This window comes from Ruegeria sp. YKSF57 (assembly GCF_059612585.1).
Genome location: NZ_JBXWQW010000020.1, coordinates 1 through 56,423 on the forward strand (window position 1 = coordinate 1; position 56,423 = coordinate 56,423).

Genomic DNA, 56,423 nt, shown 5'->3' on the forward strand with positions numbered 1-56,423 from the left:
GTTTTCGACAATGGCCGCCACGCCCCTGGCATTGGGATGGATGCCGTCGGGCTGCATCATCTGTTGGACTGCCGCCGGATCGTCCGATCCCAGCCCCGCAAAGAAATTCCCGGCCAGCAAGGTGTCATGTTGCCGGGCCAGATCGGGATAGATTGCATCGAACGCGGCCTTGTACTCGGGCCCGTAATTGCCCGGTGCTTCCATCCCGATCAGCAACACCTCAACCTCGGCGCTGTTCGCAACCGTCAGGACATGATCCAGATTGGCCCGCGCCTCGGCCGGATCAATCCCGCGCAACAGGTCATTACCCCCCAACACCACGATCATAGCGTCCACATCGGGCGTCAGTGTCCATTCGACCCGCGCCGCCCCACCCGCCGTGGTGTCGCCGGACACGCCGGCGTTGATCAGACGCACATCCGCCCCGTTCCCGGCCAGCCATTCGCGCATCTGCGGCACGAAACCCTCCTGCTCGATCAGGCCGAAACCCTGCGTCAGGGAATCCCCCAGCGCCGCAATAACCACCTGTTCGGCACAGGCGGGCGCGCAGATTGCAACCAGCAGGCCAGCGGTTAAACTCTTGCGCATGAACGATTTGGCTCCATATCCAGTCAGGTACCCAACTCACAGGACCCGCCGATGACCGACCCCGTGCTTATTCTCAAAGATGCCTCTTTGTCGCTGGAAAGCAATGCCGGGCGTGTCGATATCCTGCACGACGTTTCGCTGAGTGTTGAGCGCGGCGAAACGCTTGGCCTTGTCGGTCCTTCGGGTTCGGGCAAGTCATCGCTGCTGATGCTGATGGGCGGGCTGGAACAGGCCACGCACGGGTCCATCACCGCCCTGGGGCAAGACCTGACCCGGCTGGACGAGGACGCGCTTGCCCGTTTCCGCCGCGACAACATGGGGGTGGTGTTCCAGAACTTCCACCTCATCCCCACCATGACCGCGCTGGAAAACGTCGCCACGCCGCTGGAACTGGCAGGCCACCGCGACGCCTTTTCCCGCGCCGAGGCCGAGCTGGACACCGTTGGCCTTTCGCACCGGCTCGACCACTACCCCGCGCAACTGTCGGGCGGCGAGCAACAGCGCGTCGCGCTGGCCCGCGCTTCGGCCCCGCGCCCGCAGATCCTTCTGGCGGACGAACCCACCGGTAATCTGGACGAGGCCAACGGCCACGCCATCATCGACCTGCTGTTCGGCCTGCGCGACCGGCATGGGGCGACACTGGTGCTGGTGACCCACAGCCACGAACTTGCGCGCCGCTGCGACCGGGTGGTCCGGCTGCGCGATGGCCGCGTCGATACCGAAACCCGCCGCGAGGCCGCCGAATGAGCCTGCGCCAAGCCGCCCGCATCGCCCGGCGCGAACTGCGCGGCGGATTGCAGGGGTTCCGCGTCTTCCTCGCCTGCCTCGCCCTTGGTGTTGCCGCCATCGCCGCCGTCGGTTCCGTGCGCTCTGCCATCGAGGCCGGGCTGGCCCGCGAAGGCGCCGCACTGCTTGGCGGCGATGCCGAGCTTGAATTCACCTATCGGTTCGCCAGTGAAGACGAGCGCGCCTGGATGACCGGCAAGGCCGATACCCTGTCCGAGGTCGTCGATTTTCGCTCGATGGCGGTGGTCGACCGGGCAGAGGAAACCGACCGGGCGCTGACACAGGTCAAGGCCGTCGACGGGGTGTATCCGCTGGTCGGCACTGCCCGCCTGTCCCCCGACATACCCCTGCCGCAGGCGCTGGCGGGCCGCGACGGGCTGCCCGGCGCGGTCATGCAGCGTGTGCTGATCGACCGTCTGGGCCTGCAGCCGGGCGACACTTTCCGGCTTGGCACGCAGGACTTTGTCCTGATGGCCGCCCTTGTCCACGAACCCGACGGCGCGGCAGACGGGTTCGCTCTTGGCCCGCGCACCCTGGTGCTGACCGACAGTCTTGCCAATTCGGGCCTGTTGCAGCCGGGTACGCTGTTCTCCACCAAATACCGGCTTGACCTGCCCCCCGGCGCTGACCTTGCCGCGACCGCTCGCGAAGCGAAACGCACATTCCGGAACGCCGGCCTGCGCTGGACCGATGCCCGCAACGGCGCCCCCGGCATTGCCGAGTTCGTGTCGCGCCTCGGCGCATTCCTGATCCTCGTGGGCCTGTCCGGCCTTGCGGTCGGCGGTGTTGGTGTTTCTGCCGCCGTCCGCGCCTATCTGACCGGAAAGACCGGCACCATCGCCACCCTGCGCACTCTGGGGGCGGACCGCACCACCATCTTCCAAACCTATTTCCTGCAGATCGGCGCGCTGTCGATCCTCGGCATCCTGATCGGCCTTCTTCTGGGCGGTCTTGCCCCCGTCCTGCTGGCCCCGCTGCTGCAAGCGCAATTGCCGGTACCGGCGGTGTTTTCGCTCTATCCCGAACCGCTGTTCGAAGCCGCGCTTTATGGCCTCATCACCGCCTTCATCTTCACCCTCTGGCCATTGGCCCGCACCGAAGACATCCGGGCCGCCGCCCTGTTCCGCGACGCCCTGTCGGCATCGCGCGCCCTTCCGCGCGTCCGCTACGTGCTGGCGACCGCCCTTGCCCTGGCGCTGCTGGTCGGGCTGGCCGCATCCTTCAACGGCTCGCCCCGCCTCACGCTCTGGACAGCCGCGGGTCTCACCGGTGCCCTGATCCTGCTGGCGGCCTCGGCCTATGGCATCCGCGCCCTCGCCCGCCTCACCCTGCCGGGCGCACGGGGGCGTCCTGCTCTTCGCTGGGCGCTCGCCGCCATTTCCGGCCCACGCGAAGGGGCTGCATCGGTCGTCCTGTCGCTGGGCCTTGGCCTGTCGGTCCTTGCGGCAGTCGGCCAGATCGACGGCAACCTGCGCAGCGCGATCTCGGGCAATCTGCCCGATGTCGCACCCTCCTATTTCTTCGTCGACATCCAGAAAGACCAGATGCCCGGCTTTACCGAACGCCTGTCCAAGGATCCGGCGGTCAGCGGCATGGAAAGCGCGCCGATGCTGCGCGGCGTCATCACCCGGATCAACGGAAAACCTGCCCGCGACGTGGCGGGCGATCATTGGGTGCTGAGTGGCGACCGGGGTGTGACCTATTCCGCCGCCCCACCGCCCAAGGCCCGCCTGACCGCCGGGGAATGGTGGCCTGACGACTATTCCGGCCCACCGCAGATCAGCTTCGCCACCGAAGAAGCACAGGAAATGGGCCTTTCCCTCGGCGATACGCTCACCATCAACATCCTGGGCCGCGACATCACCGCCGAAATCACCTCGTTCCGCGAGGTTGATTTCTCGACCGCCGGCATGGGGTTCGTGTTGTCGATGAACCCCGCTGCGCTGGCCGCCGCACCGCACAGCTTCATCGCCACGGTCTATGCCGAGGAGCAGGCCGAGGCCGCCATCCTGCGCGACCTCGCCACGCAGTTCCCCAACATCACCGCCATCCGTGTCCGCGACGCCATCGACCGCGTGTCCGAGGTGCTGGGCGGGCTGGCAACCGCCACATCCTATGGCGCAGGTGTGTCGTTGCTGACCGGGTTTCTGGTGCTGATCGGCGCCGCCGCCGCTGGCGAACCCGCCCGCCGGCACGAGGCGGCGATCCTGAAAACGCTCGGTGCCGCGCGCCGCCGTATCCTGCTCAGCTTCGCCCTGCGCGCCGCACTGCTTGGCGCGGCGGCGGGCCTTGTGGCGCTGGCGGCCGGTTTGCTGGGCGGCTGGGCCGTCGCAACCTACGTTTTCGAGCTGAACTTCACGGTAATCTGGCCCTCTGCCGTCACCATCATCGGCACAGGGATAGGCGTCACCCTCGCAGCAGGGCTGATCTTTGCCTGGCAGCCGCTTTCGGCCCGCCCCGCGCAGGTCCTGCGGGCCAATGATTGACCCAAGGCATGCGGTTCAGCCCGCGCTCAGGCGCTTTGCCGCAGACAGGCCACCGGCTGCAGGATCTTCAGAAGGTCCGTGTTGTCACATACCAGCGCATCCAGCGTGATCTCATCCAGCGAGGCATAAAAGGCTTGCGCCGCATCCCGCAGCGCCAGCCGCAACCGGCAGGCATCTGTCAGTGGACAGGTATTGTCGGCATCGGCAAAACACTCGGCAATCGGCAGGTTGCCTTCGACATCGCGGAATACCTCACCGATCCGGATCTGTTCGGCGGGCCGCCCCAATGACATCCCCCCGTTCCGACCGCGCTGGGTGCTCAGATAACTGAGCTGGCTCAGCTGGTTGATCACCTGGGCCAGATGGTTTTCGGAGATATTGCATACCTCGGCGATCTCGGCTTTCGTGACCAGCCGGTCCTGATGCGCGGCACAATACATCAACAGACGGATGGCGATATTCGTCCTCTTGGTAATGCGCATGTGTTCCTCCTCGAATTTCACGGTGGAACCTTATTGCACGCGTTCCAAAAAAACTGTTTGACATACATCAATTGCTCACATGACAACAAACCCGATGAAAGACCCGTATTTCTTTGGCTATGGCAGCCTCGTCAATCTCGCGACACATGATTTCCCCGATCCGCACCCGGCCACGCTGCGCGGCTGGCGGCGTGCCTGGCGGCACACCGATCTGCGACCCGTGGCCTTTCTCACCGCCATCCCTGCCCCGGACAGCGAAATCGAAGGCATGATCGCCCATGTACCCAAAAACGACTGGGCGGCACTGGACGAACGCGAATGGGCCTATGACCGGGTGCCCGCGACCCGGGCCATCTCGCACCCGCTGAAGGGAGACGTCGAAATCGCCGTCTACGCCGTGCCGGAACACCGCCACACAGCCCCCTCCGACCGCTACCCGATCCTGCTCAGCTATATCGACGTCGTGGTCCAGGGCTATTTGCGCGCCTATGGGCCGGACGGGGCCGACCGGTTCTTCGCCACCACCGACGGGTGGGGCGCACCGATCTTGAATGACCGGGCCCAGCCGCGTTATCCCCGCCATCAGCAACTCCGCCCGGAAGAGACCGAATTCGTCGACGACCGCCTTGGGGCGATCTCGGCAAAAATCGTCCAGACCGCCTGACGAAAAAGGGCGGGTGCCCACGCGCCCCGCCCCTCTTCATCTTTTCAAAAATACTCTCGCCGAAGGCACGCGCCCGTACGGGCGCGTTCACTCAACCGCGGGCGCGGATCACCTGCATCAACGGCAACAGCGCGGCCATCTCCGGCCCCCGCTCCATGCCGGTGACCGCCTTGCGGAGCGGCATGAACAATCCCTTGCCCTTGCGGCCCGTGGCCTCCTTGACGGCCTGGGTCCACGTACCCCAGGTCTCTCCGTCATACGGGCCTTCGGGCAACAGCGCCATCGCCTCGGCGATGAACGCGCGGTCCTCGTCTTCGATCAGCGGCTCGGCGCCGTCGCGGCACAGCTCCCACCAGCCCTGAAGATCGTTCAGCGTTGTGATGTTCTCGCGCGCCATCAACCAGAACGGCTCGGCCAGATCATCCGGAACGCCTGCTGCCGCCACCGCATCGGCCACGTCCGACAGGGGCAGCATCTGAAGGTACTTGGCGGTCAGCGGGAACAGGTCCTGCACGTCGAACTTGGTCGGCGCGGCGCCGAACCGGGTTACGTCGAACCCGTCGATCAGCTCCGCCATGTCGTTTCGCATTTCAACCGGGTCCGAGGACCCCAGCCGCGCCATCAGGCTCAGCAGTGCCATCGGTTGGACGCCTTGCTCGCGCAGGTCGCGCAGCGCCAGCGTCCCCAGACGTTTCGACAGCGCCTCGCCCTGCGGTCCGGTCAGCAACGAATGATGCGCAAAGCTGGGAGGTGTTCCGCCCAGCGCCTCGATGATCTGGATCTGGGTGGCGGTATTGGTCACGTGGTCGGACCCGCGCACCACGTTCGTCACACCCATTTCGGTGTCATCCACCACCGAGGCCAGCGTGTACAGCACCTGGCCGTCCGCCTTGATCAGCACCGGGTCCGAGACCGAGGCGGCGTCGATCGAGATGTCGCCCAGAATGCCGTCGGTCCATTCGATCCGCTGCTGATCCAGCTTGAACCGCCACACCCCGTCACCACGCTCGGCGCGCAGCGCGTCCTTTTCAGCCTCCGACAGCGCCAGCGCGGCGCGGTCATAGACCGGCGGCTTGCCCATGTTGAGCTGTTTCTTGCGCTTGAGGTCCAGCTCGGTCGGGGTCTCGAACGCCTCGTAGAACCGCCCCATCCCGCGCAGCTTGTCGGCGGCCTCGGCATAGCGGTCCAGCCGCGCGGACTGCCGTTCGACGCGGTCCCACTGCAGGCCCAGCCATTCCATATCCTGCTTGATGGCGTCGACATATTCTTCTTTCGACCGTTCGGGATCGGTGTCGTCGAGGCGCAGGATGAAGGTGCCGCCTGCCTTGCGGGCAATCAGGAAATTCATCAATGCGGTGCGCAGGTTGCCGACGTGGATGTAACCGGTGGGCGACGGGGCGAAACGGGTGGTGGTCATGGGTGTCTCCTGTTGCGCGGCTCTTGTCACATGGGCGGCATTTTGTCCAGCGCGGCTGAACGCGCCTTTTCGGGGCGCGTGCCTCCGGCGGGCGTATTTTTCAAAAGATGAAGCGGCTCAGGTCGGATCGACCGGCCAATGGGCCGCCAGATCGGTCAACCCCGCCCGGATCAGTTCCGCCAGCACGTCCAGGTCTATATCCGCCAGCTTGTTGACATACAGGCAGGACTTGCCGGTCTTGTGTTTGCCCAGCCGGGCAAGGATCTCGCCGAAATCCGCATATCCCGGCATGATATAGATCGAAAGGGCGGATTTGCGCGGCGAAAACCCGGTGGCCAGATAGTCGCCCTCGCGGCCGCTCTTGTAGACATAGTGATACCGGCCATACCCCACGATCGACGGCCCCCACATCACCGGCGCAAAACCGGTGACCCGGCGAAACAACCGGTCCAGTTGTCGCGCATCCCTGGCACGGTCGACGGGATCCACCGACGCCAGAAACGCCTCGACCGCCTGTCCGGTAGGAACGGTTTTGTTATTTGCCTTCGCCATGTCCCGTTTCTACAGCTTTCTCTGACGCCGCACATCCCCTCTGCGCGCGCGCACACTGCCTTATCCGGCAGCCGCACTAATGTCATTTGTCAAAACACCTGTTGGGAGGCTGATCCATGACCGTGAAACTGACCCGCCGTTCCGCCTTGGGCGCCGCTGCCGCTCTGCCTCTGGCCGCAGCCGCAAGGCCCGCATTGGCCGCTGAAACTGGCGCTTCCGAACCGCCCATCGCCCGGTCCTTCAAGCTGGGCGGGTTTTCGGTCAGCACCCTTCTCGATGGCAGCTTTCCCCGCGACGGCGCCAAGGACGTCTTTGGCGCCAATGTCAGCGACGAGGAATTCGCCCGCGTCTCGGCGGAAAACTTCATTCCCGCAGATGCGGCGCAGTTCTTTTTCACCCCCACCCTGATCGACACCGGGTCAGAGCGGGTTCTGTTCGATACCGGCCTGGGCCAGGGCGGCATTCAAAAGGCGCTTGCCGCCGCCGGGACAAGCCCCGACGCCATCGACGTGGTCGTCATCACCCACATGCATCCCGATCACATCGGCGGCCTGATGACAGATGGCGCACCGACCTTTGCCAATGCCCGCTATGTCACCGCCGCAAAGGAATACGACTTCTGGAGCGGGTTGGAAGAAGGCAACCCGGTCCGCGATCTGGTTGCCGGAAATGTCACCCCGCTGGCTGAAAAGATGACCTTTGTCGAAGATGGCGGCGAGGTTGTTTCAGGCGTCACCGCAGTGGCCGCATTCGGCCATACCCCCGGACACACCGTTTACCACATCGAAAGCGGCGACCAGCGTCTGGTGCTGACGGCCGATCTGGCCAATCACTATGTGTGGTCCTTTGCACATCCCGAATGGGAACTCAGCTTTGACGTCGACAAGGCAGCCGCCACGGCCTCGCGCCGAAAGGTTCTGGGCATGCTGGCGGCGGACCGTGTCCCGATGATCGGCTATCACATGCCCTTCCCGGCGGCCGGTTTCGTCGAACCGCGCGGCGACGGGTTCCGGTTTGTCCCGGTCAGCTATCAGATGATGGGCTGAGACAGGTCAATACCCCGGGTCGGGACGCACCCTTGAGCCGTCGGTAAACCGCGACAGGCGGAACGCAGAGGGGTCGACGCAAGGCGTATCGGCGGTCACAAGATCGGCCGTCAGTCGCCCCGCGCCCGGCCCGATGCCGAACCCATGCCCGGAAAAGCCGGTGGCGATGAACATCCCCGGCAGACTGTCAACCTGCGAGATCACCGGAATGGCGTCGGGCGTGACATCCATGTATCCCGCCCAGCTTTGCACGATTTCGGCCGAACAAAGCGCCGGAAACGCCCGGCACGCCCTGGCCCAGGCCTTGCGCACGACCCGCCATGTTGGTTCGGGGTCCAGGATGCGACAATGTTCGAACGGGGTCACATCGGTGGGCAGCCAGGACCGGTTCTGCTGCGCCTCTTCGGCCCAATACCGCGACAACCTGAACTGCAGCGAACTCCAGTCCTGCACAAGCGCGGGCAAATAGCGGTACCCAAGCCGGAAACTGTCCGGCACTATATCGACGATGTTGTCGTGGCCGGATGCGATCGAATACCCGCCATCAGCCCGTTTGCGCATGGCAAAATCGTTGGACCAGAGCGCTGCCTCCGGCAATCCTTCGACCGGAGAGGTTCGCATGGCGGTGTTCAGCACCTTGAGTTGCGGCAGGAAAATATCCGCATTCCCGGCAAACAGCCGTGACCATGCCCCGCCCGCCAGTACGACCTGGCTGCAGGCCACGCGCCCGCGTTCGGTGATGACCCCGGCAACGCGTCCCGCCTCGACATCGACCGAACGAACGGCGCAATTCGCCATTACTGCCGCGCCCCGATCCCGCGCGCCTTCGGCAATCGCCGGCGCGGCCAGTTGCGGTTCGGCACGGCCGTCCTGCGGCATGTGCAGGCCCGCGTTGACCTCTCCGTCATGCCCCGGCAACAACGCGGCCAGCTCGGCCCCGCTCACCAGCCGCGCGCCGGTTTGCAACCCTTCGACATGCGAAAGCCAGCACGCCTGACGTTCGTGACCGCGCCGCCCCGAGTCGGCAAAGAGGATCCCGGCCTGCCTGTACCCGGTGGGGCGGCCAAGTCGTTCGTCCAGTCCCTGCCAGATCCTGCGCGCCTCCTGCATCAGGGGAATCTCGCGCGGGTCGCGCATCCCCAACCGCACCCAGCCCCAATTGCGAGAGCTTTGCTCGGCCCCGATCTGCCCCTTTTCGCACAGAAGAACCGATATGCCTCGTTCCGCGAGCTCCAGCGCGGTCGACGTACCGATTATGCCGCCACCTATGACGACAACATCAACCTTTTTTGGAAGGGCCAGGTCGGACTCGAATGAAGTAGGCTTGGGACCGGGCATCAATGGCTCAAATACAGTTGCATCTGTCCCATTGATGTCGCGCTTTGGCGATCGAAGAAAGCGAAATTGACCCGAACGGATTGCTCACTCTGAAAATGTGGCAACCCGGTCATTCAATTGGTCGCAAGGCGTTTCTTGGGTGCGATCTGCGCCCGGCACAGACGTCACCGAACGCAGATAACCTCGACTTCTCGCGCAAAGTTTTTTGAGCTTGGTCCCGATCCGTTGGCAGTTGGATCAGATCGACGCAATCAGCTCAGACCGCCGTCAACAGGGCGTGAATTGCCCCGATAAACGCAGCCACAGCCAGTGAACTGGCCAAAAGGATGCAAAAAATTTCCAAAGCGTTGAGTTTCATGGCAGCCCCAAGGCAACTGGTTTCTGCGCATGCACATAACGGTTTCGTGACTGAAAAAAAGGGGGTCTCTCAGCCCCGCGGATTTTGCGGCGCAAACCTGCCAGTGACGTTGGCATTCCTTTGCCTAATGGCGCCCAAAGACTCTTTTCGGTCACAGGCGCGCATAGCAATCCCGTTGACCTGTGTCTTTGGGGCACCACTCACATGTCACCCCAAAGACGTGCCGATTCCCCCTCGGCTTTAAAGCCCACTACTTGCACTCACGGGGTCGTGGCATCACTCCTCGACCCGCCATTCTTCACCCAACCACAGCGGGCGCCCCCTCTTGCGCGGCTTGTTGTGCGGGTCCCCCAAAACATTGGCAATCGCTTTGTCGATGCCAATTTCGTCGAACTTGCACCCAAAAGAACGCATCAATTTCCATTCCGGCAAGGAATGGAGAGGCTTGTCATAACCATTTAACATCACACCACCAAACACTGGTCCCAAAACACTCGATACCTTCCGGATTTGATCCCGGAATCCAAAAACTTTTCATGCTCTCAGGAATTGAGAAAGGTGGCTAACCCACTCACAATATGTCAATTCCGCCCCAGTTGAGGCCAAATTGAACCTTAATTGTGTCACAAATGTGGCAATTCTAGTACATTTTGGAAACAGTTTGTCCCCAAAGAAAAAACAACCGCGCGGTGGCGATTGTCTTTTCAGTCTACCCGGCACCGCAAAGGCAGCGCCTTTTCACTTCAAATGTCACGGATCGCGGCGAGTTCCCTTGAGCCGCTCAAAGGGGTCGCTGCGCATTTTCTCGGGCAGGTCGTCGGCGGGTTCGAAATCCGGCAGGTACAGCCCCTCGGTCCAGCGCGCGGGCAGAACATCAACGATCCGGCCCGCGAATTTCGACGCCTGAATCAATCGTTGCCTGATTCGGCCCGCCAGGTCAGGGCGCTTGAGTTCCAGCCAATCCATCCCGCGCCCTGCCAACTCGACCACCCGTTCATGTCCCAAAGTCCAGTAAGACACCAGAACCACGACCAGAAACAGGGCAACAAGCAACGGCAACAGCAATGGTTGCCACAGCATGATCAGCGCGACCGTCGCGATGAACACATGCAGCCAGGTTGGCTCATACCGGTTTTCCCGCACGGGAATCGGTCCGATGAAACCGCCCTTCTTCCTGGCCGGTTTCTCGGTTGCAGGCTCCTTGCGGGGCCGCACGGGTTCGGGCGCCGTGATCCAGCCGCTCCGCTCTTCGACCGGTTCAAGCGACTTGCCGCTCAGGATGGCGTTGATCGCTGCATCCGTTCTTTTTTCGTCCAAACTCCGCTTCGCGCCCCGCATCGAGGCCAGCCTCGGCGCGGTATGAATCGGTTTGTCAAATTCTTCCAACATTGACCCCTCGCATTCCCCCAAATGCTCGGCCAAATCACCGCTACTTCACTGAAGGTGGAAACAATACTCCTGAAATCCGTGAATTGAATCACCCCTCTTGCGGCAATCCTGCCTGCAACCCGACATTTTCGCCGCATAGATGGCAAAATTAAGGCAAAAGAGGGGCCGAATATCGGCTTCAGCTCGGATCGCGCCAGCGATTGACGATGGGATAGCGCCGGTCCAGCCAGAACGACCGCTGGGTCAGACGCGCGCCGGGGGCGGACTGAAAGCGTTTGTATTCACTGATATACAGCAGATGCTCGACCCGCTTGGCCACGTCGCGCTCAAACCCGGCAGCGACGCAATCGGCAATCGAGCCGTCCTGATCCACAAGAATGTCCAGAATCCCATCCAGCACCGGATAATCCGGCAGGCTGTCGCTGTCTTTCTGGTCTTCGCGCAGTTCCGCACTCGGCGGCTTGTCGATGACCGAAGGCCGGATCACCTCGCCCCCAGGCCCCATCATCCAGTCGCGGTGATTGGCATTGCGCCAACGGCAGGTCTCGAACACCCGCGTCTTGTAAAGGTCCTTGATCGGATTGTAGCCCCCGTTCATGTCGCCATAGATCGTGGCATAGCCCACCGCGATCTCGGATTTGTTGCCGGTGGTCAACAGCATCTCGCCAAACTTGTTCGATATCGCCATCAACAACAGCCCGCGCAGGCGCGACTGGATGTTTTCCTCGGTGATGTCCGGCTGCAGCCCCTCGAACACCGGCGCCAGCGTGCGTGTTACCGCCGCCCGGCTTTCCGAAATCGGAACATGATCGTACCGGACGCCCAGCGCCTTCGCCACCGCCTCGGCATCCTCCAGAGACCCGGGGCTGGTATATTCCGACGGCAGCATGACACAACGCACGTTCCCGGCCCCCAGCGCATCCACCGCGATGGCCGCGACCAGCGCCGAATCCACACCGCCCGACAGGCCCAGAACCGCCTTCTTGAACCCGGTCTTGGCCATGTAGTCGCGCAACGACTGCACCATGGTGCGGTAATCCTGCTCCCATTCGTCGGGCTGCGGCGCGATCTCGCCGGGGACGATACGCCAGCCATCGTCGCCACGCTGCAGATCAAGATGGGTCACCGCCTCGTCAAACACCGGCATCCGCAACGCCAGTTCACCGCCGGGGTTCAGCGCAAAGGTGCCCCCGTCGAACACCTGGTCATCCTGCCCGCCAACCATGTTGAGATAGATCAGCGGCAAACCGGTTTCGACAACCCGCGCCACCATCTGATTGATGCGAAGTTCGGTCTTGTTGCGGAAATAGGGCGACCCGTTCGGGATCAGCAGGAACTCCGCCCCGGTTTCCGCCAGTGTTTCCGCCACATCCTCGTGCCAGGCATCTTCGCAGATCGGGCTGCCGACACGCGTGTTGCCCACCGAATACGGCCCCCCCAAAGGTCCGGCGTCATAAATGCGCACCTCGTCGAAAACGGTCTCGTTTGGCAGGTGATGCTTCAGCGCCCGGCTGGCAATCTTGCCGCCCTTCAGAATCAGATAGGCGTTATACAGCTTGCCTTCCTCAACCCAAGGCCCGCCGATGGCAAGTGCCGGGCCGTCGGCGCATTCCTCGGCCAGGGTCTCGATCATCGCGATCGCGGTGTCATGGAACGCAGGCTTCATCACCAGATCCTGCGTGTTGTATCCGGAAATGAACATCTCGGGCAGGGCTACCAGATCGGCCCCCGCCGCGCGCCCAAGCTCCCAGGCCTGCAAGGCCTTGTCGGCATTGCCTGACAGGTCGCCCACCACCGGGTTGAGCTGCGCCAGAGTGATACGGAAACGGTCGGCCATGACGCCCCCCTGCTCTCATCCATTCAAAGCCATTTACCAGATCGCGCCCCGAGGAAAAGGCCAATGGAGCAAAAGACATTGCCCCGCCCTCCCCGGTATCCTAAGTTTCGGCCTACCGAGCAGCGTATTTTTGATGCAATCAAGGCAAACAGGGGCAGCGATGGTCTCGATCCGCAAAACTATGGCAACGGCGGCATTCGCCGCGCTGGCCGGAACCGCCTGGGCCCAAGATGATCAGATCCTGACCACCGAAGACGAAGTCGGCGGCGTCTATGAGGGCACCTTCAAAGGTGGATTGCAGCACGGCATTGGCACCTATCGCCTGCCCAACGGCTACGAATATACCGGCCAGTGGATCGAGGGCGAGATCGAAGGCAAGGGCACCGCGCGCTTTCCCGACGGCTCTGTCTATGAGGGCGAGTTTGCCAAGGGCAAACCGCACGGGCAGGGCAAGATCGTCTATGCCGACGGCGGCACCTATGAAGGTGAATGGAAGGACGGCGTTTTTGACGGCGCTGGCCTTGCGGTCTTCACCAGCGGCAGCCAGTACAAAGGCGAATTCAGGAATGGCCTGCACCATGGCAAGGGAACGCTGCGTGTCGCCGACAACTACGTCTACGAAGGCGACTGGGTCGATGGCCAGCAGGACGGCAAGGGCAAGTTCACCTATGCCGACGGCTCTGTCTACGAGGGCGACGTGCGCGGCGGCGTCCGGAATGGTACAGGCACGGTCCAGTTTTCCGACGGCGTGTCCTATACCGGCGACTGGTCCAATGGCCAGATGAGCGGGGCCGGAACGCTGTCCTATCCCAACGGCGACGTCTACGAAGGCGCGTTCCGCGACGGCCGCCGCGAAGGCAAGGGCAAGACCATCGGCGCGGATGGCGACGTCTACGAGGGCGACTTTCTGGACGATCAGCGCCACGGGCAGGGCACCTTCGTCGGGACCGACGGCTTCCGCTATACCGGCGACTGGACCAATGGCCAGATCGAAGGCAACGGCCGCATGACCTATCCCGACGGCTCGATCTATGTCGGTGCCTTTCAGGCCGATCTGGCCGAAGGCAAGGGCAAGATCACCTATCCCGACGGGTCCAGCTATGACGGCGACTGGATCGCCGGCGTGATCGAGGGCGACGGCACCACGGTCTATGCCAACGGCATCGTCTACAAGGGCCAGTTCCGCAACGCCCGAAATCACGGCAAGGGCGTGATGACATACCCGGACGGCTATCGCTATGACGGCGACTGGGCCAACGGGCTGCGCCACGGCGAAGGCAAGGCCACCTATCCCGACGGATCGGTTTATACCGGCCAATACGCCAACGGCCAGCGCCACGGTCAGGGCGAGATCGTGATGACGGACGGGTTCCGGTATTCCGGCCAGTGGACCGAAGGCAAGATCACCGGCATCGGCACCGCCACCTATGCCAATGGCGACGTCTACGAGGGCAGCTTCCTGAACGGCAAACGCCAGGGCGAAGGCCGGATGCGTTATTCCGACGGTCAGGAAGAAACCGGCACATGGGAAAACGGCGCGCTGGTCCAGAACGACGAAACCGCACAACCGGCACCCGCCGACGGCGCGACGCAAAGCGACTGACCCGCTTCGCCGCTTCTTTCTGGTCGCAAATACCACAGGGAGTTTGAGGGACGGCGTTCCTCAACGAAAATCCAATAGAGCGCGCCGCAGGCGCTCGATTTTCGCACCGTCTCTGCAATCGGTACATTTCGGACAACCCGTGGTCTGAACCATGTACATTTCGGTCATTTTGCCGCTTCCCATTCCCGCACGGGGCTGTATAAACTCCGCCTCATGATCAACCGCGCAGATATCTCCTCCACCGACGTCACCACCCGTGGCGCGATTCTGCGTGGCCTACTGATCCTAATCCGCCTCTGAGCGTGCCACCCGGCGCGCCCGCTCAGAGGAGGACGCCCGCGCGCCAAATGGCTTTAGGACAGACAAGAAAGACACCGACATGACCAACGTGACCGACCAAGACCGCGTCTTGATCTTCGACACCACGCTCCGCGACGGCGAACAAAGCCCCGGCGCCACCATGACCCATGACGAAAAGCTCGAAATCGCCGAATTGCTCGACGAAATGGGCGTGGACATCATCGAAGCCGGGTTTCCCATCGCCTCCGAAGGCGACTTCAAGGCGGTCTCCGAAATCGCCCAGCGCTCGAAAAACAGCCGCATTTGCGGTCTGGCCCGCGCCAATTTCGCCGACATCGACCGCTGCTGGGAGGCGGTGAAACACGCGGAAAAGAACCGCATCCACACCTTTATCGGCACCTCACCGCTGCACCGCGCCATCCCGAACCTGACCCAGGACGAGATGGCCGAAAAGATCCACGAGACCGTCAGCCACGCCCGCAATCTGTGTGAAAACGTGCAATGGTCGCCGATGGACGCAACCCGGACCGAGTGGGACTACCTCTGCCGCGTGATCGAGATTGCGATCAAGGCAGGAGCCACAACAATCAACATTCCCGATACGGTCGGCTATACCGCGCCGATGGAAAGCGCCGATCTGATCAAGCGCCTGATCGAAACCGTCCCCGGTGCAGATGAGGTGGTCTTCGCCACCCATTGCCACAACGATCTGGGCATGGCGACCGCGAATGCCCTGGCTGCCGTTGCAGGCGGCGCGCGCCAGATCGAATGCACTATCAATGGCTTGGGCGAACGCGCCGGAAACACAGCACTCGAAGAGGTGGTGATGGCGCTGAAGACCCGCAACGACATCATGCCCTGGCACACCGGGATCGACACCACCAAGATCATGCATATCTCGCGCCGCGTCGCGACGGTGTCGGGCTTCCCAGTGCAATTCAACAAGGCGATTGTCGGCAAGAATGCCTTTGCCCATGAAAGCGGTATCCACCAGGACGGCATGCTCAAGAACCGCGAAAACTTCGAGATCATGCGCCCCGAGGATATCGGCCTCTCCGGAACGTCCTTGCCGCTCGGCAAACACTCGGGCCGCGCCGCTCTGAAGGACAAGCTGAACAATCTTGGCTACGAGGTTGGGGATAATCAGCTCAAGGACATCTTCGTTCGGTTCAAGGAATTGGCAGACCGCAAGAAAGAGGTATTTGACGATGACCTCATCGCGCTCATGCATTCGGGCGGCGATGCCAGGGATCACCTGCAACTGGTGTCGATGAAGGTCGTCTGCGGCACCGGCGGTCCTGCGGAATCCACCATCGAAATGGAAATCGACGGCAGGGATGTCAGCGCCACCGAACATGGCGACGGGCCTGTTGACGCATCGTTCAAGGCGATCCGCGCGCTTTACCCCAACAAGGCGCACCTGCAACTTTATCAGGTGCACGCGGTGACCGAAGGAACGGATGCGCAGGCCACCGTTTCCGTGCGCCTGGAAGAGGATGGCATGATCGCTACCGGCCAGTCAGCCAACACCGATACGGTGGTTGCTTCGGCCAAGGCCTATGTCAACGCGCTGAACCGCCTGATCGTGCGCCGGGAAAAGGCCGGGCCGGGCGCAGATACGCGCGAGATCAGCTACAAGGACCTGACTTGATCAATTATGATCAAGAGCGGGCCTTGATCGGGTCCGCTCGCCATTTTCTCGGGGCGACTCAGGATAGTCCGGCGTTTTCCAGACCCTGTTGGAAATGTTTTATGTCTTCGTCGCGCGTATAATGCAGCGTCGCCAACAATTCGCTGATCTTGAAATCGGGGTTGGCCGCCCGAACGGCGTCGGCATGCCGTTTCGCCTCGGTCTCATTCCCCAACCATGCATGGCATGCAGCGACAAACGCGTTTTGCGTTATGTCCAGATCGGTCAGGTGCTGGAAATCGTCAATCGCTTGTTCATAGTGACGACCGCAGAAATGCGCCTTGCCAAGGTGGCTCCAGAACCGGGGTGGGTGATGCGGGTTCAAGCGCATTGCCTTTTCGATCCATTCGGCCCCTTCGTCGGGCTTGCCCATCCATGTCAGCAATTCGCCCATCTGCACGACGACCAGATCGTAATTCGGATTGAGTGACAGCGCGCGTTCCTGATGATAGCGGGCCTTGCCGAGGTTATTGCGCACAATCTCCAAGGCCGCCATCAGACGGTGAACATCCGGGTCGTTGTCGTCGAGCGAAGCGGCTTTTTTGATCGAGCCTTCGGCATCGGCCAGGGCCGCAACCGTGTCCGGATCCCAGCCATAGCCCCAGGCCTGCCCCCGGATACAGCCTCGCCACGCGTGGGCATGAGCATAATCGGGGTCCAGCTCAATGGCCCGATCCACCAGCTTGACCGCCTCGGCATTGTCTGTGGGCGTGCTGCGGTGGTGCAGTACCTTGGCCGCCAGAACACACTCATATGCGGCAAGGCTCGACGGTTTTTTTCGCGCCAGTTCATCCGTTTTCGACGCCTCGATCCGTCCGGGGAGGGTTGCGACAACGGCCGCGGTAATCTCGTCCTGCAGGGTAAAGATATCATCCAGCTCACGGTCGTATTTTTCGGCCCAGATATGCGCATCGTTCACGCTGTCGATCAACTGGACGGTGATTCTGACCCGGTTTCCGGCCTTTCGCACGCTGCCTTCGACAATGTACTGGGCCCCAAGTTTCCCGGCCACCTCGCGAATATTGACCGACTGCCCCTTGTAGACGAAAACCGAGTTTCGCGAGATGACAAACAGCTCGCGTCGGCGGCTGAGCTCGGTCAACAGATCCTCGGTCAGGCCATCGACAAAGAACTCCTGCTCGGTATCGCCGCTCATATTGGCAAAAGGCAGGACCGCGATTGTGGGTTTCACAACGCGGGTGTCTTCGTCTTTCGAAGTGTCTTTGGAAGCCGAGCTTGCCTTGGGCTTGTCCAGTTCTACGCGATAGGCGTGCACCGCGTGCGAAATATTCTTGAGCGCGAGCTCTCCCAAATCTTCGAAACCCAGCTCCATTTGCTGACGAACCTGATCGTGTACGGCGCCCGAAATCACGACGTCGCCCACCCCTGCCGCCTGTTCCAGCCGCGCGGCGACGTTGACGCCACTGCCAAAGATGTCGTTTTCTTCGAATATGATATCACCCAGATTGATGCCGATCCGAAACTGGATGCGCTGACTTTCGGGAACATCGATATTGCGGCGAAGCATCCGGCTCTGGACTTCGACGGCACAAGCAACGGCATCAAGCGCACTGGCGAATTCCACCAGCATTCCGTCCCCCGTCGTCTTGATGATCTTACCGCGATTCTTGGTGATTGCCGGATCGATCAGTTCGATGCGATGTGTCCTGAGCCGGGCGAGCGTTCCCGCCTCATCGGCTTCCATCAATCGACTGTACCCAACCATGTCTGCGGCCAATACGGCAGCCAGTCTTCGATCCATCGCGCCCCTCCGTCAGGGCATTCTAGGCTCGGTGCGGGTAGATATCCAAGGGTTTTGATGGAGCGCAACCTATGCAGGATCATTCCGGACGCCACATCCGTGATGGCGGTTGCCTCAGAGGCGTCCAAAGATCCGGTCAAGCCGTGCAATTTCATCCTCAAGACCAAAGGGAGCATTCACAAAAAACATGCCCGAGCCGATCATCCTGTGCCCCTCGCGCACAGGCGGAAACCGCACTTCGTGGCGCAGCGTTTTGGGCAGGCTCTGCCCTTCCAGTGCCTGCAACATGGCCTTGTGGCGAGCATCAATCAGGATCGGATACCACAGCGCGATGACGCCGACGTTCCAGGCCCGGTGCATTTTCGCGACAAGGCCGGGCAGGCGGTCATACTCGGACTTTACCTCATAGCTTGGATCGATCAGCATCATCCCGCGCCGGGGCGAGGGCGGCAGCAACGATTGCGCCAGTTCGAACCCGTCCTGCCTGTAAACCCTGGCGGCGAAGGGTTTCATCGTTGCAACCAAAGCGGCGTGTTCCTGCGGGTGCAGTTCTGCAAAATGCAAACTATCTTGCGACCGCAACAGGCTTGCCGCGATCAGCGGAGATCCTGGATAGGTCGTCTCGCCATATCGCGACTGCACCATTTCAAGCGCCCGTGTCAGGGGGTGGTCCGCATCAAACCATGCCTCGCGCCGGGCGCGTTCGATCCCCGCCGCTGCCTCGCCCGTGCGTTTGGCCTCAGCCGCGTCCAGCTGGTACCGGCCGCGCCCCGCATGGGTTTCGACATAGCTCAGCGGTTTGTCCTTGCGGGTCAGATATTCCAGCGCCGAGGCCAGCAACGCATGCTTTTGCACATCCGCCAGATTTCCTGCGTGGTAAATGTGTTGATACGACAGCATGGTTGCTTCTAAAGTCCTTCCGAAAGAGGCGAAAAGGCGCTGATTTGAGTGGAATCAGCCCTTTTACCGGGCGGCTTCGCGCCCTATAAGTCATCCGTCCCCGACCCGTCGAGTCGTGGGAACAAGAATAATTTTGGCAAGCAGGACCACATACATGGGGATCTTTGGTAATCTGGGCGGCCTGTTCTCGTCGGACATGGCTATCGACCTTGGGACCGCGAACACGCTGGTTTACGTCAAGGGCCGCGGCATTATCCTGAGCGAACCTTCCGTGGTCGCCTATCACGTCAAGGATGGCGTCAAAAAGGTGCTTGCCGTGGGCGAAGATGCCAAGCTGATGCTTGGTCGCACGCCCGGCTCCATCGAGGCGATCCGCCCGATGCGCGAAGGGGTGATCGCGGATTTCGACACGGCCGAAGAGATGATCAAGCATTTCATCCGCAAGGTGCACAAGCGTTCAACCTTTTCGAAGCCCAAGGTCATCGTCTGCGTTCCGCACGGTGCCACCCCTGTCGAAAAACGCGCAATCCGCCAATCCGTTCTGAGCGCCGGCGCGCGCCGCGCGGGCCTGATTGCCGAACCCATTGCAGCGGCCATCGGGGCGGGTATGCCGATTACGGATCCGACCGGCAACATGGTCGTGGATATCGGTGGCGGCACGACCGAAGTGGCCGTGCTCAGCCTAGGCGATATCGTCTATGCCCGATCGATCCGCGTTGGTGGCGACAGGATGGACGAGGCGATCATCAACTATCTGCGCCGCCAACAGAACCTTTTGGTGGGCGAATCCACCGCCGAGCGGATCAAGACCACAATCGGTACCGCGCGCATGCCCGATGACGGGCGTGGCCAATCAATGCAGATCAGGGGTCGTGACCTGCTGAACGGCGTTCCGAAAGAGATCGAGATCAGCCAGGCGCAGGTGGCAGAAGCGCTGTCGGAGCCGGTGCAGCAGATCTGCGAGGCTGTGATGACCGCGTTGGAAACCACCCCGCCGGATCTGGCCGCCGACATCGTTGACCGTGGCGTGATGCTGACCGGTGGTGGTGCCCTGTTGGGCGATTTGGATCTGGCGCTGCGCGAACAGACCGGGTTGGCCGTTTCCATCGCGGATGAAAGCCTGAACTGCGTTGCGCTCGGCACCGGAAAAGCCCTGGAATATGAAAAACAACTGCGCCACGCGATTGACTACGACAGCTGAGGCGCGCACCCTCTGACCCAAGTGTCAACGCAACGGCGCGACATGCACCCGAGGGAGTCCCGTGGCAAAGGACCGATCACAGCGTGACGACTTTACCGCCCCCCTGCGCCGCCTGCTTTTGGGGGTCTTGTTGCTGTGCCTTTTCGGCATCTTTCTGGTCTGGCGGATAGACAGCCCCCGGGTCGAAAGGTTCCGCGCGCACGTCGTAGACGAGGTTGTCCCCTCCATGGAGTGGGCGATGGTGCCGGTAACCGGTGCCATCAACCTTTTCCGGGATTTCCAGAGTTATCAGCGGCTGAGTGAACAGAACCGCGAATTGCGCAGCGAATTGCGGCAGATGCGGGCGTGGAAAGAAGCCGCGTTGCAGCTGGAACAGGAAAATGCGCGCCTGCTCGATCTCAACAACGTACGCCTCGATCCACGCCTGACTTATATCACAGGCGTCGTGATGGCAGACAGCGGTTCTCCTTTCCGGCAATCGGTTCTGCTGAATGTGGGCGCGAGGGATGGCATCGTCGACGGCTGGGCTGCGATGGACGGGATCGGGCTTGTCGGAAGGATATCCGGCGTCGGCGCCGATACCGCGCGGGTGATCCTGTTGACGGATGCCGCCAGCTCGATACCTGCCACAATCCAGCCATCGGGCCAGACGGCTTTGGTGGCCGGGGACAACACCGCCGCCCCCGCAATCGATTTTCTGGAAAACCGAGAACTGGTGCGCCCCGGAGACCGCGTAGTTTCGTCGGGGGATGGTGGCGTCTTTCCCGCTGGTTTGCTGATCGGACAGGTCGCCCAAGACCCCGGAGGTCGCCTGCGGGTCAGGCTGTCTGCGGATTTCGAGCGTCTCGAGTTTCTGCGCGTGCTGCGTTATCATCCGGCCCAGCCGATCTCCGATCCCGGTGGCATCGTGACGCCGGACCGCCCTGCGGCTACGCTGCAACCAGAGGAGGCCGCGGATGGATAGGCTGTCACCCTCTTATCCGTGGATGATGCGTGCGCTCTATGCCGGGGTGGCCTTGGTCATCTTGTTCTTTCATCTGCTGCCGTTGAACACTTTGCCCTCCAGATGGGCCCCGCCCGATCTGCTGCTCGCCATGACCTTTGCCTGGACATTGCGGCGTCCTGACTATGTTCCGATACTACTCGTCGCCTTTGTAATGCTTATGGCAGATCTTTTATTGCAGCGCCCGCCAGGCCTGCTGTCTGCTCTGACCGTCGGAGCCTGTGCTTATCTGAGGACGATTTCCGCCACGACCCGGGATGCAGGTATTGTCGGCGAATGGATAACCGTGGCCACTGTTCTCACCGCGATAACACTTGGTAATCGCCTCATCCTCGGCCTGACCTCGGTCGAACTGGTTTCGATCTGGCTGGTTGCCTTGCAACTTGTCCTGACCATTGCCGCATATCCGCTTGTTGTCTGGGTCAGTCAATCGGTCCTTGGCATAAGGCGGCTGACTGCCGCCGAGACGGAAGCATTGGGAGGTCGCGCATGAAACGCAATCCCAAAGAGCTTGGCCGTATCCACCGCCGATTTTCACGGCGCGCACTGGTCCTTGGCGGGATGCAAGCGGCATTCATCGGCGGGCTGACCATGCGGATGAGACACTTGCAGGTCGAGCAGGCCGACCAGTTCCGTCTTCTGGCCGAGGAAAACCGGATCAACATTCGCCTGATCCCACCGAACCGAGGAGAGATTTTCGACCGCAACGGCAAGATTATCGGTCAGAACTCTCCTTCATATCGAATCGTCATCGTGCGCGAAGACGCCGGAGACGTCGAACAGGTCATTGCCAACCTCTCCAAGCTTATCCCGCTCAGCGAGGAAGAACTGGAACGTGCCCGCGCCGAGATGCGCCGCTCGGCGCCGTTCCTGCCAGTGACACTTGCCGATCACGTGACGTGGGAAGATATCTCGAAGGTCGCCATCAACGCGCCCGCCCTGCCCGGCATAACGCCCGAGGTCGGTCTGGCCCGCGCCTATCCCCGCTATGAGGATTTCGCGCATGTTGTAGGCTATGTCGGCCCGGTCAGCGACTATGATCTCAGCCAGATGTCCGATCCGGAACCGGTGCTGCGCATCCCGCGTTTCCAGATCGGCAAGGTGGGCCTGGAGGCCAAGAAAGAAGACATCCTGCGCGGCAAGGCCGGGGCGAAGCGGGTCGAGGTTAACGCAACGGGCCGTATCATGCGCGAACTTGACCGGCGCGAAGGTCAGGCCGGGGCCGACCTGCAACTTTCGATCGACGCGGACCTGCAACAATACGCACAGGCACGGTTGGCAGGCGAAAGCGCGGCTGCCGTTGTCATTGACTGCGAAACCGGCGATTTACGAGCCATCGCTTCGGCTCCGAGCTTTGATCCGAACCTGTTCGTCAGCGGAATATCTGTTGCGGACTACCGGGCGCTGACAGAGAACAAATACCGCCCGCTGGCGAACAAGAGCGTTCAGGGCACTTATCCGCCCGGTTCCACCTTCAAGATGATCACGGCGATGGCCGCGCTTGAAGCGAGGATTATCGGTTCCGAGGACACGGTCTATTGTCCCGGTTTCCACAAGGTCGGCAGTCGGCGCTTCCACTGCTGGAAGCGCGGCGGGCATGGGCACATGAACCTGCTCAACTCGCTAAAGCAAAGCTGCGACGTTTATTACTATGACGTCGCACTGAAGGTCGGTATCGACCGAATATCGGAGATGGCCAACAAATTCGGCTTGGGCATCAGGCACGACATTCCAATGTCCGCCGTTGCCGAAGGGCTTGCCCCGAACCAGGAATGGAAATCCCGCGTTCACGGTCAGGAATGGCTGATTGGCGATACGGCGAACTCATCGATCGGCCAAGGCTTCATGCTGGCCTCGCCGCTGCAGTTGGCGGTGATGTCCGCGCGCATCGCCACTGGTCGCGCGGTCACGCCCCGACTCGTCAAGTCCATTGACGGGATGGAACAGCCCTCGGGGGCGGGTGAGGCGCTGGACATCAACCAGAACAACCTTCTTCAGTTGCGCCGGGCTATGTTTGCCGTCTCGAACGACCGGCGCGGTACGGCCTATCGCAGCCGCATCATCGAAGACGCCTATCGCATGGCTGGCAAGACCGGCACCAGTCAGGTACGTAACATCACCGCTGCCGAACGGGCCGCCGGGGTGATCCGGAACGAGGACCTTCCTTGGGAACGCCGAGACCACGCGCTTTTTGTCTGCTTTGCCCCATTCGACAATCCAAAGTACGCGGTTTCGGTCGTGGTCGAACATGGCGGTGGCGGATCTAAGGCCGCTGCCCCGGTTGCGCGGGACATCATGCTACAAGCGCTGTACGAGGGAACTCCGCCGCTCGAAGCTTATCCGGTCGCTGATCGCGAACAAATAAAGGAACAGCAGGCAAGGATCGAAAGCGATCAGCGACCTAAGGCACGTCCAGACGAGAAAGATCGTGCATGAGCTATCTTGAGCATTCCGTCAAATCCACGCCCACCGGGTTTCGCAAGTTTCTGTATTTGAACTGGCCGCTTACCCTGTTGTTGGCCAGCGTGGCCAGTGTCGGGTTTCTGATGCTTTACTCGGTGGCGGGCGGTTCATTCACCCCCTGGGCCAAACCCCAAATCGAGCGCTTTGGGCTTGGGTTGGTGGTCATGTTCGTGGTGGCCATGGTCCCGATCTGGTTCTGGCGCAACATGTCAGTTCTGGCTTATCTGGTCTCAATCACACTTTTGGTTCTGGTCGAGATCATGGGCACGGTCGGCATGGGCGCACAGCGCTGGATCGATCTTGGGTTCATGCGGCTGCAACCGTCGGAATTGATGAAGATTACCTTGGTTATGGTTCTTGCGGCCTATTACGATTGGCTGCCCGAGCACAAGACATCACGCCCGCTTTGGGTACTTCTGCCGGTACTTCTGATCCTCTTGCCGACTGCTCTGGTTCTCAAACAACCCGATCTTGGCACGTCGATCCTGCTGCTTGCGGCGGGGGGCGGCCTGATGTTTCTGGCCGGGGTCCACTGGGCCTATTTTGTTGCAGTCATCGCGGCAGGCGTCGGATTGATTTCCACAGTATTCAAAAGTCGGGATACCGAGTGGCAACTGCTCAAGGACTATCAGTTCCGCCGCATCGACACCTTTCTGGACCCCTCGACCGATCCCTTGGGTGCCGGATATCACATCACCCAGTCCAAGATCGCATTGGGGTCAGGCGGCTGGAACGGGCGCGGTTTCATGCAGGGTACCCAGTCGCGGCTGAATTTTCTGCCCGAAAAGCACACCGACTTCATCTTCACCACTCTGGCCGAAGAATTCGGGTTCGTGGGCGGCTTTTCGCTTCTGTCCCTTTATACGCTGATACTGGTGTTCTGCCTGGCCACGGCGCTGAAAACAAAAGACCGTTTCTCGTCACTGGTCACGCTCGGAATCTCTCTCAACTTCTTTCTGTTCTTCGCGGTCAACATGTCCATGGTGATGGGCCTGGCCCCCGTCGTTGGCGTCCCGCTGCCGATGGTCAGCTATGGCGGGTCGGCGATGTTGGTTCTGATGGCAGCCTTTGGCATCGTGCAAAGCGCTCACATCCACAATCCCCGATAACCGCCGAAAGCTGTGACTTTGACAATCAATGTGCTTTTCTCCGCCCGCCCTGCCCTTTGGCCAATCTACGAGCCACTGCTGCTTCGGAATCTAAGCGATGCCGGGCTGGATTTCACTCTAAACACACAATTCGACCCTGCCGAAGTCGACTATGTTGTGTATGCCCCCAATGGAGGTTTGCAGGATTTCACCCCGATGACACGCCTCAAGGCGGTTCTGAGCTTATGGGCAGGTGTCGAGACTATCGTGGGAAACAAAACCCTGACGGTGCCGTTGGTGCGGATGGTCGATCATGGCTTGACGCAGGGGATGACAGAATGGGTTGTCGGCCACGTCTTACGGTATCACCTTGGCATGGATGCCCACATTCATGGCCTGAACGGGGACTGGCTGCAGAAGGTTCCGCCACTGGCACAGGATCGTACCGTCTGTATTCTTGGCCTTGGCGCCTTGGGCGAGGCCGCGGCACGAGCGCTGGTGGCCTTGAATTTCGACGTCACCGGTTGGTCTCGTACACTCAAGGAGTTCCCTGGAATCCGTTGTTTCAGCGGAACGGAAGGATTGCATCAGGCGCTTTCGACCGCCGAGATAGCCGTTCTGCTTATGCCGGACACGCCCGCGACGGAAAACACCCTGAATGCGGAAACACTGGCGCTGATGCCCAAGGGCGCCCGGATCATCAATCCCGGCCGCGGCCCGTTGATTGACGACAATGCATTGCTGGCAGCGCTGGACACGGACCAAATCGGTCATGCCACACTTGATGTTTTCCGAACCGAGCCACTGCCCAAGGACCATCCCTATTGGTCACATTCCAAAGTCACAGTAACGCCGCATATCGCCTCGGAAACCCGCCCGGCGACAGCCGCTCAGGTGATCGTCGACAACATCCGTCGCAGCGAATCCGGCGAACCGTTGCTGCATCTGGTGGATCGCGAGGCGGGATACTGACCTCCCGCCCTTTTCTTTTCGTGCAAAACACGGTCGCCAGAGGCGAAATCTGCGCGTTCAGGCAGCGATCAATCCACGCCCCTTGAGCAGGGCATCGACACCCGGCATGCGGCCACGGAACGCCAGATACAACTCTTCTGCCTCTTTCGACCCACCAGTCGACAGAATGTTGTCTTCCAGTGCCTTTGCCTGCTCCGGGTCAAATGCGCCGCCCGTTTCTTCGAAAGCTGAGAATGCGTCCGCATCCATTACCTCGGACCACATGTAGCTGTAATACCCCGAGCTGTATCCGTCCCCTGCAAAGACATGGGCAAAATGCGGCGTGGCGTGGCGCATGCCGATTGCATGAGGCATCCCGAGTTCCGCCAGAACCTCGGCTTGTTTCGCCATCGGGTCGGCTGGGGCCACGCCGTCGTGAAAGGCCAGATCGACAAGCGCAGATGCCACATATTCGACCGTCTGAAAGCCCTGATCAAAATTCGCGGCTTCCAGGACCTTTTTCAGCATCTCTGGCGGCATCGGTTCACCGGTTTCGGCATGGGTCGCGAATTCAGACAGAACTTCGGGCACTTCCAGCCAGTGCTCATAAAGCTGGCTGGGCAATTCCACGAAATCCCGCGCGACCGACGTTCCCGAAATGCTCTCATAGGTCACATTCGACAAGATCTGGTGCAAGGCATGGCCGAATTCGTGAAACAGCGTGCGTGCATCGTCATAGGACAAGAGGGCCGGATCGCCTTTGGCGAAGTTGCAGACATTGATGACCACAGGCGCTTGCGTTTTGGGGAATATCGCCTGTTGCCGCATCGCGCTACACCACGCGCCCGACCGTTTCGAGCCCCGCGCGAAATAATCCCCGATGAACACCGCGATGTGTTGCCCGCCCCGCGTCACTTCCCATGCGCGGCAATCGGGATGATAGAGCGGGACGTCCAGCGGGCGAAATTCCAGACCGAACAGGCGGTTCGCGCAGGCAAACGCGGCCTCGATCATCCGATCGAGTTGCAGATATGGCTTGAGCGCGGCCTCATCCAGATCATGTTCGGCCTTGCGCCGCTTTTCCGCGTAATAGCGCCAGTCCCACGGCTCTAGCTCTCCATTGATTCCGTCGGCCTGCATCATGTCGGTCAACACCTTGGCATCCGCCTCGGCCCGCGCCTTGGCCGGCTCCCAAACCTGCATCAGCAAGTCACGCACACGCTCGGGTGTGCGGGCCATCTCGGTTTCCAGCTTGTAGGCCGCGAAGTTGTCATATCCGAGCAACCGGGCGCGTTCTTCGCGCAGCTTTAGGATCTCGGTCGCAAGAGCCCGGTTGTCGGTTTCCCCGCCATTGGCCCCGCGAGCGACCCAAGCGCGATAAGCCCTCTCGCGCAGATCGCGGCGCGGTGTGAACTGCAGGAAGGGCGCGATCAGAGACCGCGACAAAGTGACGACCGGTCCTTCCACGTTTTTTTCCTTGCCCGCCTCACGTGCAGCACTGACGACAAATTTCGGCAATCCTTCGAGATCGTTTTCGGAAAGCGGCATAAACCAGTCGCGCTCATCCGCCAGAAGGTTTTGGGTAAAGGCCGTACCAAGTTCGGCAAGCCGGGACTTGATTGCCTTCATCCGAACGTCATCCGCACCTTCCAACGCGGCCCCTGCCCGGATAAAGCCGCGATGGGTCAGCATCAGAACCCGCTGTTGTTCGTCGGTCAGGTTCAACTCGTCCCGCTGATCCCATACGGCGGCCACACGACGAAACAACGTCTTGTTTGACGAAATCTCGGAAAAATGCGCAGCCAGCCTGGGTGAAAAGGCCCGCTGCAACTCTTCGCGTTTCGGGTTGCTGTCCGCCCCGGCAACGGTGAAAAACACGCCGAGCACCTTGTCGACAAGATCCCCAGCCGCCTCTAGCGCCTCGACCGTGTTGGTAAAACTCGGCGCTTCTGGGTCGGAGGCAATTGCTCCGATCTCGGCCTTGTGGGCGGCCAGAGCCTGCTCAAGCGCGGGTTCGAAATCGTCATCTTTGATGTCGTCAAAGGGGGCGATTTCGAATGGGGTCTGCCAGTCGGCAAGGATCGGGTTGGTCATGAATGTCTCCTTTGCTGGTCAAGCTAGGTTCGCGCGTCGGATTGGTCCAGTGGTGCGACACTCAAAACAGCACGCATTGTCATATGTCCGGTTGCGATACAGCTGCAACAAAAGCAGGTTGATCCAAACGGGAGATACGACATGACCAGAACCGACCGACACCGCGGCCCCATGACTACTGCCATTCACGCTGGCGAAAGGCCGGACGCGGCCACAGGCGCTTCGGCCCCGGCACTGCACATGAGCTCGACCTTCGTGACCGATCAGGTGGCGGGGTTCTCGGCTCATGATCTGGAAGAAGGAACCGGGGGATATCTGTATTCCCGCTGGAACAACCCCACTGTCGCAATGCTGGAAGCCAAGATTGCCGCCATGCAAGGAACCGAGTCCTGCCTGTGTCTGGCATCGGGCATGGCCGCCGCATCGGCCATTTTCTTCACGTTCCTCTCGGCAGGGGACCATATTGTCATCTCGGATGTCTCTTATGCCGGAGTAGCGGAACTGGCACGCGACACACTGCCCCGGATGGGAATCGAGGTGACGGCAGTGAACATGTCCGATCTGGAAGCCGTCGCAGCAGCTATCCGTCCAGACACGAAACTGATCCACACTGAAACCCCGGTCAATCCGATCGGGCGGCTGACCGATCTGGCGGCCGTTTCGCAACTCGCCAAGGGAGCAAATGCATTGCTGAGCTGCGACGCTACATTTGCTTCGCCCTTGGGCATGGATGCGGCGGGACTGGGCGTCGATCTGGTGATGCACTCGATCACGAAATATATAGGCGGACATGGCGACGCAGTCGGTGGCGCGGTGGCCGGGTCTGCCGATCTGATCGGACGCATGCGCGCCGAGGCAGCCATTCACCATGGCAGTGTATTGTCGCCCTTCAACGCATGGCTGATCGCACGAGGGGCGGCAACCCTTCCACTGCGAATGAAGGCGCACCAAATGGGCGCACAGGCTGTTGCGGAATGGCTGGATACCGATCCGCGCGTGACCAAAGTGATCTACCCCGGCCTTCCGTCGCACCCGCAGGCGGAACTGGCCGCACGACAGATGCGCAACATGTCAGGCATGATCTCGTTCCAGGTTGGGGATGCCGCCACTGGGCGGCGCATGGCACAACAGATGATCGACCGGTTGGAAGTGATCCATTATGCGGTATCTCTGGGCCATCACCGGTCGCTGATTTTCTGGATGGAAACAGCAGGTCTGATGGAGACATCATTCCGTCTTGAGGGCGCGCAATTGGAGGCCTATAGCGCCTATGCTGGCGACGGAGTCTTTCGCCTGTCGGTGGGATTGGAAGATACCGAGGATCTGATTGCGGACCTTGATCGCGCACTGGGGTAGGATAAGGGTTCGCCCGTCAGTCGCTTGACCCGCAAACCGGACAATCGGCGCGCTTGCCAAGCGTGATCTTGCGGGATTCGCCGTAAAGCGCGTCATAGATCACCATCTCGCCGATCAAGGGGGCACCTGCCCCGGTGATCAGTTTGACTGCTTCCACCGCCATCATTGACCCGACAACCCCCGGTAACGGCCCGATTACACCGGCTTCGGAACACGACGGAGCAAGGCCGGCAGCCGGAGCTGCGGGGAAGATGCACTGATAGCAAGGACCGTTTTTCGCGGGGTGGAATACGCTGAGTTGCCCCTCCCACTGTGCCAGCGCCCCCGAGATCAGAGGCTTGCCCAGCGCCGATGCGGTGCGATTGGCCAGATATCGGGTGTCAAAATTGTCGGTGCCATCGAGGATAAGATCATAGTCGCCAAACAGCTCCTGCGCGATCTCTTCGGTCAGGCGGCGATGATAGGGGCGCACAACGACATTGGGATTTTGCGCCTCCATCGCCGATTGTGCGGAAAACACCTTGGGCGTTCCGATATCGGCGTCCCTGTGGATCACCTGGCGTTGCAGGTTGGCATTCTCGACCACATCGTCATCGATCACGCCTATGGTTCCCACCCCGGCAGCCGCAAGGTATTGCAACGCGGGTGCGCCCAGCCCCCCGGCACCAATCACAAGAACTTTGGCGTGTTTCAGTTTTTTCTGCCCGGGTCCGCCAAGTTCGCGCAAAACAATGTGGCGGGCATAGCGCTCCAGCTCACTGTCGGAAAACTTGCCCTGTGGCACCGGTGTCTCCTCTGAGGGGTTCGCAGCAGCCCTCCTGTGCAATACCGAAAGAAGGCGGGCATAGACAAGCGCCAGAACAACCATCCCACCCAGAATGAGCCAAAGCGCCGGCGACTTTCCTGTCGCTTCGCGCAAACCATGGCCGTCCGGCAAAAGGAATTGTATCAGCAAAACGCCGGTGAACAGGATGCCAACCGGGATCAGCCGCGCCGTGCGTGACACCCCCATAGCAAAACCAAGCCCCCACAACGCGGCGGCAACAACCAGAACCAAAAGCATCAGCCGCGCCCCGTCGACCCAAAGCCGCCTGCACCGCGCGTGGTATCCGACAACACCTCGGCCAATTCAAAACGCGCCTGCAGCACCGGGGCCACCACCAGTTGCGCGATCCTGTCGCCATGGGCGATCTCGAACCGTTCCTGCCCGGCGTTCAGAACGATTACGCCAAGTGGCCCGCGATAATCGCTGTCGATAGTACCCGGCGTATTGGGCAGGGTGATCCCATGCTTGAGTGCCAGCCCCGATCGTGGCCGCACCTGCGCCTCGAAACCTTCGGGTATCTCGATCCTCAAACCCGTCGGCACCAACGCACGCTGCCCCGGCTCCAGCGTGATGACGCCCCGGTCGGGCAGATTGGCGCGGACATCGGCACCCGCGGCGCCCACTGTTTCGTATGACGGCAACGCCACATCGGGATCAGCGCCTTCGTCCCGGATCACACGGATTGCCACCATTTCCACGCCCCTCGCTATTTCGCTTCAAATTGGTCACTCAAGGCAAACTCACTCGGTCAGTGCCGCCGCTATCCGTTGAGCCAATTGTACCGCAACCGCGTCCTTGCCCATCCGTGGCCATTCCTCGGCCCCTGCGTCCGTGATCAGAACAACAGCGTTTTCGGTTCCCCCCATGATCCCGGTTGCGGGGCTGACATCGTTTGCCACGATCCAGTCGCACCCCTTGCGAGCCCGTTTGGCGGTTGCGTGCTCGATCACATTATCGGTTTCCGCAGCAAATCCCACAACCAGTCCGGGTCTGCCCGTCTGCATCTGCGATACGCGTTTGAGGATGTCGGGATTCTCGGCAAAGTCCAGAACCGGCAAACCGTCCCGGCTTTTCTTCAACTTGCGGTCCGAGGCGCTTGCCATCCTCCAATCCGCCACTGCCGCAGCAAAAACTCCGGCATCAACTGGCAAGGCTGCGTCCACCGCCTCCGACATCTCCTGCGCCGTCTGAACCCGTATCACCTGAACCCCAGCGGGCGGCGGAACCTCGGCAGGACCAGTCACGAAAACCACCTCGGCCCCCAAAGCCGCCAGCGCCCGTGCGACGGCTGTTCCCTGCGCCCCAGAAGATCGGTTGGCGATGTATCGAACGGGGTCGATCGGTTCGTGCGTCGGCCCGGACGTCACCAGTATCCGCTTGCCCATTAGAGGGCCATTGCCCAGCGCCTGATCGATTGCGGACACGATCTCCATCGGCTCCGCCATGCGACCCGGCCCGTATTCGCCGCAGGCCATGTCGCCTTCGTTCGGACCGACGAAACTGATCCCGTCCGCAGCGAGGAGCGATCGGTTGCGTTGTGTCGCGGGATGGCCCCACATACGCACGTTCATCGCGGGAGCCAACAAGACCGGCGTGTCTGTCGCCATCAGAAGGGTCGAGGCCAGATCGTTCGCCAGACCCGCCGCCATCTTGGCCATCAAATCTGCAGTCACTGGAGCAACAACCACCAAATCGGCTGAACGGGACAGCTGAATATGGCCCATCTCGGCCTCATCCGTCAGATCGAACAAATCGCTATAGACTTTCTCGCCAGCCAAAGCCGAAACCGACAACGGGGTTACGAATTCTTCACCGGCCTTTGTAAGCACCGGTGTCACTGACGCACCTCGCTCACGAAGACGCCGGATCAGGTCGAGCGACTTATAGGCAGCAATCCCGCCCCCGATGATCAGCAAGATACGTTTCGACGCCAGCATTCCCAGCCTCTCTCACAATCCGGACGGCCCTGACATTAGGCAAGAGCCTTGGCATGTGCCAGCGGATAATCAGTGCAAGCCTAGTCCGCTTTCCGGAAAACCTCGCAAGGGTCGTCACGCTTTGCCGCCGGGCTGTCGATCACTGCATCAAACGTGCCGCCTATCACCCCGTCTTCGGATTGTCCCAACGCAAACACGCGCAGTCCCGGCTCCATCCTGGTCAGAAATGTGGGAATTCCCTGATCTTTGCGGGCGTGCCCGTTGCCGGTGATGACGGCAACCGGACCTCCGGTTTCCTCGATTGCCCTCAAGATCGCCCGCGTCAGAACTGCATCTCGCAGGCGCTGAATTGCAACAAGGTTTGGCAGCATCTCTGGCGGCATCGCATCGCAATGGACCGCCTGCTGATCGGCTTCACGGGCCGCTTGTTCAACGGCTGGCAAAGGTATCGTCAAACCATATCGTGCGGCGTCCGCGCCCATGGCCGCCACCACGCCACTTTCCATCGCAGCCTGAGCGGCCTGTCGCGGAACCAGCCCGCCATAGACCGGCGCCCCCGCCGAAGCCTTGAACACGGGGAGGTACATAGACAGCGGCGGCCAGCCGAGTTCAGCCCATTTCAGCGTTGTCGCCAACCGCTCAGGGTCAGACACCGCCTGTGCCGTGACCCGCCCCGCGCCTTCTTCGGTCAGCATTTCCCAGACCACCGCCTTGGGTTTGATCGCCGCGACGGCTTCGGCTTGACGCAGATGATGGTGCCGGTTGTCGTGGGTTTCGCCAAGTAGAACAACGTCGGCCTGCTGCATCTGTTCCAGCACGTCCGCCGGAATTGAATCAGACGCCAAAGCCGCCCCAAACGGAGCGGTCAGAAATGCCACACAGGCACCAATCAGAATCGAAATATGTCTCATGCGAGGAAGTGTTGCACCTCGCGCGATTGCGCTTCAAGGCACTTGCGCATCTTGGCAAAGGCTGCGGCTTCCAATTGTCGCACGCGCTCTTTGGACAAGTTCAATTCCTGCCCAAGACTTTCAAGCGTGCGCGCCGGTTCGCGCAACTTGCGTTCGCGCACTATGAACCGCTCGCGCTCGTTCAGATCCTGCATCGCAGTTACAAGCCATTCACGCAATTGTCGGGTATCGTGTCTGTTTTCAACCGCTTCCGCCGCCTGTTCGCGTTCATCTTCCAGCGTGTCTATCCACTCGCGCCCCTCGTCTTCAGCGGACTGCACGGCGTTCAGAGAGAAATCCGAACCCGACAGCCGCCCCTCCATCATCTCGACATCGCGAAGGGGAACGCCGATCTCGGCCGCGATCAACTGATGCAACTGGTGTTTGTCCAGCGCAACACCATCGTTCACCGCTTCCCGTTCCAGCCGCGCCTGAACCCGCCGCATGTTGAAGAACAGGGATTTTTGTGACGAAGTAGACCCGGTACGCACCATCGACCAGTTGCGCATGACATAGTCCTGAATGCTGGCTTTGATCCACCAGACCGCATAGGTGGAAAAGCGTACGCCACGGTCAGGATCGAATTTGTCGGCGGCCTTCATCAGACCAAGCCCGGCCTCCTGTATCAGGTCATTCATCGGCGCGCCATAACGTTTGAACTTTGCAGCCATCGAAATGGCCAACCGCATGTAGGCATTGATCAAGCGGTGCAGCGCCTCAACATCCCGTTCGTCGCGCCAAGCATAAGCCAGACGCAGTTCCGTTTCGGCGTCCAGAAGTTCCGCCTTCATGGCCTGTCTGGAAATCGACAGTTCTTGCGGGTTGTCCAGTGCCATGCATCTCTCCCAATTTGCAGGCTCGGGGTTGGTCTTGTCATGCTTTGATACGGTCGATACGCAGGACAAAACCAAGTGGATCACTAGAAAGGTAATAAAAGTGCATCCCAGTTTAACCTTAATTCTTGGAGGCGCAGCTTCGGGGAAATCAGCATTTTCCGAGCAACTCGTTGTTTCGACTAAGAAAACTCGCGTTTATTTCGCCACATCACAAGTGTTTGATGAAGAGATGCGCCTAAAAATTGAGCAACATATTGCACAACGCGGCGATGGCTGGACCACAATCGAATCTCCCTTGGATCTGGAACCCCACCTTTCCAAGCTGACTTCAGATCAGGTCTGCCTGATTGACTGCGCGACCATGTGGCTCACAAACCACCTGCTTGCCGAAAACGATCTGGAACAGGCAACGGCGAACCTTCAGGTCGCTTTGCGAAACTGTGCTGCACAGGTAGTCATCGTCAGCAATGAAGTCGGTCAAGGCATCGTGCCCGACAACGCGCTGGCGCGGCGGTTCCGGGAGGCGCAAGGGCGGCTCAACATCGCCTTGGCCGCGCAGGCCGATCTGGTGGTTCAGGTCACCGCAGGATTACCTATGGTCTTGAAAGGGCGATTGCCGTGACCCGGTTGCACCTCGTTCGCCACGGCCCGACCCACGCCAAAACAATGGTCGGCTGGTCCGACCTTCCCGCCGACTTGAGTGACGACGTGGCAATTGCGCGTCTGTCTGCGCATCTTCCCCAAGACGCCCTGGTGATTTCCTCCGACTTATCCCGCGCTGCTGATACCGCGAGCGCCATTCAGGGCCCACGACGACGGCTACCGCATCATGCCGGTCTTCGGGAGATCAATTTCGGTACCTGGGAGTTGCGATCATATACCGAGATCGAAGCCGAGGATCCCCATCTGGCCCGCGCGTATTGGGACTTTCCGGGCGATGTTCGCCCTCCGCAGGGAGAAAGCTGGAACGAGGTACGTGCACGGGTGGACAATGCCATCGATGCGTTGATTTCAACCCATCGGGCGCGCGATCTGATCATCGTGGCCCATTTTGGCGTCATACTCAGTCAGGTGCAGCGCGCATTGGAGATCAATGCAGAAGAGGCTTTTGGCTACCGGATCGACAACCTGTCCGTCACGGAGATTATCAGGTTGGACACCGGATGGTCGGTAGGGCGGATCAATCACCTGCCGTGATGACGCCACTCACAAATGATCGTTTTCTGATCGTTGAAACCACGAATAACGTCAACGCATGACATATGATCTTTTCATCGGTGACCGGCTGTTTTCCAGTTGGTCCCTTCGCGGATGGTTGATGCTTGAGAAATTCGGTATCCCCTATCGCTCGCACATTGTTGGCCTTTATTCCGGCACTATGGCCGCGGATATGCAGCCGCTGGCCCCTGCCCGACTTGTCCCGGCTCTTCGATTGCCGGATGGAACGATAGTAGGGGAAAGCCTGGCCATAGCAGAGACACTGGCCGAAAATCATCCGGATGCGGGCCTTTGGCCAGATGATCCGGCTGCGCGCGCCACGGCCCGGTGGCTTTGCGCTGAAATGGCAGCCGGATTTCATACGCTGCGAAGTGAATGCCCAATGCAGCTGAAGCATTGCTTCAAGGGCTTCGTGCCGTCGTCTGGAACCTTAGCGGACGTGGATCGCGTTCAGACACTTTGGGCGCATGCCCGTTCGGTATCTGGCTGCGATTCCGGCCCCTTGTTCGGCAACTATTCGTTGGCGGATGTATTCTATACTCCGGTAGCCGCGCGCATCATTGGATATGGCCTGCCGGTTTCGGCTGGCAATCGTGAGTATTGCCTCGAACTGCTCAAGGATATCTCTTTGCGGCAATGGCGCGCGATGGGGCTTACGGTTCGATATGAGCCATTTCCCTATTCCAAGGATCTGCCGACCGAATCATGGCCCGTTGGGGGTGAATTGCAGGCCAACACCGTTGAAACCGGCCCCCCGATCAACTCGGTTTGCCCTTATTCCGGCAAACCTGTGACGCATTTCCTTGAGCTGGAAGGGAAGCGATGGGGCTTTTGCAATCGCTTTTGCCGCGACAAAACCGTCGCCGATCCACACGCCTGGCCCAAATTCGTGGACATGGTCGGTCGTCAGTCATGGTAGGAATTAACCATTCTTAAACTCAAATGACGCTAGCAATCTCCTGTTAACCATGAGCAGGGGAAATATGGTCGCCCGCGCCCACACCGTTGCGTTTCAAGGCGTCGAGGCCCGCCCGGTCGAGGTGCAATGTGCCGTCACGCCGGGTCTGCCCGCGTTTTCCATCGTCGGGCTGCCGGACAAAGCGGTCTCCGAAGCCCGTGACCGGGTGCGCAGCGCGCTTAGTTCGATGGCCATTGCGTTGCCGTCCAAGCGGGTGACGATCAACCTGTCACCCGCCGACCTGCCCAAGGAAGGCAGCCATTTCGACCTGCCAATCGCCATGGCGCTTTTGGCCGCGCTGGAAATCATCCCACACGATGCGGTCGAGGGCGCGGTGGCGTTGGGTGAGTTGTCGCTGGACGGCGCACTGATGCCGGTCGTCGGAGCCCTGCCCGCCGCCATGACTGCCGCCGAACATGACCGCATTCTGCTTTGCCCCCGCGCCTCCAGCGCCGAGGCAGCCTGGGTTGGGGCCACGCAGGTGATTGGGGCAGATACCTTGGGCGCGGTCGTCCGGCACTTTTCCGGCCAGTCACCCTTGCCCGAGGCCCAACCGGGAGAGGTTGACTTGTCTCCCTGTCCCCGCGACCTGCGCGACGTGAAAGGACAGGAACGGGCTAAACGTGCGCTTGAGATCGCCGCCGCCGGGCGGCACCATCTGATCATGATCGGCACGCCCGGCTCGGGAAAATCCATGCTTGCCGCACGCATTCCTGGCATACTACCGCCATTGACCGCCGCCGAGGCGCTGGAAACCTCGATGATCCAGTCGTTGTGCGGACTAATGGATGAGGGTGGGATCAGCCGGACCCGCCCCTTTCGGGAACCGCACCATACCGCTTCGATGGCCGCCATCGTTGGTGGTGGCAAAGGGGCGAAACCGGGCGAGATTTCGCTGGCCCATAACGGCGTTCTGTTCATGGATGAGTTTCCAGAGTTTCCGCGCACCGTTCTGGAGACCCTGCGCCAGCCAATCGAAACCGGCGAGGTCATGGTTGCCCGTGCCAATGCGCACGTGAAGTATCCCTGCCGTTTCATGCTGGTGGCCGCCGCGAACCCATGCAAGTGCGGGTATCTGACCGATCCCGGTCGGGCCTGTGCCCGTGCGCCCAATTGCGGCGACGATTATCTGGGGCGCATCTCCGGCCCACTGATGGACCGTTTTGATTTGAGGATGGAAGTGCCACCGGTCGGGTTCACGGATCTCGATCTGCCGCCTTCGGGTGACAGTTCCGCTACCGTGGCCATTCGGGTCGCGGCCGCGCGCGAGGTGCAGGCCCAGCGCTTTCGCGACCATCCACGGATCAGGCAGAACGCCGATGTCGAAGGCAAGACTCTGGAACAGATCGCTACGCCCGATTCCGAAGGCAAGGAACTGCTGTTGAAAGCGGCCGACCGCTTCGGCCTGTCGGCGCGCGCATATCACCGCATCCTACGTGTTGCGCGCACCATTGCCGATCTGGAAGGCACAGAGGATGTGCGCCGCCCCCATGTGGCCGAGGCGCTGAGTTTTCGGATCAGCGCCAAGGTAACTGCCTAGATTTTTGCCTCTATCGCCAGCCAGATCTTCTCGGCGATGTTGACGCCGTTGAAACGCTCCAACTCCTGAATTCCGGTGGGAGAGGTCACGTTGATCTCGGTCAGATATTCGCCGATCACGTCGATTCCTACGAAAACCTGGCCCTTTTCTTTCAGCAAAGGCCCGATAGCCGCGCAGATTTCCAGGTCACGTTCTGAAAGGCCGATTTTTTCCGGGCGACCGCCCACATGCATGTTCGACCGGGTCTCGCCTTCGGCAGGAACACGGTTGATTGCGCCAACTGCCTCGCCATCGACCAGAATCACCCGCTTGTCTCCATTGCGGACATCCGGCAGGAATTTCTGCACGATCAATGGCTCGCGCGAGAATCCGGTGAACAGTTCATGCAGCGAAGAGAGGTTGCGGTCATTCTCATCCAACCGGAACACGCCTGCACCGCCGTTACCATAAAGCGGTTTCAGGATGATGTCGCCATGCTTGGCCTTGAACGCCTTGATTGTCTGCAGGTCGCGCGCAATCGTTGTGGGTGGCGTCAGGTTAGGAAAATCCAGAACCAGAAGCTTTTCGGGATAGTTCCGAACCCAGAACGGATCGTTCACCACCAGCGTTTTCCCCTTGAGCCGGTCCAACAAATGCGTCGACGTGATGTAATGCATGTCGAATGGCGGATCCTGTCGCAGCCAGACCACGTCATAGTCGCCCAGATCGACCTCACGCTCGGGTCCCAACACCGCCGGATTTCCGGCAACACGCTGTATCGTCATGTCATGACCACGTGCGGTGATCCGACCTTCCTGATAGGCAAGATGGTCAGGCCCATAGAAAAACAGATCATGCCCGCGTGCCTGTGCCTCTTCAGCCAGACGGAACGAACTGTCCGCATTTATGTTCACGGCCCCGATCGGGTCCATCTGAAAGGCGATTTTCATGACGCGTCCCTCATTTCCACGCCAGATACATGGCGCAGCATGCAGGGGGGTGCAATGGCGTTCAGATCAAACCAAACGCGTTTTCGAGAATTTGAAAGCGCCCCGCCACATCGACAAGGGCCACGTCGAATCGCGCATTGGTCAACTGTCCGTCTGGTTCGCGTGCCAAAAACTCTTCGGCTGACGCGGCAATCCGCGCCATCTGCCGACGACCCAGGGATTCGGCGGCGCGATCGAAACTGTCGCTTTTTTTGACTTCGATGAAAACGATTCCATCGCCGTTCCGAGCGATCAGGTCTATTTCACCCCCGGCTCCGCGCCAGCGTCGTTGCAGAATTGTGAACCCACGCTTCTGATAGTCCGACGCGATGCGATCTTCGGCGGCCAGCCCGGAGTGATAGGCTATCGACCCACGCACCGATTTGTTCCGCATTTCACCCTTTTCCCAGTTTCAACGCCTTTTGGTACAGAGGACGCCGTGGCAGGTCGTACATCCTTGCAACCAGATCCGCCGCGTCCCGAACTGAATGCGTTTCTAATGCAGTCCTCAATGCCTCTTCTACGTCCAACTCGCTAATGCTTTGTGAACGCGGCCGGTCGACCAGCACCACGATCTCTCCCTTGACCGACGCCCCTTTGTAAGCGTCCGCAAGTTCGATCAGTGGTCCGCGCCGGATCTCCTCGAATTTCTTGGTCAACTCCCGACACACAGCCGCAGGGCGGTCGCCGCCCAACGTCTCGGACATATCCGTCAAACTTGCCGCAATCCGTTTGGGAGATTCGTAGAACACAAGCGTTCCGGGAACATCGCGCAGGGCCTCAAGTCGCGCCTGCCGCGCGCCCGATGCATTGGGCAAGAAACCTGCGAAAAAGAAGGCGTCGGTCGGCAGCCCTGCGAGTGTTAGCGCAGTCAACACCGCAGACGGACCGGGCGCGCATGTGACGGTGTGACCGGCCTCGGTGGCCTGACGCCCCAGATCGTACCCCGGATCGGCTATCAAGGGCATGCCTGCCTCGGAGGCATAGGCGACCGATGAACCTTGGGACAGTGCCTCCAGCAATTTTTCGCGTGCTGCCGCTCCACTGTGGTCGTGATAAGCCAGTATCCGCCGCCCGTCCAACGGAACCCCGTGAATTTCCATCAGGCGGCGTACGCTGCGAGTATCCTCTGCCGCGATCACGTCCGCCGATGCCAGAACGTCCAGCGCCCGAAGCGTGATGTCTCGGGCCGTGCCGATCGGCGTTGCGATAAAGTACAGTCCGGGCGTCAATCTGGTCTTTTGGAAATTCAACTCTGGACCCCCTCTGCGTGACGTTTATTATCGCGGATCAACACAAGGCGGCATCTCAGACCGCCAGATCAGGGAGTTTTGATTTAGATGTTCAGCCTTTGCAAGCCTGCCCGCAAACTGGCCTTGTCCGCAATGGCCCTCGCCGCGGCCGGATTCCTGTCGGCCTGTGACCCGGTCGCCACCGGCGGCGGCCCGTCGATCAACACTTCGAAACCTGTGCCGGTCGCGCTGCTGGTGCCGCGTGGTTCGCCGCAATCGGGCGACGCGGTTCTGGCGCAAAGCCTTGAAAACTCGGCGCGGCTGGCAATCGCGGATTTGCAGAATGTCCAGATCGACCTGCGCGTTTACGACACTGCGGGCAACGCCACCACGGCAGCCGCCGTGGCGCAGCAAGCGGTGGATGACGGGGCCAAGATCATCCTCGGCCCGGTTTATGCCCAAGCTGCAAACGCGGCGGGGCTGGCCGTTTTGAACGACAATGTCAATGTGCTGTCGTTTTCGAACAACACCAACATCGCCGGCGGCAATGTCTTTGTTCTTGGTCCGACCTTTGACAACACCGCCAACCGCCTGACCACTTATGCGGCACGTCAAGGCAAGACCAACATGGTCGTCGTCTACAGCAATGACGAGGCGGGGCAGGTCGGCAAGGCCGCCATAGACCGCGCGATCAGCCGCACCAGTGTGCGCAAAGCGGGCGATATCAGTTATGAACGCTCGCAACAGGGAGTCATCAACTCGGTCCCGACAATCAAGTCGACTGTGGATGCCTCTGGCGCGGATTCGATTTTCCTGACCGCAACTACGGCTGGTGCCTTGCCGCTGTATAGCCAATTGCTGCCCGAAGCAGGCGTTTCACCGGCAACCACTCAATTCATCGGTCTGACGCGCTGGGATATACCGGCGCAGACACTGGAACTGCCGGGTGTTCAGGGGGGCTGGTTCGCCCTGCCCGACCCTGCCAAGGCACAGGCGTTCAACTCGCGCTATCAAGCAACTTATGGCGGCGCCCCGCACCCTATTGGCGGGCTTGCCTATGACGGCATCGCGGCAATCGGCGCACTGGTCAGTGCTGGCAAATCGGATGCATTGACAGGGGCCGCGCTGACGCAAGGCGCGGGCTTTCAAGGTGTGGGCGGTATTTTCCGCTTGCGTCCCGACGGAACTAATGAACGCGGACTGGCCGTTGCCACGATCCAGAACAAACAGGTGGTTGTGATTGACCCTGCCCCAACAAGCTTCTCTGGCGCCGGCTTCTGATCCGGCCACCTATCCCAGACCCGGTGACGAGCTGATCTGCGCGCCCGAAGCAATTTTCGACCACAGTGCGGTGCGCACCCGCATCGCGGAATTGCGTGAGACGTGCAGCGACAACGCGACCTTGCGAACAGAGGTCGTGAAAATCCTGCGCGGGGTTCAGAAATCCGGCCGCGCCGCGATTGCCGAGGCCTTTTCCGCGCAACCCTTTGCTGCGCGACCGCTCACTCGGGCGTACACCTATCTGACGGACGGACTGGTCCACACGGCCTTGCACGTCGCCGGTGAAATCCTGCACCCGCTGGCCAATCCGACGCGCGGCGAACGCATCGCGGTTCTGGCCGTCGGTGGTTATGGCCGTGGCGAGATGGCGCCCTTTTCAGACGTCGATCTGCTGTTCCTGACACCGTACAAAATCACGGCCTGGGCCGAAAGCGTGATCGAATCCATGCTATACATGCTATGGGATTTACGGCTGAAGGTCGGACATTCTTCGCGGACGATCAAGGATTGCCTGCGACTTGGCACCGACGATTTCACCATCCGCACGGCAATGCTGGAGCATCGGTTTCTGGTTGGGGACCAGGCGTTGGCGAAAGAGCTGAACAAACGCCTTCACGCCGACCTGTTCAAAGGATCAGAAGGCGAGTTTATCGAAGCCAAACTGAACGAGCGTGACGAGCGCCACCACAAACAGGGTGAGCGTTACATGGTCGAACCCAACGTCAAGGAAGGCAAAGGCGGCCTGCGTGACCTGCAATCGCTCTATTGGATCGCCAAGTATGTCTATGATGTTCAAGATGTGGCGGAACTGGTACCGCTGGGCCTGTTCACCAAGGACGAATTCAACACGTTTGTGCAGGCCGAAGAGTTTCTTTGGGCCGTCCGCTCACATCTGCATCTGGTCACCGGACGGGCCACCGAACAGCTGACCTTTGATATGCAGGTCGAGGTGGCGGAACGCATGGGATACAAGGACCGGGCCGGTCGGCGCGGTGTTGAGATTTTCATGCAGAAGTACTTCCGCGAGGCGACACGCGTTGGCGAACTGACCCGAATCTTTCTGACCAAGCTGGAAGCGGCGCACATGAAAAGTGCCCCCTTGCTGCAACGCATTTTCCGCCGCCGCCGCAGGCTGAAAGCAGGCTACAAGGTGGTTCATGGGCGGCTGGCCGTTGTCGATCCCAAGAAATTTCTGGCCGACAAGATGAACCTTCTGCGCCTCTTCGAGGAAGGCTTGCGGACGGGTATGCTGATCCACCCCGATGCGATGCGGCTGGTGACAGCAAACCTTGACCTGATTGACGAAGACATGCGCAACGACAAGGATGCGCAACGCATTTTCCTTGATCTGATGCTCAAACATGGCAATCCCGAACGTGCCCTCAGGCGCATGAACGAACTGGGGGTGCTCACGGCCTTTCTGCCGGAATTCGAGCCCATTGTCGCTATGATGCAGTTCAACATGTATCACAGCTATACGGTGGACGAGCATACGATCCAGACCATCGTCAACCTTGCCCAGATCGAGCGCGGAGAGTTGATCGAGGAATTGCCGCTCGCCTCATCCATCCTCAAACGCGGGGTCAACCGCAAGGTTCTGTATGTCGCCTTGCTGCTGCACGATATCGCCAAGGGGCGGCCTGAAGATCATTCGATCCTGGGCGCCAAGATCGCCCGCAAGGTAGCACCGCGGCTGGGACTTAACAAATCCGACAGTGAAACTGTCGAATGGTTGGTGCGGTATCACCTGCTGATGTCCGACATGGCACAAAAGCGCGACATTTCCGACCCGCGTACCGTCCGGGATTTTGCCAAGGCAGTGCAGACCGTCAAGCGGCTGGACTTGCTGACGGTTCTGACCGTCTGCGATATTCGCGGTGTCGGGCCGACCACCTGGAACAACTGGAAAGCCACGCTGCTCAGGGCGCTCCACAAGGAAACCAAACGGGCATTGGAAACCGGGATGGAGGATCTCAACCGTGCCAATCGGGGCGCGGAGGCCAAGAAGGCTCTGCGCGAGGCGCTGGAGGAGTGGTCCAAGGTTGATCTCAAAACCGAGACCGGGCGCCACTATGACCCCTATTGGCAGGGTCTGAACTTGTCGACCCACATCGAGTTCGCAGACATGCTGCGGGTTCTGGACGAAAGCGGCGATGAAGGCGCGATGGAAATCCGGCTGCAACCAGACGAGGATCGCGACGCCACCCGTGCCTGTTTCGCGATGGGCGATCATCCTGGCATTTTTGCCCGCATTGCCGGTGCACTTGCCTTGGCCGGCGCCAATGTGGTCGATGCCCGAAGCTATACCACCAAGGACGGCTATGTGACCGATGCCTTCTGGATACAGGATGCCGAAGGCCATCCGTTCGAAGCCTCGCGCCTTCCTCGCCTCACCCAGATGATCCACAAGACGCTGAAAGGCGAAGTGGTGGCTCGGGATGCCTTTAAGTCGCGTGATAAGATCAAGAAGCGCGAAAAAGCGTTCAATGTGCCCACACACATCACTTTCGACAATGATGGGTCAGAAATTTACACGATCATCGAAGTGGACACACGCGACCGGCCCGGGCTGCTTTATGATCTGGCGCGCACTCTGGCTGCCGCGAATGTCTATATAGCAAATGCAGTCATTGCCACATATGGGGAACAGGTGGTCGACACGTTCTATGTCAAGGACATGTTTGGTCTGAAGTACTACTCGGACAGCAAGCAGCGTGGACTTGAATCCAAGCTGCGCAAGGCGATCACCGAAGGCGCTGAGCGGGCCGCGTCATGAAGCCCATCAGACTGCTTTCGGGGCTGTTCACGGTCGGGTTCTGGACCCTCGCCAGTCGAATTTTGGGGTTTCTCAGGGAAATTCTGTTGGCCGCCTATATTGGCCCCGGCCCGGTGATGGACGCCTTTGTCGCCGCGTTCCGCCTACCCAACATGTTCCGCCGTTTTTTCGCCGAAGGCGCGTTCAATGCAGCTTTCGTGCCTATGTTCTCGAAGCGGTTGGAAGGTGGCGAAGACGCCGAAAGTTTTGCACGGGCCGCGTTCAACCTGCTGGGCGCGGCGGTTCTGGCGCTGGTTGGGCTGGCGATGATTTTCATGCCGGCTCTGGTCTGGGTCACGGCCGAAGGTTTCTATGGAGACGAACGTTTCGAGCTGGCCGTCGGCTATGGATATGTCGTCTTTCCCTATATCCTGTTCATGTCGCTGGCAGCGCTGTTTTCCGGAGTGCTGAACGCCACCGGTCGGTTTGCCGCTGCCGCCGGAGCCCCCGTCCTGCTGAACATCTTTGCCTGTGCGGCAATGATTTTGGGCGCCGTTCTTGGTGGCGATGTCATCAACTGGTTGATCTGGGTGATCCCTCTTGCGGGTATCGCGCAATTGACACTTGTCTGGGTTGCGACAGAGCGCGCGGGCATCAGCATCCGACCCGGCCTGCCCCGCCTTTCCCCCGAGATGCGCCATATGGTGCGCATTGCACTGCCCGCTGCGTTGGCGATGGGCGTAACCCAGGTGAACCTTGTTGTCGGGCAACTGGTGGCGTCAAAAACCGAAAAGGCAGTGAGCTGGCTATTTGCGGCCGATCGTTTGTACCAACTCCCGCTCGGGGTTGTGGGCATTGCTGTCGGGATCGTGTTGCTTCCCGATCTGTCACGCCGATTGAGGGCCGGGGACGATATCGGAGCACGCGATGCGTTTTCGCGTGCTGGGGAGTTTTCAATGCTCCTGACACTTCCCTCCACCGTTGCATTGGTGGTCATTCCGCTGCCTCTCGTCTCGGTCCTGTTCCAACGCGGCCACTTCAGTGCCGAAGACAGCGCCGCCACCGCCCTCGCCGTTGCCATCTACGGATTAGGTTTGCCAGCCTTCATGCTGCAGAAACTGCTGCAACCGCTCTTCTTCGCCCGCGAAGACACCAAATCGCCTTTTCGTTATGCGGTCGTCGCGATGGTGATCAACGCCACGCTCGCGTTTGGCCTCTACCCGGTCATCGGTTGGATCGCCCCGGCGATTGCGACCTCGGTTGCCGGCTGGGTCATGGTTCTACAACTTTCCTTGGGTGCACGCCGCATGGGTGAGGTCGCGCGGTTCGACGACCGGTTCCGCAAGCGCGCCTGGCGGATTGCCGCAGCATCCGCGATTATGGGTTTTGTACTGATTGCCATCGTATCGCTGTTCGACTGGATTTTTGCCGTGCCAAGCTGGAGATACATGGCTTTGCTAGGTTTAATTGCCATCGCCGCAGTCGTCTATTTCGGTTCGGGCCAGGCACTCGGCGCCTTCCGTGTGTCCGAATTCAAACGGGCGATGCGCAGGTCATGAGCAAGCTCGACCTTCCCGCAGGCACCGTTGTGTTCCGCCCAGGTCAAGAGTGTCCAGGATTTGTTCGGCTGGCCCAAGGTACGATCCGGGTAACACTGACGGCCCCGAATGGTCGCGAAGTTGTCCTTTATCGTGTGAATCCCGGTGATGTCTGCCTGCAAACCTTCGCCTGCCTCACCGAGGGCCGCAGTTATTCTGCCGAAGGAGTGGCCGAAACGGCGATCAAAGGCGAAATCATCCCTCATGCGGCCTTTCGTTCGGCCATGGCCTCGGATGAAGGTTTTCGAACCGAGGTCCTGACTGCCGTCGCCCGCCGTTTTGCCGATTTCGAACAGCTTGTCGAAGAGGTCGCCCTGACCGGTTTTGACGCCCGGCTCGCCCGCGTCCTGTTGCGGCTTGCAAAAGAAGGGGTGGTACAGGCCACGCATGAGGCGCTGGCCACCGAAACCGCCTCGGGTCGGGCCTTTGTCAGCCGCCGTCTAGCGGAATTTGCCCGCCTCGGTCTGGTCGAATTGGCACGCGGGAAGGTCACAATACTGGACACAGCCGGATTGGAGCGACTTACCGCCGAAGAACGGTGACACTGTCACCGACCAGGTTCCGAAATGGGATCATAACGGACCCATCAACTGCATCTGATTTCGGAGAATCATCATGATCCGCAACGAAGGAACCTTTGATCGCGCCGCCCGTGTTCTGCTGGGCCTCGTCCTTCTGTCACTCACCGTCATCGGCCCGCAAAGCATGTGGGGTCTGATCGGGATCATCCCATTGGTGACAGGTGTATTCGGGTATTGCCCGCTGTATCACATCTTGGGTCTCAACACCTGTCCCATGAAGAAATAAGACCTTTGCGCCGGGTCAGTCCCGGCGCAAACGACTGACAATCCGCGCCCATCCACCCGGTGCCAGAAAGAACGACAAACCGAATCCTGTGGCAAACCCACCCAGATCGGCGACCCAGTCCCCGGTGCCGCCAAAGAGCAGGCCGAACAGCAGTTGCAACCCCATCAGCACCGCAATAAGGCTGAAGGCGCGCGCCTGATTAGCGCCCACCAACGACAGCTTGCGCCACAAAAGCCAGGTGAATGCCCCGATCAAGCCGTAGACGGCGGGAAACCCACCGATCAATGGGTAGCGCGGATCGAGGAATATGGCATAGGCCAGCGCACCTCCGATGCCCGAAAGAACAAAGATCAGGATCATCGCCACGCTGCCGAATACCTCGCCGACCATCTTGCCCATTGCCAGGACGAAGACGCAGACAAATACCGCCTGTGTGAAACTGCCATGGACAAAGGGGTAAGTGACAAATCGGATAACATGCTCTATCGGCCAGCGCCCAGTCTCGACCATCCAATCAAAGATATCGGCGGAGAATGCATAGGACTGAATCGCCGCCAATCGCCAACCGACCGCTTCTGGCCCGCCGACCAGCCCGCGCGCACCAAGCGTAAAACTCAGTTCGACCCCCATGATGAACAGAACCAGCGCCACCACCACGGGCGGCAACGGGTTTACTGCTGGGGTGTAATGGTCACTGCTCATGGGCTGGCCTTTCGCGGCTGTTGACGTCCCTTGGCCTCATGGGTAAGCGACGGAAGCCGATTTTTCCAGACGGGAGTTCTCTTCCATGACCAAGACAAAGTTCACGCCGCGGGTGTTTTCCGGCATCCAGCCCTCGGGCGGGCTGACGCTTGGCAATTACCTTGGCGCGATGAAACGCTTTGTGGACATGCAGGGGCCAGAGTTCGAAACCATCTATTGCATGGTCGACCTGCACGCGATCACCGTCTGGCAGGACCCCGCAGCGCTTGCACACAACACGCGTGAACTGTGTGCAGGGTTCATCGCCGCGGGCATCGATCCTGAACAATCCATCCTGTTCAATCAAAGCCAGGTACCCGAGCATGCCCAATTGGCGTGGATTTTCAATTGCGTCGCCCGAATGGGCTGGATGCAACGGATGACACAATGGAAGGACAAGGCTGGCAAGAACCAGCAGAACGCCTCGCTGGGTCTCTTTGCCTATCCTTCGCTGATGGCCGCCGACATCCTGATCTATCATGCCACCCATGTGCCGGTGGGTGAGGATCAGAAACAGCATCTGGAACTGACCCGCGACATCGCAATCAAGTTCAACAACGACTATGGCACCGATTTCTTTCCCGTCACCGAACCAGTGATCGAGGGCGCCGCGACCCGCGTCATGAGTTTGCGTGACGGGTCCAAAAAGATGTCAAAGTCTGACCCCTCTGACATGAGCCGGATCAACATGACCGATGACGCCGACGCCATCGCCAGGAAGATCCGCAAAGCCAAAACCGATCCCGATGCTCTGCCGTCCGAAGCAAAGGGTCTGGAAGAGCGGCCAGAGGCGCGAAACCTGGTCAACATTTTTGCCGCGCTTGCCGATCAAAGCATTGATCAGGTTCTGACCGAGGTAGGCGGCAAACAGTTTGGCGAGTTCAAACCGATGCTGGCCGATCTGGCGGTTGCCAAGCTTGCCCCCATTTCGGGCGAAATGGCCCGGTTGATGGACGATCAGGCCGAGATTGACCGGATTCTCGCACGTGGAGCAGAGCGAGCTCGCGAAGTTTCCGTGCCCATTCTGCGAAAGACCTATGAAATTGTCGGGATGGTCGGCGCTACGTAACGAAGACGCCATGCGAACCGCCCCGCTTCAGTCTTTTGCGCGGTGGCGGGCGCGGGTTGACCAGACCCGCAGATCCGAGAACGTCTTGACCGTCGCGGCAAGAACCAACGCGCTCAGCACGGCCTTGGACAGCGTCTCCATCGTTCCCTGGATCATCAGGGCGTGAACAATGCCGCCGACGACAATCACCGCCGCACAGGCAGTGTGGCCGCGTCTCCAGTTACGCCATTTCAGGCGCCGACGGAGTGCTGCCAGAAGCACCGAAGCGAACACGGCCCACATCGCAATGACACCCCAGAACGAGAACGGCGTCGGTGACACGAACAGCAGCGCGTCGACTACATCCGGGGGGCTGGTGATCCAGAGACCGACAACATGAACCACCACCGTTGCGGCCAGACAGATGCCAACCCCGCGATGCACGCGTCGGCTGCGGTAAGTGGAAAGCCCTGGCAATAACCCGCCTGCCAGAAGGGGCTGTACAAGCAAAAGACTCATCGCGACAACGCCAGCAAACCCTGCCATGATGTAAACCGGATTTCGCCAGGCCAGCAGCGGACTCATCGCTGCGGCGGCGACCGGCACGATGAGTACAATCGCGAGCGCACTCCAAATCAGGATCACGCGCAATTGACCTGCCCCAGTGAACGCCACCGCGATCAGACAGGCCGAAGCACGAAATGCGCAATAAGGCTGGTGTCTTTTGCGCTGCGCATGATGGGGCGCAGGAATACCGTGTCGAATTCGCCGCTGTCATAAGCGAGATGGCCATGCGGCTGACCGAAGGCGGGGACGATCTGCGGCATTTCCAACTGGAAAACCCCACGTTCGTCAGTGAGCGTGGCTCCGTGACTGTGCGGTTCACGCTCGTGCCCTTCGGTCGTATGCGCCCAGATCTGGATTCTTTGCCCGGCGAGCGGCGCACCATCCCCGGCGCGTCGCACCGTCCCTGTCATCCAGAACCCGCCGCCCCCGATCCTTTCCACGATCGGAGCTCCCGGCAGATAATTGTTGGCCCCACCTCGCATCGAGGGCGTAGGCGCAAGATCTTGGGCGCGGGCAGGAACCAGATGGCCCGACATACCGGTCGCCACAAGGGCGCCGCCCGTGACAAGAAGGGAACGGCGGGTGAAGAAAGAAGTCTGCATGTGTTGGTCTCCTGTCCAACGGTCAGACACACGGTCAGCCTGATGGGACCGGTCGCATCCGTACTTCCTCCAATCATAACATACCTGAAGTGTTTCCGGGAACAGGACACGGAGAGACATGGCAAAGCACAATCAACGTTTCGTGAGCGTGCTCTGCCGTTTTTTTTATCGAGTGACCCAGCGCGTCTCAGGCCGCCTTCTGGTGCAGGATCTCGTGGACGATGGCTTCGGCCACGTCATTGGGGCTAACCGATTGATTGACCGCACGAGTCAAAATCCGGTCCATCGTACGATCCAGCGCTTCCAGCTTTCCTGCGACCCAATCCGTTCGATTGGCGATCTGCAGGATTTCCGTCGCCACGTTGATGATTCCACCACCATTGGCCACGAAATCGGGCGCATAGAGAATGCCGCGGTCATGCAGGCGCTGCGCATCGGCTTCGGCTGCCAACTGGTTGTTGGCCCCACCTGCCACCGCGCCAACCTTGAGCAGCGGAATAGTGGCGTCGTTCAGGATCGCCCCGATAGCGCAGGGGGCGAAGATGTCGGCCGCTGCCTCATAGACTGCGTCTGGCTTTACCGGCTGGGCCGCGAACTCTTCGGCCACGCGCGCCACCTGTTGCGCATCAATATCGGTAACCATCAACCCGGCGCCAGCGTCGGTCAGCAGCTTGCACAGATGGTGACCTACATGTCCCAGCCCCTGTACCGAAACCGTCTTGCCAGTCAAGTCAGACGATCCGAACCGGTGCCGGGCTGTCGTCCGGATCGCATTAAAAATCCCGCGCGCGGTGATTGGAGAAGGATCGCCGCTGGCAAACTCGCCATCGGCGAGCCCTGCAACAAAGCGCGTTTCGGTCCCGATCATCGCCATGTCGGCGGGTGTCATGCCCATATCCTCGGCGGTCCAATAGCGGCCCTCAAGGCTTTGCACCGCGCGGCCAAAAGCCTGCATCAGTTCGGGTGTCTTGTCTATGGTGGGGTCGCCGAGGATGACGGCCTTGCCCCCGCCCAGGGGAAGATCGGCCGCGGCATTCTTGAAAGTCATGCCGCGCGACAGGCGCAAGGCATCATTCAGCGCCTCTGCCGGATGGCCGTAGGGGCGCATTCTCACGCCACCCGCAGCGGGACCAAGTTGTGTGGAATGTATTGCAATGAATCCTTTGAGGCCAACTTCCGTGTCTTCAAATTGGATGACCTGCTCATGATCAGGCACATCAACCGCAACAATCTTCATTTGTCGTCTCCAATGATATTATCGAGTCATCGCACGGAGTTTGGAGCGATTTTCACCAAGATTGCCTGTCGACAAACGCTGTGTTAGCGATTTCACCTACAGAGTAACTAATTTTTGGGTGGATTCACTAAATGGACGAGATAGATCGCAGAATCGTACGCGCCTTGCAGCGCGACGGACGAATAACTGTCACCGAGCTTGCGGAGACCATCGGACTGTCAGCAACGCCCTGCGCAAGGCGGCTGGAACGACTTCAGAAGGACAAAGTCATCACCGGTTATGCCGCCCAGGTCGATCCGGCAAAACTCGGGCTGGGAGTGTCGATATTCGTTTCGGTTGAGCTGGACAAACAGGACAGGGCGGCCATCGATGCGTTCGAACGCGCGATCCGGCGCTGCGAAGAGGTGATGGAATGTTACCTCATGACCGGGTCGCGAGATATCCTGCTGCGGGTGGTCGCCGCCGATCTGTCGGCCTTTGACGCGTTTCTTGAAAATCGCTTGATGCAGATTCCAGGCATCAGAAATCTGCGGTCAAATTTCGCGTTGCGCACCATGGTCAAACGTGAGGTTCTGCCCATGGCAATCTGAAAAAGGTCTGGACCCCTGACCCACTCCGCCCTACCTTTCGCGCAAACGAGGGAGTGAGAGATGGCCGCCGGCACCAATATCCGCACATATTTCAATGGCACCTGGCATGACGGGAACACTCCGATCATGCACGCAGCCGATCACGGGGCCTGGCTGGGCTCTTCAGTATTCGACGGGGCGCGGTATTTCGATGGGTTGGCTCCTGATCTGGATGCCCATTGTGCCCGCACCAATCGCTCGGCCGAGGCGCTGATGCTCACGCCCTCGGTAAGTGTCGAGGACATGGTTCAAATCATCCGTGAGGGACTAAAACCCTATGGCCCCGACAAGGCGGTCTATATCCGGCCTATGTATTGGGCGATTGATGGTGATACCTCGACCATTGCCCCCAAAGAGGACAGCACTGCTTTTGCCGTGTGCCTCGAAGAAATCCCCATGGCGCCTGCAACGGCTGCGGCGACACTGACGAAGACCCGTTTCCGCCGCCCGGTATTGGAGGATGCCGTTGTCAACGCCAAGGCCGGGTGCCTTTATCCCAACAATGCCCGCATGGTTCGCGAGGCGCGGTCAAAAGGGTTTTCCAACGCTTTAGTGGCTGATGCAATGGGCAACGTGGCCGAAACGGCAACGGCAAACATCTTCATGGTCAAGGATGGCGAGGTGTTTACTCCCATCGCCAACGGCACTTTTCTGGCTGGGATCACTCGTGCGCGACATATGAAAAACCTTCGCGCCGATGGGGTGACAGTGCATGAAAAGGTTCTGACTTTTGCCGATTTCCACGAGGCGGACGAAGTGTTCATGTCCGGCAACATGAACAAGGTCACGCCGGTCACTGCACTGGACGAAACACAATTCCAAGTTGGACCTATCGCCCGTCGAACACGCGAGTTGTATTGGGACTGGGCCGCGTCAAACGGGTGATTGCTTGAACGCTGTCAGTTGCCACTTGCTCTTTGCTGCGGCATGATCGCCGCAAACTGAAAGGTAATTCATGCGTAAGTTCCTTGTCGTCCTGGATGACAGTCGCGAATGTCTGAACGCCATGCGCTTTGCCGCAATGCGTGCGGCGCACACCGGTGGTGGCGTGACAATTCTGTCGGTCATACCGCCAGACGAATTCAACCACTGGATCGGTGTAGGTGAGGTGATGCGCGAAGAAGCGCGCGAGCGTATCCATGCGCATTTCGAAGTGTTCGCCAAATGGATGCGGGACAAGCAGGGGATTGAACCGGAACTGGCAATCCGCGAAGGCGAGGCGGTGCCGGAAATCATTGAACATGTACAGACTGATCCGGAAATCGGTGTTCTGGTTCTGGGTGCCGGGACCGACAAGAAAGGTCCCGGTCCACTGGTCACGCAACTGACCCGTAATTCTGGAAGCCTGCCAATCCCAATCACCATCGTTCCGGGCGATCTGAGCAAGGAGAAGCTCGAAGAAATCACCTGAGGCAAGCGGATGAAGAGGCGCATTCAATTCTGGTTCGAGTTCGCCTCGACATACTCCTATCTCAGCGCCATGCGAATCGTAGAGGCGGCGGCCAAGCACGACGTAGCAGTGGATTGGCAGCCGTTTCTTTTGGGTCCGATTTTTGCCGAACAGGGATGGGACAATTCGCCCTTCAACCTGTATCCCGCCAAAGGCCGCTATATGTGGCGGGATCTGGAGCGCCTGAGCGCGACGCGCGAGTTACCATTTGTGCGACCTGATCCCTTCCCGCAAAATGGGCTAGCTGCTGCTCGCATCGCATTGGCAGCCCGGGAATTGGGCAAGGCAGGTCAGTTTGTTCGGGCCGTATTCGACGCCGAGTTCGGAATTGGGCAGGATATCTCAAAACCTTCGGTTCTGACCGCTTGCCTTGCTGCGGCGGATTTGCCGGACACCCTGCTGGAGCGGAGCACGTCACCCGAGATTAAGTCGACTTTGTTTGAACAGGTCGCCAAGGCCAAAACGCTTGGCATCTTCGGTGCACCCAGCTTTATAGTCGGGGATGAGCTATATTGGGGTGATGATCGGCTGGATCAGGCGCTCGCACATGCCGCCACCTTTTAGAATCGTTCCAAATATTGACTTCCCTTGGTTCTGCCCGCATATCAATGCCAAGCGAAACGGAGTGCTGCCATGTTCATCCAGACCGAATCGACCCCGAATCCGGCGACCCTGAAATTCCTGCCCGGCCAGACGGTTCTGGAAGCGGGAACTGCCGATTTTCCTACAGCTGACGCAGCATTGAAATCCCCGCTTGCGGCGCGGATATTCTCGGTGAATGGCGTCACTGGCGTGTTTTTCGGCAACGATTTCGTAACCGTCACCAAGGCAGACGGGATTGAATGGGATCACATCAAACCCGCGATACTGGGCGCGGTGATGGAACACTATCAATCAGGTCAGCCGGTGATGGGCGCCGATGCCTCTACCGCCTCGGGCCATGCCGATCACGATGGCGAAGATGCCGAGGTCGTCAACCAAATCAAGGAATTGCTGGACAGCCGAGTTCGACCTGCCGTTGCGCAAGATGGTGGGGACATAACATTCCACGGGTTCGATCGGGGCGTTGTCTATCTGCACATGCAAGGCGCCTGTGCGGGATGCCCGTCGTCCACCTTGACACTGAAGATGGGAATCGAAAACCTGTTGCGCCACTACATTCCCGAAGTGACCGAGGTTCGGCCTGTTGCCGTCTGATCGCCTGATCCTCGGTTTTGACACATCGGCCGCGCATTGCGCGGCCGCTTTGTTGCAGGGATCAAACATCATCGCTTCTACTGCCGAGGCCATGACGCGCGGCCAAGCCGAACGGCTGATGCCGCTACTGGAGGAGCTTCTCTGGCAAAATAACGCGAAATGGCGCGATCTGACGGCCATTGGCGTGGGCATCGGGCCCGGAAATTTCACGGGTATTCGAATATCGGTATCCGCCGCACGCGGCCTTTCGCTGGGGTTGGGCATACCCGCAGTTGGCGTTTCAGGCTTCGAATCTCATGCGTCCAGCGCGCCCGAAGGGCATCTGGTAGCCATCCCGGCCCCGCGTGATCAGGTCTATCTGCATCCCGCAGGCTCTCACCCGGCATTGATGCCGCGTGACGACGCTATTTCGTACGGTCCATTATTTTCCGAAGTTTCTGCCGCCATCGTCGCCGAAGGCATCGCCCGCATCGCGGCCACCCGGTGGGAAAGCAGCACACTACCACCCGCACCGCTGTACATTCGACCGGCCGACGCGGCGCCGTCCAGCGATGTGCCACCGATTTTGCTGGACGGATGACACCCGAGCAGATGGCCGCGACTCACGCGGTGGCATTCACGCAATCCCGACCGTGGAGTGCAGGGGAATTCGCAAGTCTACTTACCAATCCCTTCACGCATACCATTGGTGACGAACGGTGTTTCGCATTGTATCAGGTCATCGCAGGCGAAGCCGAACTGCTGACCATTGCGACCCACCCGGAACACCAACGTCAACATCTGGCCTTGGCCTGCATGAAGCATTGGCACAAGCAAGCGGTAATTCTGGGAGCAACTCACGCCTTTCTGGATGTTGCCGCTGACAACACTCCGGCCATTGCACTCTACAACCTCTGCGGTTATTCCATCTGCGGCATGCGTCGGGGGTACTACCGACGCGAAAACAGCGAGAACGCCGACGCGATGCTGATGCAGCGTGACCTGCCCTAGCGGCAAGGGGGTGATTTCAGACCATATGGTCAAAAATCAGTGAAAAAGCGGTTGACCAGCGCCGCTGCAAACGGCCTTAATTGCCAGCACCACAGCAGTTCTGCTCGCTTTGTGCGAGGCTTCGGGAAATTCCCAACCTCGGACCGATAACAAAACAACGGGAGTAACATATGACCCTCATGAAATCCTTGATGGGTGCAGCGGCCGCCGTCGCCATGACCGCAGGCGCCGCGCTCGCCGAACCGGCCCTGATTTTCGATCTGGGCGGAAAATTCGACAAATCGTTCAACGAGGCCGCGTTCAACGGTGCCCAGCGTTGGGCCGAAGAAACCGGCGGTAGTTTCCGCGAGATTGAGCTTCAGTCCGAAGCCCAGCGCGAACAAGCCCTGCGCCGCTTTGCCGAAGCGGGTGCCAACCCGGTAATCACAATGGGTTTTGCAATGGCCGATCCGCTGGCAGCCGTGGCGCCCGACTATCCCGACACTAAGTTTGTCGCTGTCGACGTGAACTGGCTGGATGCGCCGAATATCCGTCAGGTAAGTTTTGCCGAGCACGAAGGATCGTATCTAGTCGGGATGATGGCGGCCATGGCCTCGAAGTCCGGTACCGTCGGGTTCGTGGGTGGCATGGACATCCCGCTGATCCGTCACTTTGGCTGCGGCTATGCGCAGGGCGCCAAGGCCGTAAATCCCGACATCAAGATCGTGGCGAACATGACAGGCACCACTCCGGCAGCATGGAACGACCCGGTCAAAGGCTCTGAACTGACCAAGGCACAGATCAGCCAGGGAGCCGACGTGATCTACGCGGCCGCTGGCGGTACTGGCGTTGGCGTTCTGCAAACCGCCGCCGACGAAGGTATCCTGTCGATCGGCGTGGACAGCAACCAGAACCACCTGCACCCGGGCAAGGTGCTTACCTCGATGCTCAAGCGCGTTGACGTCGCCGTTTATGACGCGATGAAAGCCGGTGCCGACGTTGAAACCGGTGTTTTCACCATGGGTCTGGCCGACGAGGGTGTTGGATACGCGATGGATGACAACAATGCTCCGCTCGTTTCCGGCGAGATGAAAGCCGCGGTTGACAAAGCTCGTCAGGATATCATCGACGGAAACGTGAGCGTGGTCAGCTATTACGAAAACGACAGCTGCCCTGCATTGAGCTTCTGATCCAAGGCAGGGCAGCCCCTTTGCCCTGCTCCCAAATTCCCGTTTGTCAGCCCAGGCTGGCAAACGGCCCTTTTGGCCATGAGGACAAGATATGACCGCCCCCGCAATCGAGCTCAAAGGGATATCCAAGGCCTTTGGGCCGGTCCAGGCGAACAAGGACATTTCCATTAGCGTCACCCCCGGAACGATCCACGGGATCATCGGAGAAAACGGCGCAGGCAAGTCCACGCTGATGAGTATTCTTTACGGCTTCTACAAAGCCGACAAAGGCGAGATCTGGATCAACGGACGAAAAACCGAGATCCCCGACAGCCAGGCCGCCATCGCCGCGGGCATCGGGATGGTGTTCCAGCATTTCAAACTGGTCGAGAACTTTACCGTTCTGGAGAACATCGTTTTGGGCGCCGAAGATGGCGGGCTTTTGGCCCCTTCTCTGGCCAAGGCGCGAAAAGAGCTGAAAGCGCTTGAGGAAGAGTACGAGTTGTTCGTCGACCCCGACAAACGCATCGACGAGATCGGCGTTGGCATGCAAC

The 56,423-nt window shown here is 60.1% G+C and carries 55 protein-coding genes (1 of these 55 running past the window's edge); 32 read left to right on the forward strand and 23 right to left on the reverse strand.

Annotated features, from left to right (window positions below; genetic code table 11):
• The coding region (locus AC2FLX_RS10020; protein WP_496875420.1) for an arylesterase at window positions 1–588 on the reverse strand (588 nt) is incomplete at its 3' end.
• A 51-nt stretch (window positions 589–639) separates the two neighbouring features.
• Between AC2FLX_RS10020 and AC2FLX_RS10025 the strand changes: the two genes are divergently transcribed.
• Together AC2FLX_RS10025 and AC2FLX_RS10030 are read left to right on the forward strand one after the other, a co-directional pair.
• Entirely contained in the window at window positions 640–1,335 is a 696-nt protein-coding gene (locus AC2FLX_RS10025) for an ABC transporter ATP-binding protein (RefSeq protein ID WP_480751805.1), read from the forward strand.
• On the forward strand, window positions 1,332–3,860 hold the full coding sequence (locus AC2FLX_RS10030) for an ABC transporter permease (protein ID WP_496810784.1): 2,529 nt from the start codon (window positions 1,332–1,334) through the stop codon (window positions 3,858–3,860). The genes AC2FLX_RS10025 and AC2FLX_RS10030 overlap by 4 nt, the downstream gene beginning before the upstream one ends.
• 26 nt (window positions 3,861–3,886) lie before the next feature.
• Here AC2FLX_RS10030 and AC2FLX_RS10035 read toward each other — a convergent pair whose 3' ends face one another.
• Entirely contained in the window at window positions 3,887–4,342 is a 456-nt protein-coding gene (locus tag AC2FLX_RS10035) for an RrF2 family transcriptional regulator (RefSeq protein ID WP_480751803.1), read from the reverse strand.
• A gap of 94 nt (window positions 4,343–4,436) precedes the next feature.
• Between AC2FLX_RS10035 and AC2FLX_RS10040 the strand changes: the two genes are divergently transcribed.
• Window positions 4,437–5,006, forward strand: coding sequence for a gamma-glutamylcyclotransferase family protein (locus AC2FLX_RS10040; protein WP_496810783.1), 570 nt, complete (start codon window positions 4,437–4,439; stop codon window positions 5,004–5,006).
• A 91-nt stretch (window positions 5,007–5,097) separates the two neighbouring features.
• On the opposite strand, the gene gltX is transcribed toward AC2FLX_RS10040, so the two are convergent.
• Window positions 5,098–6,423 carry a glutamate--tRNA ligase gene (gene gltX / locus AC2FLX_RS10045; RefSeq protein ID WP_496810782.1) on the reverse strand — a complete coding sequence of 442 codons (1,326 nt, stop codon included), beginning with the start codon at window positions 6,421–6,423 and terminating at the stop codon, window positions 5,098–5,100.
• 117 nt (window positions 6,424–6,540) lie between these two features.
• Entirely contained in the window at window positions 6,541–6,975 is a 435-nt protein-coding gene (locus tag AC2FLX_RS10050; RefSeq protein WP_496807303.1) for a DUF1801 domain-containing protein, read from the reverse strand.
• Window positions 6,976–7,091: 116 nt separating this feature from the next.
• Here AC2FLX_RS10050 and AC2FLX_RS10055 point away from each other — a divergent pair, with 116 nt between their 5' ends.
• The gene (locus AC2FLX_RS10055; protein ID WP_496807304.1) at window positions 7,092–8,021 is read left to right on the forward strand and encodes an MBL fold metallo-hydrolase; all 930 of its coding nucleotides are present in this window, start codon (window positions 7,092–7,094) and stop codon (window positions 8,019–8,021) included.
• A 6-nt stretch (window positions 8,022–8,027) separates the two neighbouring features.
• Here the strand turns inward: AC2FLX_RS10055 and AC2FLX_RS10060 are convergent, their stop codons facing one another.
• From AC2FLX_RS10060 to AC2FLX_RS10075, 4 genes are all read right to left on the reverse strand, one after another.
• On the reverse strand, window positions 8,028–9,359 hold the full coding sequence (locus AC2FLX_RS10060) for an NAD(P)/FAD-dependent oxidoreductase (RefSeq protein WP_496807305.1): 1,332 nt from the start codon (window positions 9,357–9,359) through the stop codon (window positions 8,028–8,030).
• A 634-nt stretch (window positions 9,360–9,993) separates the two neighbouring features.
• Window positions 9,994–10,197, reverse strand: coding sequence for a hypothetical protein (locus tag AC2FLX_RS10065; RefSeq protein ID WP_496807306.1), 204 nt, complete (start codon window positions 10,195–10,197; stop codon window positions 9,994–9,996).
• 270 nt (window positions 10,198–10,467) lie between these two features.
• Window positions 10,468–11,106, reverse strand: coding sequence for a hypothetical protein (locus AC2FLX_RS10070; protein WP_496810781.1), 639 nt, complete (start codon window positions 11,104–11,106; stop codon window positions 10,468–10,470).
• Between the two features lie 178 nt (window positions 11,107–11,284).
• On the reverse strand, window positions 11,285–12,943 hold the full coding sequence (locus tag AC2FLX_RS10075; RefSeq protein WP_480751794.1) for an NAD+ synthase: 1,659 nt from the start codon (window positions 12,941–12,943) through the stop codon (window positions 11,285–11,287).
• A gap of 160 nt (window positions 12,944–13,103) precedes the next feature.
• On the opposite strand from AC2FLX_RS10075, the gene AC2FLX_RS10080 reads away from it, so the two are divergent.
• On the forward strand, window positions 13,104–14,546 hold the full coding sequence (locus AC2FLX_RS10080) for an MORN repeat-containing protein (RefSeq protein WP_496810797.1): 1,443 nt from the start codon (window positions 13,104–13,106) through the stop codon (window positions 14,544–14,546).
• 379 nt (window positions 14,547–14,925) lie between these two features.
• Window positions 14,926–16,497 carry a 2-isopropylmalate synthase gene (locus AC2FLX_RS10085; protein ID WP_480751793.1) on the forward strand — a complete coding sequence of 524 codons (1,572 nt, stop codon included), beginning with the start codon at window positions 14,926–14,928 and terminating at the stop codon, window positions 16,495–16,497.
• A gap of 58 nt (window positions 16,498–16,555) precedes the next feature.
• On the opposite strand, the gene AC2FLX_RS10090 is transcribed toward AC2FLX_RS10085, so the two are convergent.
• Together AC2FLX_RS10090 and AC2FLX_RS10095 are read right to left on the reverse strand one after the other, a co-directional pair.
• A complete protein-coding gene (locus tag AC2FLX_RS10090) occupies window positions 16,556–18,298 on the reverse strand; it encodes an adenylate/guanylate cyclase domain-containing protein (protein WP_480751791.1) in 1,743 nt (580 codons plus the stop codon).
• 114 nt (window positions 18,299–18,412) lie between these two features.
• Complete coding sequence (locus tag AC2FLX_RS10095; RefSeq protein WP_496810780.1) at window positions 18,413–19,198, reverse strand: 23S rRNA (adenine(2030)-N(6))-methyltransferase RlmJ; 786 nt, start codon at window positions 19,196–19,198, stop codon at window positions 18,413–18,415.
• Window positions 19,199–19,352: 154 nt separating this feature from the next.
• Here AC2FLX_RS10095 and AC2FLX_RS10100 point away from each other — a divergent pair, with 154 nt between their 5' ends.
• The 6 genes from AC2FLX_RS10100 to AC2FLX_RS10125 all read left to right on the forward strand — a co-directional run bounded on the left by AC2FLX_RS10100 (window position 19,353) and on the right by AC2FLX_RS10125 (window position 25,925).
• Window positions 19,353–20,399, forward strand: coding sequence for a rod shape-determining protein (locus tag AC2FLX_RS10100; protein WP_480751789.1), 1,047 nt, complete (start codon window positions 19,353–19,355; stop codon window positions 20,397–20,399).
• A gap of 61 nt (window positions 20,400–20,460) precedes the next feature.
• Window positions 20,461–21,363 (forward strand): rod shape-determining protein MreC, encoded by a 903-nt coding sequence (gene mreC, locus AC2FLX_RS10105; protein WP_496810779.1) that lies wholly within the window; start codon window positions 20,461–20,463, stop codon window positions 21,361–21,363.
• The gene (locus tag AC2FLX_RS10110; RefSeq protein ID WP_480751786.1) at window positions 21,356–21,895 is read left to right on the forward strand and encodes a rod shape-determining protein MreD; all 540 of its coding nucleotides are present in this window, start codon (window positions 21,356–21,358) and stop codon (window positions 21,893–21,895) included. The genes mreC and AC2FLX_RS10110 overlap by 8 nt, the downstream gene beginning before the upstream one ends.
• A complete protein-coding gene (mrdA, locus tag AC2FLX_RS10115; protein WP_496810778.1) occupies window positions 21,892–23,838 on the forward strand; it encodes a penicillin-binding protein 2 in 1,947 nt (648 codons plus the stop codon). Before AC2FLX_RS10110 ends, mrdA begins: the two co-directional genes overlap by 4 nt.
• On the forward strand, window positions 23,835–24,974 hold the full coding sequence (gene rodA, locus AC2FLX_RS10120) for a rod shape-determining protein RodA (protein WP_496810777.1): 1,140 nt from the start codon (window positions 23,835–23,837) through the stop codon (window positions 24,972–24,974). The genes mrdA and rodA overlap by 4 nt, the downstream gene beginning before the upstream one ends.
• An 18-nt stretch (window positions 24,975–24,992) precedes the next feature.
• Complete coding sequence (locus AC2FLX_RS10125) at window positions 24,993–25,925, forward strand: 2-hydroxyacid dehydrogenase (protein ID WP_480751782.1); 933 nt, start codon at window positions 24,993–24,995, stop codon at window positions 25,923–25,925.
• A 57-nt stretch (window positions 25,926–25,982) separates the two neighbouring features.
• Here the strand turns inward: AC2FLX_RS10125 and AC2FLX_RS10130 are convergent, their stop codons facing one another.
• Window positions 25,983–27,998, reverse strand: a complete 2,016-nt coding sequence (locus tag AC2FLX_RS10130) for a M3 family metallopeptidase (protein ID WP_496810776.1) — start codon at window positions 27,996–27,998, stop codon at window positions 25,983–25,985.
• 141 nt (window positions 27,999–28,139) lie between these two features.
• Here AC2FLX_RS10130 and AC2FLX_RS10135 point away from each other — a divergent pair, with 141 nt between their 5' ends.
• Entirely contained in the window at window positions 28,140–29,354 is a 1,215-nt protein-coding gene (locus AC2FLX_RS10135; protein ID WP_496747987.1) for a trans-sulfuration enzyme family protein, read from the forward strand.
• 16 nt (window positions 29,355–29,370) lie between these two features.
• Here the strand turns inward: AC2FLX_RS10135 and AC2FLX_RS10140 are convergent, their stop codons facing one another.
• From AC2FLX_RS10140 to AC2FLX_RS10160, 5 genes are all read right to left on the reverse strand, one after another.
• Window positions 29,371–30,417, reverse strand: a complete 1,047-nt coding sequence (locus tag AC2FLX_RS10140; protein WP_496810775.1) for a HesA/MoeB/ThiF family protein — start codon at window positions 30,415–30,417, stop codon at window positions 29,371–29,373.
• Window positions 30,417–30,872: a dUTP diphosphatase gene (dut, locus tag AC2FLX_RS10145; RefSeq protein ID WP_496810774.1), complete on the reverse strand. Its 456-nt coding sequence runs from the start codon at window positions 30,870–30,872 to the stop codon at window positions 30,417–30,419. Before dut ends, AC2FLX_RS10140 begins: the two co-directional genes overlap by 1 nt.
• A 48-nt stretch (window positions 30,873–30,920) precedes the next feature.
• A complete protein-coding gene (coaBC, locus tag AC2FLX_RS10150; RefSeq protein ID WP_496875421.1) occupies window positions 30,921–32,117 on the reverse strand; it encodes a bifunctional phosphopantothenoylcysteine decarboxylase/phosphopantothenate--cysteine ligase CoaBC in 1,197 nt (398 codons plus the stop codon).
• Between the two features lie 80 nt (window positions 32,118–32,197).
• Window positions 32,198–33,028, reverse strand: a complete 831-nt coding sequence (locus tag AC2FLX_RS10155; RefSeq protein ID WP_496811382.1) for a ChaN family lipoprotein — start codon at window positions 33,026–33,028, stop codon at window positions 32,198–32,200.
• Window positions 33,025–33,903, reverse strand: coding sequence for an RNA polymerase factor sigma-32 (locus AC2FLX_RS10160; RefSeq protein WP_496747990.1), 879 nt, complete (start codon window positions 33,901–33,903; stop codon window positions 33,025–33,027). Before AC2FLX_RS10160 ends, AC2FLX_RS10155 begins: the two co-directional genes overlap by 4 nt.
• 100 nt (window positions 33,904–34,003) lie before the next feature.
• Here AC2FLX_RS10160 and cobU point away from each other — a divergent pair, with 100 nt between their 5' ends.
• The 4 genes from cobU (at window position 34,004) to AC2FLX_RS10180 (ending at window position 37,619) form a co-directional block, all read left to right on the forward strand.
• Window positions 34,004–34,525, forward strand: a complete 522-nt coding sequence (gene cobU / locus AC2FLX_RS10165; RefSeq protein WP_496811384.1) for a bifunctional adenosylcobinamide kinase/adenosylcobinamide-phosphate guanylyltransferase — start codon at window positions 34,004–34,006, stop codon at window positions 34,523–34,525.
• Complete coding sequence (locus AC2FLX_RS10170) at window positions 34,522–35,100, forward strand: histidine phosphatase family protein (protein WP_496811381.1); 579 nt, start codon at window positions 34,522–34,524, stop codon at window positions 35,098–35,100. The genes cobU and AC2FLX_RS10170 overlap by 4 nt, the downstream gene beginning before the upstream one ends.
• 58 nt (window positions 35,101–35,158) lie before the next feature.
• A complete protein-coding gene (locus AC2FLX_RS10175; protein ID WP_496807311.1) occupies window positions 35,159–36,040 on the forward strand; it encodes a glutathione S-transferase N-terminal domain-containing protein in 882 nt (293 codons plus the stop codon).
• Between the two features lie 64 nt (window positions 36,041–36,104).
• Entirely contained in the window at window positions 36,105–37,619 is a 1,515-nt protein-coding gene (locus tag AC2FLX_RS10180; RefSeq protein WP_496811380.1) for a YifB family Mg chelatase-like AAA ATPase, read from the forward strand.
• Here AC2FLX_RS10180 and gshB read toward each other — a convergent pair.
• The 3 genes from gshB to rsmI form a co-directional block, all read right to left on the reverse strand.
• Complete coding sequence (gene gshB / locus AC2FLX_RS10185; RefSeq protein WP_480751764.1) at window positions 37,616–38,548, reverse strand: glutathione synthase; 933 nt, start codon at window positions 38,546–38,548, stop codon at window positions 37,616–37,618. The genes AC2FLX_RS10180 and gshB overlap by 4 nt on opposite strands.
• Before the next feature lie 61 nt (window positions 38,549–38,609).
• Window positions 38,610–38,981: a YraN family protein gene (locus AC2FLX_RS10190; protein WP_496807312.1), complete on the reverse strand. Its 372-nt coding sequence runs from the start codon at window positions 38,979–38,981 to the stop codon at window positions 38,610–38,612.
• Between the two features lies 1 nt (window position 38,982).
• Window positions 38,983–39,840 (reverse strand): 16S rRNA (cytidine(1402)-2'-O)-methyltransferase, encoded by an 858-nt coding sequence (gene rsmI, locus AC2FLX_RS10195; protein WP_496811379.1) that lies wholly within the window; start codon window positions 39,838–39,840, stop codon window positions 38,983–38,985.
• Window positions 39,841–39,927: 87 nt separating this feature from the next.
• Between rsmI and AC2FLX_RS10200 the strand changes: the two genes are divergently transcribed.
• The 5 genes from AC2FLX_RS10200 to AC2FLX_RS10220 all read left to right on the forward strand — a co-directional run bounded on the left by AC2FLX_RS10200 (window position 39,928) and on the right by AC2FLX_RS10220 (window position 46,260).
• Window positions 39,928–41,100 carry a penicillin-binding protein activator gene (locus tag AC2FLX_RS10200; protein WP_496807314.1) on the forward strand — a complete coding sequence of 391 codons (1,173 nt, stop codon included), beginning with the start codon at window positions 39,928–39,930 and terminating at the stop codon, window positions 41,098–41,100.
• Window positions 41,060–43,876 (forward strand): [protein-PII] uridylyltransferase, encoded by a 2,817-nt coding sequence (locus AC2FLX_RS10205; RefSeq protein WP_496748456.1) that lies wholly within the window; start codon window positions 41,060–41,062, stop codon window positions 43,874–43,876. Before AC2FLX_RS10200 ends, AC2FLX_RS10205 begins: the two co-directional genes overlap by 41 nt.
• A complete protein-coding gene (gene murJ / locus AC2FLX_RS10210; protein WP_496811378.1) occupies window positions 43,873–45,414 on the forward strand; it encodes a murein biosynthesis integral membrane protein MurJ in 1,542 nt (513 codons plus the stop codon). The genes AC2FLX_RS10205 and murJ overlap by 4 nt, the downstream gene beginning before the upstream one ends.
• Window positions 45,411–45,995 (forward strand): Crp/Fnr family transcriptional regulator, encoded by a 585-nt coding sequence (locus AC2FLX_RS10215; protein ID WP_496875422.1) that lies wholly within the window; start codon window positions 45,411–45,413, stop codon window positions 45,993–45,995. Before murJ ends, AC2FLX_RS10215 begins: the two co-directional genes overlap by 4 nt.
• Before the next feature lie 73 nt (window positions 45,996–46,068).
• A complete protein-coding gene (locus tag AC2FLX_RS10220; RefSeq protein WP_480751753.1) occupies window positions 46,069–46,260 on the forward strand; it encodes a YgaP family membrane protein in 192 nt (63 codons plus the stop codon).
• A 15-nt stretch (window positions 46,261–46,275) separates the two neighbouring features.
• Here the strand turns inward: AC2FLX_RS10220 and AC2FLX_RS10225 are convergent, their stop codons facing one another.
• On the reverse strand, window positions 46,276–46,962 hold the full coding sequence (locus AC2FLX_RS10225) for a rhomboid family intramembrane serine protease (RefSeq protein WP_480751751.1): 687 nt from the start codon (window positions 46,960–46,962) through the stop codon (window positions 46,276–46,278).
• A gap of 85 nt (window positions 46,963–47,047) precedes the next feature.
• Between AC2FLX_RS10225 and trpS the strand changes: the two genes are divergently transcribed.
• Window positions 47,048–48,070, forward strand: coding sequence for a tryptophan--tRNA ligase (gene trpS / locus AC2FLX_RS10230; protein WP_496810902.1), 1,023 nt, complete (start codon window positions 47,048–47,050; stop codon window positions 48,068–48,070).
• A 27-nt stretch (window positions 48,071–48,097) separates the two neighbouring features.
• Here the strand turns inward: trpS and AC2FLX_RS10235 are convergent, their stop codons facing one another.
• From AC2FLX_RS10235 to AC2FLX_RS10245, 3 genes are all read right to left on the reverse strand, one after another.
• Window positions 48,098–48,700 (reverse strand): ferric reductase-like transmembrane domain-containing protein, encoded by a 603-nt coding sequence (locus AC2FLX_RS10235; protein WP_496810901.1) that lies wholly within the window; start codon window positions 48,698–48,700, stop codon window positions 48,098–48,100.
• 29 nt (window positions 48,701–48,729) lie between these two features.
• On the reverse strand, window positions 48,730–49,218 hold the full coding sequence (locus AC2FLX_RS10240) for a peptidase associated/transthyretin-like domain-containing protein (RefSeq protein ID WP_496810900.1): 489 nt from the start codon (window positions 49,216–49,218) through the stop codon (window positions 48,730–48,732).
• A 187-nt stretch (window positions 49,219–49,405) separates the two neighbouring features.
• Window positions 49,406–50,455, reverse strand: a complete 1,050-nt coding sequence (locus AC2FLX_RS10245; RefSeq protein WP_496810899.1) for a Glu/Leu/Phe/Val family dehydrogenase — start codon at window positions 50,453–50,455, stop codon at window positions 49,406–49,408.
• 131 nt (window positions 50,456–50,586) lie between these two features.
• On the opposite strand from AC2FLX_RS10245, the gene AC2FLX_RS10250 reads away from it, so the two are divergent.
• From AC2FLX_RS10250 to AC2FLX_RS10290, 9 genes are all read left to right on the forward strand, one after another.
• Complete coding sequence (locus AC2FLX_RS10250; protein WP_496810898.1) at window positions 50,587–51,045, forward strand: Lrp/AsnC family transcriptional regulator; 459 nt, start codon at window positions 50,587–50,589, stop codon at window positions 51,043–51,045.
• 60 nt (window positions 51,046–51,105) lie between these two features.
• Window positions 51,106–51,969: a branched-chain amino acid aminotransferase gene (locus AC2FLX_RS10255; RefSeq protein ID WP_496747409.1), complete on the forward strand. Its 864-nt coding sequence runs from the start codon at window positions 51,106–51,108 to the stop codon at window positions 51,967–51,969.
• Between the two features lie 70 nt (window positions 51,970–52,039).
• Window positions 52,040–52,495 carry a universal stress protein gene (locus tag AC2FLX_RS10260; protein ID WP_480751739.1) on the forward strand — a complete coding sequence of 152 codons (456 nt, stop codon included), beginning with the start codon at window positions 52,040–52,042 and terminating at the stop codon, window positions 52,493–52,495.
• 9 nt (window positions 52,496–52,504) lie between these two features.
• Window positions 52,505–53,098, forward strand: coding sequence for a 2-hydroxychromene-2-carboxylate isomerase (locus tag AC2FLX_RS10265; RefSeq protein ID WP_496810897.1), 594 nt, complete (start codon window positions 52,505–52,507; stop codon window positions 53,096–53,098).
• 69 nt (window positions 53,099–53,167) lie between these two features.
• On the forward strand, window positions 53,168–53,731 hold the full coding sequence (locus tag AC2FLX_RS10270) for a NifU family protein (RefSeq protein WP_480751736.1): 564 nt from the start codon (window positions 53,168–53,170) through the stop codon (window positions 53,729–53,731).
• A complete protein-coding gene (tsaB, locus tag AC2FLX_RS10275; protein WP_496810896.1) occupies window positions 53,721–54,311 on the forward strand; it encodes a tRNA (adenosine(37)-N6)-threonylcarbamoyltransferase complex dimerization subunit type 1 TsaB in 591 nt (196 codons plus the stop codon). Before AC2FLX_RS10270 ends, tsaB begins: the two co-directional genes overlap by 11 nt.
• A complete protein-coding gene (locus AC2FLX_RS10280; protein ID WP_496875423.1) occupies window positions 54,308–54,721 on the forward strand; it encodes a GNAT family N-acetyltransferase in 414 nt (137 codons plus the stop codon). The genes tsaB and AC2FLX_RS10280 overlap by 4 nt, the downstream gene beginning before the upstream one ends.
• Before the next feature lie 170 nt (window positions 54,722–54,891).
• The gene (locus AC2FLX_RS10285; protein ID WP_480751732.1) at window positions 54,892–55,890 is read left to right on the forward strand and encodes a BMP family lipoprotein; all 999 of its coding nucleotides are present in this window, start codon (window positions 54,892–54,894) and stop codon (window positions 55,888–55,890) included.
• Window positions 55,891–55,981: 91 nt separating this feature from the next.
• Window positions 55,982–56,423, forward strand: the 5' end (the start) of a protein-coding gene (locus AC2FLX_RS10290) for an ABC transporter ATP-binding protein (RefSeq protein WP_496810894.1). 1,088 nt of this gene lie beyond the right edge of the window; only the first 442 of its 1,530 coding nucleotides appear in the window; its start codon is at window positions 55,982–55,984; its stop codon lies off the right edge, out of view.

What these genes read in the sequence shown, in the direction of transcription:
- trpS (WP_496810902.1), top strand. Translation starts at nt 47,048, where the DNA reads ATGACCAAGACAAAGTTCACGCCGCGGGTGTTTTCCGGCATCCAGCCC.
- AC2FLX_RS10025 (WP_480751805.1), top strand. Translation starts at nt 640, where the DNA reads ATGACCGACCCCGTGCTTATTCTCAAAGATGCCTCTTTGTCGCTGGAA.
- AC2FLX_RS10215 (WP_496875422.1), top strand. Translation starts at nt 45,411, where the DNA reads ATGAGCAAGCTCGACCTTCCCGCAGGCACCGTTGTGTTCCGCCCAGGT.
- AC2FLX_RS10180 (WP_496811380.1), top strand. Translation starts at nt 36,105, where the DNA reads ATGGTCGCCCGCGCCCACACCGTTGCGTTTCAAGGCGTCGAGGCCCGC.
- AC2FLX_RS10190 (WP_496807312.1), bottom strand. Translation starts at nt 38,981, where the DNA reads ATGCGGAACAAATCGGTGCGTGGGTCGATAGCCTATCACTCCGGGCTG.
- AC2FLX_RS10030 (WP_496810784.1), top strand. Translation starts at nt 1,332, where the DNA reads ATGAGCCTGCGCCAAGCCGCCCGCATCGCCCGGCGCGAACTGCGCGGC.
- AC2FLX_RS10110 (WP_480751786.1), top strand. Translation starts at nt 21,356, where the DNA reads ATGGATAGGCTGTCACCCTCTTATCCGTGGATGATGCGTGCGCTCTAT.
- gshB (WP_480751764.1), bottom strand. Translation starts at nt 38,548, where the DNA reads ATGAAAATCGCCTTTCAGATGGACCCGATCGGGGCCGTGAACATAAAT.
- AC2FLX_RS10255 (WP_496747409.1), top strand. Translation starts at nt 51,106, where the DNA reads ATGGCCGCCGGCACCAATATCCGCACATATTTCAATGGCACCTGGCAT.
- AC2FLX_RS10270 (WP_480751736.1), top strand. Translation starts at nt 53,168, where the DNA reads ATGTTCATCCAGACCGAATCGACCCCGAATCCGGCGACCCTGAAATTC.
- AC2FLX_RS10160 (WP_496747990.1), bottom strand. Translation starts at nt 33,903, where the DNA reads ATGGCACTGGACAACCCGCAAGAACTGTCGATTTCCAGACAGGCCATG.
- AC2FLX_RS10050 (WP_496807303.1), bottom strand. Translation starts at nt 6,975, where the DNA reads ATGGCGAAGGCAAATAACAAAACCGTTCCTACCGGACAGGCGGTCGAG.
- AC2FLX_RS10260 (WP_480751739.1), top strand. Translation starts at nt 52,040, where the DNA reads ATGCGTAAGTTCCTTGTCGTCCTGGATGACAGTCGCGAATGTCTGAAC.
- AC2FLX_RS10060 (WP_496807305.1), bottom strand. Translation starts at nt 9,359, where the DNA reads ATGCCCGGTCCCAAGCCTACTTCATTCGAGTCCGACCTGGCCCTTCCA.
- AC2FLX_RS10070 (WP_496810781.1), bottom strand. Translation starts at nt 11,106, where the DNA reads ATGTTGGAAGAATTTGACAAACCGATTCATACCGCGCCGAGGCTGGCC.
- AC2FLX_RS10100 (WP_480751789.1), top strand. Translation starts at nt 19,353, where the DNA reads ATGGGGATCTTTGGTAATCTGGGCGGCCTGTTCTCGTCGGACATGGCT.
- dut (WP_496810774.1), bottom strand. Translation starts at nt 30,872, where the DNA reads ATGGTGGCAATCCGTGTGATCCGGGACGAAGGCGCTGATCCCGATGTG.
- coaBC (WP_496875421.1), bottom strand. Translation starts at nt 32,117, where the DNA reads ATGCTGGCGTCGAAACGTATCTTGCTGATCATCGGGGGCGGGATTGCT.
- AC2FLX_RS10175 (WP_496807311.1), top strand. Translation starts at nt 35,159, where the DNA reads ATGACATATGATCTTTTCATCGGTGACCGGCTGTTTTCCAGTTGGTCC.
- AC2FLX_RS10075 (WP_480751794.1), bottom strand. Translation starts at nt 12,943, where the DNA reads ATGGCCGACCGTTTCCGTATCACTCTGGCGCAGCTCAACCCGGTGGTG.
- AC2FLX_RS10035 (WP_480751803.1), bottom strand. Translation starts at nt 4,342, where the DNA reads ATGCGCATTACCAAGAGGACGAATATCGCCATCCGTCTGTTGATGTAT.
- gltX (WP_496810782.1), bottom strand. Translation starts at nt 6,423, where the DNA reads ATGACCACCACCCGTTTCGCCCCGTCGCCCACCGGTTACATCCACGTC.
- AC2FLX_RS10240 (WP_496810900.1), bottom strand. Translation starts at nt 49,218, where the DNA reads ATGCAGACTTCTTTCTTCACCCGCCGTTCCCTTCTTGTCACGGGCGGC.
- AC2FLX_RS10085 (WP_480751793.1), top strand. Translation starts at nt 14,926, where the DNA reads ATGACCAACGTGACCGACCAAGACCGCGTCTTGATCTTCGACACCACG.
- AC2FLX_RS10250 (WP_496810898.1), top strand. Translation starts at nt 50,587, where the DNA reads ATGGACGAGATAGATCGCAGAATCGTACGCGCCTTGCAGCGCGACGGA.
- AC2FLX_RS10155 (WP_496811382.1), bottom strand. Translation starts at nt 33,028, where the DNA reads ATGAGACATATTTCGATTCTGATTGGTGCCTGTGTGGCATTTCTGACC.
- AC2FLX_RS10265 (WP_496810897.1), top strand. Translation starts at nt 52,505, where the DNA reads ATGAAGAGGCGCATTCAATTCTGGTTCGAGTTCGCCTCGACATACTCC.
- AC2FLX_RS10130 (WP_496810776.1), bottom strand. Translation starts at nt 27,998, where the DNA reads ATGACCAACCCGATCCTTGCCGACTGGCAGACCCCATTCGAAATCGCC.
- AC2FLX_RS10095 (WP_496810780.1), bottom strand. Translation starts at nt 19,198, where the DNA reads ATGCTGTCGTATCAACACATTTACCACGCAGGAAATCTGGCGGATGTG.
- AC2FLX_RS10080 (WP_496810797.1), top strand. Translation starts at nt 13,104, where the DNA reads ATGGTCTCGATCCGCAAAACTATGGCAACGGCGGCATTCGCCGCGCTG.
- AC2FLX_RS10220 (WP_480751753.1), top strand. Translation starts at nt 46,069, where the DNA reads ATGATCCGCAACGAAGGAACCTTTGATCGCGCCGCCCGTGTTCTGCTG.
- murJ (WP_496811378.1), top strand. Translation starts at nt 43,873, where the DNA reads ATGAAGCCCATCAGACTGCTTTCGGGGCTGTTCACGGTCGGGTTCTGG.
- AC2FLX_RS10090 (WP_480751791.1), bottom strand. Translation starts at nt 18,298, where the DNA reads ATGGATCGAAGACTGGCTGCCGTATTGGCCGCAGACATGGTTGGGTAC.
- AC2FLX_RS10285 (WP_480751732.1), top strand. Translation starts at nt 54,892, where the DNA reads ATGACCCTCATGAAATCCTTGATGGGTGCAGCGGCCGCCGTCGCCATG.
- AC2FLX_RS10280 (WP_496875423.1), top strand. Translation starts at nt 54,308, where the DNA reads ATGACACCCGAGCAGATGGCCGCGACTCACGCGGTGGCATTCACGCAA.
- AC2FLX_RS10055 (WP_496807304.1), top strand. Translation starts at nt 7,092, where the DNA reads ATGACCGTGAAACTGACCCGCCGTTCCGCCTTGGGCGCCGCTGCCGCT.
- AC2FLX_RS10200 (WP_496807314.1), top strand. Translation starts at nt 39,928, where the DNA reads ATGTTCAGCCTTTGCAAGCCTGCCCGCAAACTGGCCTTGTCCGCAATG.
- AC2FLX_RS10140 (WP_496810775.1), bottom strand. Translation starts at nt 30,417, where the DNA reads ATGCTTTTGGTTCTGGTTGTTGCCGCCGCGTTGTGGGGGCTTGGTTTT.
- mrdA (WP_496810778.1), top strand. Translation starts at nt 21,892, where the DNA reads ATGAAACGCAATCCCAAAGAGCTTGGCCGTATCCACCGCCGATTTTCA.
- AC2FLX_RS10135 (WP_496747987.1), top strand. Translation starts at nt 28,140, where the DNA reads ATGACCAGAACCGACCGACACCGCGGCCCCATGACTACTGCCATTCAC.
- AC2FLX_RS10225 (WP_480751751.1), bottom strand. Translation starts at nt 46,962, where the DNA reads ATGAGCAGTGACCATTACACCCCAGCAGTAAACCCGTTGCCGCCCGTG.
- AC2FLX_RS10040 (WP_496810783.1), top strand. Translation starts at nt 4,437, where the DNA reads ATGAAAGACCCGTATTTCTTTGGCTATGGCAGCCTCGTCAATCTCGCG.
- AC2FLX_RS10245 (WP_496810899.1), bottom strand. Translation starts at nt 50,455, where the DNA reads ATGAAGATTGTTGCGGTTGATGTGCCTGATCATGAGCAGGTCATCCAA.
- rodA (WP_496810777.1), top strand. Translation starts at nt 23,835, where the DNA reads ATGAGCTATCTTGAGCATTCCGTCAAATCCACGCCCACCGGGTTTCGC.